Here is a 57,671-nt window from a genome sequence, read left to right as displayed (position 1 = left end):
ATAAACAGGTTATTTATTGTGGTATAAATCAAAATGTATAAATTAATTATTTTATAAATAGATGAAATGTTTCTCTTAAAAATGTATAATCAAAATATCACACCTTTTTATTTTATCTAGGTTTTTCTTTTTATTTATAAGATAAAGGAGGATTACTTGTGAAAGAGGAACGCCGAACCATTATCAATGAAATTTCCTACCTAGAAGTGAAACATTGTATTGAATGTCCTTTATATGCTTCAAAAGAAGTTGCACCTGAAAAAAACCAAAAGAAAAAAACAAGAAATAATAAATTATGTGAGGGCTGTCCGGTGTATAAAGAAATAAGAGAGAGAGGAGAACGATTGAATAAATTATCAAAACAAGGTACATTTAATATAATAAAACAAAAATATATGGACAATCCAAGTGTGTATTTGCAGTACAAAGAATATCCGATTGAGGTTATAATAGCGGAATTAGGAATAACAAAGTACGAACTGAGAAAACGGATGAAACAAACGATGCTGCAGACTAAAATGGAATAATTCATGATATATGAGGTGGAACCTTGAATTACATATCTTTTGAAGAACTTTGCACAATGGCAAAGTTAAGTAAGGGACAATTGAGTTATTTAATTAAACATAAACAAATTGAGCCAGCTAATTTAAAAAGTTGGAAAGCAGATGGAGGATATAGATTCCACGAGGAAGACGCAATGAGAATACTTGAAATTTATAAAGGTCTATATACTTTAAAAGAGGCGGCTACATATTTACAGAAATCAAAAACATATGTATCAAACATGGCAAAAGAAGGGGCCTTACCATTTAAAGAAGTATTAAAAGGTAAACGAAGAGAAAAACTCTACCATATAGAAGATTTAAAAGAGTTTAGAAGAAGTATGGATAATGTAAATACGGAAAGTCAAAGGATGTATGATCATCTTCCATTGTATACTAACAATCTCCTATTGTTTGACTCCGTGACATTAGATGGACAACCTGTAAGAGTAATAGATGTAACCAAACGGAATGGAATTAATCTGCAGAATGAACATATGACGATTGCGGAAGAAGTTTCATCAAATCATTTTTCACAAACATGTATTCAGATTACCAGAATTACTAAACCTGGTGATGTTACTTTCTTGTTCCCGGTATATACTGCTTATGATGTCATGTTGTATATTATATCTCATTTAGGTGTTTCAAACGTTCTTGTTTCTAAGAAAAATGAAGGATACTTAATGAAGTGTAAATTAGGAAATATTCCGTATGATGCTCATATATTTAGAGTGCTAAATACTTGTTTAATAAGTGGCTACTTGCAGCAAGAGAAAGATAGAATATATTTTACAAACAATAAAGAACATGTCAGTTTATACTTGGATCGTAGCATAATTGAAAATGCTAAGCAAAAAGCTATAGAAAAAGGATATAAAGGATATAAAAAAGTCTTAGAAGAAATTCTAGCTGACGAATTAAACAACTAGTATATATTTTATAGGAATTTTTAAAAGAAATCGGCCAAAAATAGTCGATTTCTTTTAAATCAACTTAGAAGCGCTAAACAGGGAAGAAAAGAACAATGTATATAATAGCATTAAGCGAGTGAATAAAATGTGATACAAACGAATCTGAGAGGTTGTTTTTCGCGTAGTTTATGCAAATATAAATATTACTTATAAAAATATAACTATTTTCATAAGTAAATAGTTATTTATAACTTCATACTTTTAATCTGAATGTATACCAAACTATAAGTATACATATTTAAATTATAGTAAACTAAATGTCTGTTATATTACTATACTATGACATGAGAAAGACTTAGAAAATGAAAGAACTAACTATTTAAGAGAGTCGAAGTATGCTAAAATAGAAGTATAACTGTATATGTGTGAAGGTGGGCTTGTTATTATCCCTTCTTTCCATTTGGAAGGAAAGGGGGTGATATAACATGGAATTTTTGTTCGAACTTTTAAAAGAAATTGCGAGAGCAGTTGTGCGTGAGGTTTCAGCATACGCACTGAGAAAGCAATTCGAAAAAAAAGACAACAAAAAACCCACGCTTCACCGTAGGAAGTACAAGCGTGGATCTAGAAAAAGATAATGCATAATAACAGCCACCTTGACAGTAGCAGTTATGAGACGGGATGTGTCCAGCATCTCGTCTTTTTTAGTTTATGCAATTCAGTTAAGTACTATACTTAATATATATTGGATATGAATTCAATATATATCTAATCTACAGTAAACATACCATATTTTTATTTTTTGGTCAATAAACAAGCTGATCATACTTCCATTTAAAGCATATACGAAGACCCCCAAAAAATTATTGGGGGAACTTGATGAAGTGCCTTTTCTTATATTTTGTACTTAGTTACATACTGATTTTGAAACATATAAATGGGTTTTCCAGTTTGAGTCGTAAAATTTTAACCATGGATTAGTTCCATTGACAGTTTGTCCTTTTACCCATTCACCAGTAAATCTAGTTCCATTAGCAACATTATACGCTATTTTTGAACTCGTACTTGCTTCAGTTCGTACTTTAGTATTTTCATATTGTGCGTTACAGACTGCAAGACCCTTAGCTGTTTTATTTGATGTGGCATAGGTGTTTTCTGCCGCACTGGCGCTTGTTACGTTAATAAAACTAAATGAACTTAAACCGATTGCACAAGCTAAAGCTGCCCCTTTAATTCTTTTCATTTTTCTCATATTAAACATCCCCTTCAATATTATTGTAGAGTTCTCTCTTATCAATTTAAATTGTGTATTTTGTATATAAAGAGTTCAACATATAATTATAGACAAAAAAATGCAAAATATTCATTTTCTGCATAATAATTCGCCGTTTACAAAAATGCAACAATTTTACAATTGATATATATATAAAGAATGCAAAAATTTATTATTTAAATATTCGAACATAAATTAATAAAATTAAAACAGTCAAAAATCTGTTTTGTTACAAAAGATTAATAGGTGTCTTTTCATATAAAAAACTCCACACGTAATATGTAAGGAGATTATCTCATAGGTTATTTACAAATTTTTGGTGGGGAATATTTGACGCTTAAGTTTTTACTTTTGATTTGGAAAAGTACAATTTTTTCATAGTCTAGACAAAATGAAATAGGAACATACATCGCATTTAAACTATTTTTATCAAACTTTTTTTAAAATTATCGAACTTTATTACAAATTATCAATCTTTTTTATAAAGCCACAGCAATATTTAAAAGATAAACTAGTATTGATATTAGATATGTTATAATTTTCATAATATATCTGCAAAGAAGGGATGGAATGAGCACACAAATTAAGGTAACACCGGAACAATTAGAACAATCGGCAAGAACCGTAAGAGATGCGAGATCAGCGCTAGAGTATATACATAAAGATTTATATAACCAAACAGAATACATAGCCTCTCAGTGGAGTGGTGCAACGAGTGATCGATTCTATTATATGTTTAATGACACGAAGCCAATGATGTTTAATGTTTTACAAGAATTAGAGAAAATTGCAGTAGAATTAGAACGTGCAGCTGTTAAGTTCAGAGAAGCCGATGAGTTGTATGGCGGAAATTTAGTTGACTCTGATATTCAAGAAGGAGCCATGTGTGGAAAACTTCCTCCAAAATCAGAAGAGTCATTTTTGAATACAAAGGATTTAAATGCTGCATGGACTGGTATTTCTACCGGTTTTATAGATGGTGCAGTGGATGCGTGGGAAGGACTGATATCCTTAGGTGATAAAGAAACCTGGCTGAATATGCGAGATGTGATTGTAAACTATGAGGAAACTATTCCTGCTGCATTGAATGCTCTATCAGATTCATTTGTAAACAATCTTTGGAATGGAGATATGGAAAGTAGAGAGCATTATGTAGCTTATGGTATAGCAACGTTAGGACTCGGACTTCTGGGTGATAAGGGTTTTAGTAAAGCAGGACAAGTTGGGAAGGTAGCTGCTATTACAGGTTTTACTAAAGGAAAATCACTTGTAATTAATTCTCCGGCATACAGAAATGCATTACATATATTAAACAACTATGAATTCAAAGCTGGAAATCATCTTTCATATGCGGGAGTCGGAAGTATTCAACAGTACTTGCGGAAAGCAGCTCCATATACTTATGAGGGTCCAAATGGTCCGAAAACAATAAGATTAAGATTGGGTGAGTTAGCGGGAAATAAACATCCAGTTACAGGCATTCCGTATGATTTAGATGGTTTCCCTATTTTTAAACCCGTTTCTGAAGTTAAATTAAAAGAAGCTGATTTTAAAAAATCTAGACCAACACATGATAGAATATGTAGTAAAGCATTATACGAACAAATAATGAAAGACCCTAAGTTAGCTGCAAAATTCACAGAAGAAGAAATAGAGTTATTTAAGCTAGGCGAGGTACCAGAAAATTATACATGGCATCATTATCAAGAAGCAGGACGAATGCAACTTGTTGATTATGAAACACATAGGAAAACAGGTCACACTGGTGGATATAAAATTTGGGGAAAAGACAGCGATAAGTAAGGAGGAGTATATATGAGCAACGTTACTTGGATTGGAGTAAATAAAAAAGAAATTACAGATGAAAACATTCAGAAAGTAGAACAATATTTCAATATTAAATTCCCTATGGATTTTGTAGAATGTGTAAAAAAATATGATAGTGGTTATCCAAGACCAAAAATATTCGATGTACCTGGACAGGATGAGAATGTATTTAGTAAACTTTTAACTTTTGATTTAGAAAGTAGAAATTCAATCATTCAAGTTTATGATGATATAAAAGATAGATTAGCAAATAAAGTATATCCCTTTGGTAAGGATTCATTTGGGAATCATCTGTGTTTTGATTACCGTAGCAATCCTGAATCACCAACAGTAGTATTTTGGGAGCATGAGGAGGAAAACATAGAGGAAGCAATATATCCTGTTTGCTTAACATTTACAGAATTGCTTGCTAGTCTACGTGATTTCGAAGAAGAAGAAGATTGAGGGAACTAAAAAACGGTCTAGAATTCTAGACCGTTTTTTATGATTTACTAATTTTCCAACCATCATCCGTTTTCTCAAGTTCAATTACGATTACTTTTTTAGGATTACCTTTATATACAGCATCAACAGTTACTGTAGCAATTTCATTTTTTTCTTCAACTTTTCTAATTTTATAGCTTTTAAGATCTTTGCTAACTGATTTCATTAGGTCTGCATTTCCACCCACAAAAGCAACGATTTTCTTCGCTTCAGGAGTGAATAACTCTCCAAAATCTTTTACATTTCCTTCTTTTGCATCTTCGAAATAAGCTGTAGCAACTTCTTCGGGATTACGATTATTTCCACATGCTACAAGTGCTGTAACTGATAAAGCCATTACCACCATTAACATGATCATACGCGTAAATTTGTTCTTCATTCAAACCGCTCCTTATATAACTTAATTTCAACTCGTAAAAAGAGCTAAATCACTTGTATAAGTATATAATAATTAAAACCACAAAACCATATATTTATAGATATAACTTTAATGATGTTAGAGTCATAAAAACGAAGAAGAGTAGGGGAAATATACATATTATTATAGTATTGATTTCCGTAATATACATTAGTATAATAATAACGTCAGAGCATGATCTGATTAGTCACCGTTATATTGGGGTATAACAGACGACATTCATTTTTTAAATCATAAAATCGGATTCACTTATATGAAAGATAAGAACCCTCCTAATTGTAGGAGGGTTCTTATTTTGCCTAGAATATAACTGAATTATTATGTGTTTTTGATATTGAAATCTTACAATACATACAATAAAATGGAAATATAATAAATATAATATCTCATGTACATGATTCATAAAGGTCTGCAAGCGGAAGCAGACCTTTTTACGTGTTTGAAACAAAAATATTATATACAATAAAAAATCTTTTTGGAGGAAACATGCATGCAAGACAAATATGAATCTAAATTTTCGGTGAAACAAAAAATCGTGATTGCCTGTTTATTTCTAGTACCCTTATTTGCTAGTATATTTGCCATCTATATGATTTTTGGTAATTATATAGACGCTATCTCTAAAATGTGGGCATACAAAGGAAAACCGAGCGCCACAGCTAGTTCAATAACATCTTTATCTTATATATTTACAATACTAATTGCAATTTATACTTTTATTACTACATCCGTATTTAGCTATTTAGTATGGAAAGTCAGTAAAAGTGGTTTAACAGTTTCTACGAAGTTACAAAATTTAGAATACCAACGTGAAGAAGAAGTTACTAGAGAAAATGCACTTATTGTATACTATGACCTTCAAAGAGGTATCTCAAATTTACAAGAGCTTTATACAAATTACGAACTAAAGGGAATAGAGGCTAAACCGAGTAAAATATATTTCAGTACAGATTGGATTAAAAATGTAGCAAATCTAAGAGATCAGCTTACAGAACAAGAATTAAATAAAGTATACAAATTATATGAACAGTTTCACGCTTTACAAAGTTTATTAGAAAAACATAAATCTTTTACAAATGACGAAGAACTAAAAACACAACTTAAAATATTAACTGATGAGGTTTTTGCTAATTTTATACCTCTTGGAGTACTTAAAAAGCATTATGTTTCCTCGGCAAATGAATTAGTAAATATTGATTTATATGTCATTTTGAAAAAAATATACAGTTTAACATTTTCCTCATCTAAAAGGGTAACAAAGAAAAATAAAAAGACTGGACTTTATGAGACAACATTAGACGGAAATCTTCTCTTCTCAGGAGATAATGAGAAACTATTTGAAGGAAACGGAACTCTTTATAATACTAATAAAGAAGTAAAATGCTCAGGGGAATTTAAAGAGAAAAAATTCTATAAGGGACTAATTTATGGATATTATTCTCCGGGATATGAGTTTTACTGTGTTAAGTATTCAAAACAACTAGCACCTGATGAATTGGAACATATTAAAGTATATCAACCAAGTAACGATGGAAAGAATGAATATTATTATGATGGTCATTATAAAAACAATAAAATTTATGATGGTATTACGACTTTATTTAATATGGACCATGACATTATATATCAAGGTAGAACAAAAAATCATTACAGGGAAGGTGAAGGAACCTCATATAACCATAAAGGAGAAATAGAATATAAAGGCATTTGGAAAGAAGATTATATCCACAAAGGTTCTGAGTATTTAAATAACAATATTTTATTTAAAGGCGAATTTAAAATAGTCAATGACCCTAGCTCTTTTACTGGTAAGAAAGCAAAACCTTGGAGTGGAATAACAACAAACTATGATATTTCATACAAAGTTAAAGATTTTACAGGAGAAATATATAACGGGGAACCAATTAAAGGACACGGTAAAATTCTTCATCTTGATTACGAAGGAAGAGATTTAAAAGCGCATGAACATGACGAAAAGATGGCATTGGAACAAGCTGAATATGAAGATGAAAATCCAGTAGAAATGAATGTGCTAAATATTGAGCAGCAGTTAGAAAATGATGCAAAAGAAGAGAATGATCGTGATCGTCAAAATTACGGAATATTTAATGAGTATATTAAAGCTGAATGGATAGATAAGAAAGCAATTGAGAGAGAAATAAACGAGAGGAATATAAAAATCTATGATGCAAGAGGATAAAAGTAGAAGTAAGAATATATTTTTAATAACCTAGTAGTCATATGTTTATTAATATAATGAGGAAAAATAACATCCTATGAAAATATAGAATGTTATTTTTTTTGCATTTAAGTTTTGAATGTATTGTATTTAGAGAAAGCAAAAGAGCCATAATCCCCAATGGCTGGGATTATGGCCCTTCCAAGATACAAGTAGAAGACACAAATACCTTTTGCCTAATTACACGTGTGAATATTCTGATACAATAGAATTAAATAAATTTAAAGTTAGGGTGAAGCGTAATGTGGGATAGTCATTTCCATGGTCCTCCAAGTAAAGTGAACGTTGAAGAAATTTCTTCGGAAAACAATAGTGATAAAACTTTAAAAGTTAGACAAATATATTCACATCCATTATATGTTTATAAGCTAGAGATTTCTAAAATTGAAGCGTATATAGGTGAAAGTTATAGTTATAGAAATGCTTCTATATTTGTAAAGCCTTGCTTTCTTAATAGGGAAAATGAAATTGTTAAATTAGATGAGTATGAGATGACTACAGAAGAATTGAACGCAGACAAATGGCGGATTGAATCGGAAAAGTAGAGGTGAGAATACTATGATTAATTTACTTATAAATACAGGTCTTTCTAAAAAGCTATTAAGTGAATGGCATCCTACCAAGAATGGTCTCTTGAATCCTGAAGATATTACATATGGAAGTTACGAATATATTTGGTGGGAGTGCTCTGAGGGGCATGTTTGGGGATCAACTCCTAGTGATAGGCTGAAAGTCGAAGATGGGCTTTGTCCTAAATGTATGAAGAAAAAAGAAAAGCAAGATAAGTTAAATAATGTTAATAAGATAGAAGCTAAATCACTTAGAGAGATTGATCCAAGCTTGTCTAAACAATGGAATTTTGAAAGAAATGTAGATGTAACACCTGACAATGAGATGATTGACGAAGAGAATTGGAGTGTTAGATGGTGGATTTGCGGAAGGGGTCATGAATGGAAAGAATCTGTTCGAAGTAGGCTTCATGACAAAACTGTGTGTCCGTACTGTTCAAACAAGAAAGTTTGCAAAGACAACTCATTAGCAACAATGTATCCAGAGATAGCAAAGGAGTTTTGTGTATTTGACACATTTTATAATCAAAAAATTAAAAACCCATATGAAGCAATCTATACTTCAAATGAAGAAGTAAAGTGGGTCTGTACAGAAGGGCATATGTGGAGAGAAAGAATAAATCTAAGAGTGAAAAATGGTAAAGGATGTAGAACGTGTGAAAAATATCAACAGTCAATTGCTCTTCACAATCCAGAAATAGCAAAAGAATGGCATCCAATAAAGAACAAAGAAGTATATGGTGTAACAACACCTGAGGAGACATCTACCAGATGTAACGAAAGAGCATGGTGGGTTTGTGGTAAATGTGGACATGAATATAAAGCAATGGTCAAAGCTAGACATGAAGGGGCTGCAAAATGTCCGTCATGTTATCCTCCAGAACCAAGGATAAGAAAAAAGAAAAGAGAAGCTTTATATCAAACTTATAATAAGATGGAAGATAATAGGGTTATCTTTGAGAAGAATTTAAGAGGAAAATTTAAAGATAGTGAAGGATAGCTTGAACTCTTTTTTCAAATTTGTGCTGGAAAGCTAGAAAAACTAAAAAAGTGTCCTTTTTGCTTTTTTAGTTTTTTTACATGTTATTTTGTGGAAATGAATTTAAATAAAAGTACCTATAAATATCAAAGGTGCTCATTTTACTATATCTAGACCGTGCTATTTTTTGTAGCAAGGTCTTTTATTTTATGTTCTATTTATGAAAGTGAATTTTGTACGATAGAACATTTTCAATGCTCCTAGAAATCATAGCCGTGCTTTTTTTGTTATATAGGGTAATATCATATAGGAGTAGAAGCCATGCATATGATAAAAAAGAACAATTTCAGTAGGAATCCTGATTGTTCCTTGAAATGTGTCCTATATTTGCACCAGAACCGATTAAAATTAAGGTGGTTCAGTTGGAGGAAGGAACCTTATAGTATCTTTGCAGTGATTTTATTTATATAATTATTTTATATAAATAAAAAGATAACAGAAGGGTAAGTGAATATTATAATTAATTTTGAACCATTTAATCCAACAATAAATGACATAGCAATTAAACTTGCTATGGTACTGTTTATACCGTTATTCTTAGCATTGCTTGTCAAAGTCATACTTATGAAATTTATGAGAGAATCAATTGCTGGCAGGCTAGCCTATCTATCTTGTCTATTTTTTATGTACTATGTATTTAAATTTGTTACAGAATAGATAGGCATCTTAGGATGCTTTTTTTATAAATAAAAGTAACGTAGTATTTAAACCTATACGTTCACACAAGATTACATGTATTTAGTTCTGTAAATCTATAAAATTTTAGTTTGGATTTTCTTGGCCCAAGCAAGTCCCAAAAATGAAAGTTTAGACTTTCTTGTCTAAATAGTTTATAGTTTCATGTCTTTGTACAACATCTGAGATAGAAAGGGGGACTAACTCATATCATCCAACTATTCGTTAAATTCCCATTTAACGAATACAATTATTTTAGATGAGTTAATTTCTGTTTAACAGATAGTAAGATTGTTGATGATACAGTTTTTGTAGAAAATTACTATAATTTAAATTATATATAAATAATCACATAATAATAGTAGGAAGATATTTTCTTTTAAAATAACAAAGCACTGATAATATGTTATCAGTGCTTTGTTACTTATAGTATTCAATCGTTAAATCCCTCTTTGATTTACTATATTTAAATACTTATATTTTGTTTTTTTGAAGAAGGAAGGGGTTGTTCCATCTTTTGATGAACTATATGGAACAATATAGAAGCCAAGATCCCAATCGCTAAAAATATTAACCAATACAGAGAAATGTGATTAAATTTATTCAACCAAGCTCCAAGGTAATTACCTATAGTTCCTCCGAAGGCCCAAAAGGCTTGAAAAATCCCGAAAAATAAACCCGCTGGCTTGTTGCTACTAAACTGTGCAACAGTCATTTCTGCACCTGGAAGGGCAAGTGTTTCTCCAAGAGTATACAGAAATATACAAAATAACATCCAATAGATTGATGAAATTAGTGGGATAGCACCAATAGAAAATCCCATAATTAAAACTCCTAGTTTAACCATAATCATGGGGTGCTTACTAATAAATATTTTTCTTAGCAAAAACATTAATAACAATCCAGAGACGCCATTTAAAATGAAGATAGAACTTACTAATTGTTTATTATCAGTTAAATCATATGCTTTGACTGGAAAAGAAATATTTAATTGAACAAACATAATCCAAAATAAAGGCATTATGCAAATAAATAGTAAAAATAATTTATTTGAAGCCGTATCTTTTAAACTTGCCAATATTTTTTTAGTATCTTTTATAGTCTTAGGATACTTATTACGATAGACAAAAAGAATGAATGCTAAAAGTAGCATAGCAACACTCGCAATAGTAAATGGGTATACCGGATCAAATTGAACCAATAATGCCCCAACTAAAGGTCCTACAATTACACCTGCATTAAGCATTTGATTAAAATACGTAAATATTTTCTTTCGTAGCTCTTCTTTTTGAGAAGTGAAAAAGGCGGTGATAGATGGATCAAATAACGCTCCACCTAAACCAATAAAAAATGCTGCAATACTTACAGACCAAAATCCATTCGCAAAAACAAATAGTCCAAAGCCGCCTGCTCTTATTACAACCCCTAGAAGTACATTTATTGTATGGCTTACTCGATCACCTATAAAGCCTGTAAATATTGGCAATCCTCTTTGTGAAACAAGAATTGTAGTTAAAATGGTTCCCACTTCCCAAGAAGAGAAGTGGAGATCATTTGTTAAATGTATTGCTAAAAAAGGCATTATCATAAAACTTCCTGTATTCATAAATAAAACCGCTGTAAGCAATATCTTGATGGGTACAGGAATTCTTTCATTAACCATTGATTTTTACTGCCTCTCTTTTTTCATCTAATTTTTTTGAGAATTTTTCTTTTTTAACAACAGCTCTTTCATGAAAACCACTTAATATTTTATTGCTTTCATCGAAGGCCTCAACTTCAAATAACAATTTGTTTTTATCAGCTTTAATTAACTTTGAATTAATTGTTACTTTTTCATTATGAAGAGATGGGGCCAAATGCTTCATTTCATAATGACCTAACCCTAAAGACATATAATTTTCTTCAATTTGGTTTTTAATAGCCTCCATACATGCCACTTCTGCTAACCACAGTAAAACAGGGGTTGCTAATACTTCTACGTCATTTTCCCAGTTACTTGCTAAATCCTTTTCTTGAACTACATATTCATATTTTCCTAAAGAATCAATTTGAAAGTTCATAATTTAATTCCTCCTGTTTAGATAGTCTATTTAATTGTTGGAAAATATTAATCCTTTGTATATCACTTGTACCTCCAGCTATCACTGTTCCAAATGCGTCACAGAATTTACGCGATATTTCACCTTTCATATACCCTTTGTGTCCATGTAAACGAATAGCATTTTCTGTATTTTTATATAGGCCCTCACTACCAACTAATTTGGCTAGAGAACACATCATAGATGCTTCAGGATCATCATTAATTAATTTTTGAAGTGCTCCATATGAGGTCCATCGGCTTGATTCCATATTAACTTTTATTTCAACAAGTAATTGTTGGATATATTGCTTATCAATAATTGGTGATTTGAAGGCTGTACGTTCTTTTGCATAGTTCATACATTGCTCTAAAATATGCTCTGAATAACCAGCTGAAATTAAACCATATAGTAGTCTATCTAGAGAAATCATATTATAAAGTGTATTTAAACCATCACCTTTATTACCTAAAATGTTCTTTTCTTCAATTTTAACGTTTGATAGAATAATATCACCAGTTGGACTTGTATGATTACCTAACATATCCTCTGCTGGTTCAAAACTTAAGCCATCATATTCTCTTTCAACAATAAATAATGTAATATCCTTTTCTCCGAGTTTTGGAATACGCCCAACAATAACCATAATGTCAGCTACAGGTGCATTTGTAATATGAGCTTTTCTACCATTTAAGAGATAGAAGTTATCATACTTCTCTCCAGATGTCTTAATTCTGGCCACATCTGAGCCTCCAGTTTGTTCAGTAATTGCTGTCGCTCCAACAGAATGATTCATAAGTTTTGGTAAAAATATTTTTTTTTGCTCCTCAGTCCCGTAGTTTAATAACACCCTAATACAACCGATGTGAGCGATAGTGGAGAGGAGGAACCCAAAATCTTTTGCAGTTTTCGACAATCCCTCTAAAGCTGCTGCGAATTCCCACCAACTCTGACCCGACCCTCCATATTCTACTGGTACCGGAATACGCCATAAACCGGCATCTGAAACTTTTTTCCAACTATCTAAATCAAATTGGTGGTTCCAATAATTTTCCTCAGTTTTTTCAGAAATTAACGTGCCTAAATTCTTGAAATTTTCAATGTATTCGAGTTGCTTCTCGCTCCAGTTCATTTCCATTATTTTATCCCCTTTTCTAATAAATACTGTTCAAAACATGTTAATGAATCTGTTAATATATTAAATAATTCGTCCATTTCACTTTCGGAGATAGTAAATGGAGGAGCAATTAAGAAGGCATCTCCTTCGGAATAATTAATCATATTTTTAACTGGATAAATTAATAATCCTTTTTCTAGAGCCATATCCACTATAATATCCGCAATATTAAGATTTCTCGAAAAAGGGGTGCGTTTCTCTCTACTTGAAACTAATTCTACTCCCCACAATAAACCTTTCCCTCTGACATCTCCAATAAATTCAAACCTATTTTTCAACTCATTTAATTTCTTTCTTACTATTTCTTCCTTATTACGAACTTTTGTTACAAGATCATTAGATTCAATGTAATTTAAAACGCCTAATGAAATGGCAGCAGAACCTGGGTTTCCGCTATAGGTATGCCCATATACAGCTATTCCAGACCCCTCATTAATCGCATTATAAATTTTTTGATTAAATAAAACACCTGAGATTGGAGTATATCCTGCACTCATTCCTTTACCAAGGGCGATAATATCAGGTTCAACATTCCAGTTATTAATTCCAAACCACTCTCCGGTTCTACCTAATCCTGTCATTACTTCGTCGCAAATTAATAAGATATCGTACTTATCACATATATCTCTAACTATCTTAAAGTAGGCATCTGATGGTGTAATTGCACCACCTGATGCTCCTACAACCGGTTCCATAATAATTCCAGCAATATTTTCACTTCCGATTTTTTTAATCACAGATTCTACAGCAGTTGCACATTCTAAATTACAATTTTCAGGATCTTTAGAGAATGGGCATCTATAGCAATATGGTGTTGGAATAGCTGGTTTATAAGTTAGAATATCTTCAAACTTCATTCTACGATCACTACCCGACATAGAAAGGGCACCTAATGTTACTCCATGATAACTAATTTTTCTTGATAAGATTATGTTTTTTTTCGTTTTTCCAAGCTCTTGCCAGTATTGAATAGCCAAACGTAAAGCCGTTTCTGTTGCCTCTGATCCGCTGTTAGAAAAAAAGATGTGATTAAGATTTGGAGAAAGTTTCGTAATCTTATCACCTAATTCTTCCAAAGGCGAATTGGTAAATTGCGTTCTATATGTAAATGCAATTTTAGAGATTTGTTCGTATGCAATTTGTGCAATTTCTTTCACACCATGACCAATATTAGCAACTATGGCTCCAGAGCAACCATCTAAATATTTCTTATTCTCTTGATCATATATGTATACTCCTTCTCCATACTCTACAATAGGATATGATTTTGACATATTCGGTTTTAAGACAGATGATTTTGAAAGGCTGAATATACTCATTGAAATACTCTCCTCTATAGATATTAATTCGCAAATTTAACTAGAAATGCTCTGAATTTTTTTTCTAAGTCATAAGCTTTTTCTCTGGTCTCACCTATAATCATATATTCAATGGATTTACTTTGATTTTCATCGTTTAAAAGAACTACACCTTCTTTATTTTTTGAAGCCAATAGATTATTTACTTCAAGTTCTTTCAACAATTCACCAAATTTTTTGTTTCCAATGTAAACTTTATTCTGAGTTAATATTGTATATTTATCCCCATAGTTTTCTCCATACAGTTGCTTAGCAACGACATGTACGTGGGTTGAACCTCCTGTTCTCCCATTGATCTCAGAAATCATGATTTGGCCATCACTAGTTAAAATACCATCAATATTTATTAATCCTATATAACCTCTTTGCATAACAACCTCAGTAAGTTTTGTACAGTTAGAAATAAATTCACCTATCGCATAGGGTCTCAAAGAGACAGTTGGAATTTCGAAGCCATTCCATACAGGCTCCATTCTCATATCACCAAAATTTAACAAATAAGGTCTAAGGACACCTTCTTTGACTTCTAATTCAGCATAGAATACAGAAACTGTTTCATAGTAAGCCTCAACGACCAATTTAGTATTTAATTCGCCTGTCAAATCTCCCCATATTTGTGTGTGTATTTCTACTAATTCAGATTCGTGATTAATACACAATGTTTTATATGCACCAGGTGATTCGTTTCTCTTATCATAGGTAATTACTATATTCCCCTGACCGCTTGCATTTGTATCTTGTTTTATAATGACTGACCCTGTTATATCAATAAGTTCTTTAATAGCTTGATATAACTCTTTTGTTGTATAACAATTTAATCCCTCTGGAACAGGTATATTATATGCTCCTGCAATTCTGCGATATTCAATTTTACTATTTAAAACTTCAGATCCACCTTGTCGGAAATAATCCAAAGTATGAGGTTTAATTTTAACTGGCAAATTTTTCACTAATTGAGCTACAGATCTATCGAAAAAATACGGAATAACTTCCCAGTTTTCTCCTGACATTAGATTTGTAAGCTCTTCTTTCAGTTTAGGACTATTTAAAGTTTCATAAGTTAATAATTCTTTTTGGTGGACACTTTCTGGCACTATGACATGTACATCGTCTGGTTGCAATCCTTTAATTGATAATATATAAGTCAAAAACTCATTAGAGATTTTCTTTGGTATCAGTAAAATATCACCTTTCTCTAGTAACCAAGCTAAGCGATAAGAAAAAGAAGACCACATTGATCCAGCCTTTTCAGTTAATTTATCAGGTTCACCAACTAAGGATTCAGCCCCTACGTTACCAATAATAAGTTTCGGTGATGTATTAATATTAGTTTTCATTACCTCTGGATTTAGAGCAACACTGATTTCCATTATAAAACCTCCTAAATATTGTTGAATAAATTTAATTGTTTCTAATACAAGCAATAATTTTTAAAAAAACAAGCTTAATATTCAATAAAAGGTTTACATCCTTATTTGTAAACAATAGTATGTAGTACCGTTTTTATAGAATAATTATGATTGATAACGTTTTTTAGATGCGAAAGTTCTTTCTAAGAAATTCATATTATTAAACTAACCATAATTACCTACTACAACGGTAATAATCACCCCCCTTCAAATTATGTTAAATGGAGTTGAAGAAACACGTTAACCTTTGTTTTATTTTAACGGTTAACATGTTTCTTTTAATATGTTATCAACAGTTGTATAATAAAGTCAATCCTAAAAGTTATGAGGTGAGAGGTATTGATTAATAATCAAATAGCACCAGGAAGATTAGAAATTATTCGTGATTTCTTAAATACTTGGGAAATCCCCAATGATACACGTAAACCAACGGAACGTTTGAATACTCAAAAAGATGTAGAGGAATTTATATTAAAACACTTTAACTATATTAAATTTTCGGGAGAGTTAGAAAATCTACATAGGTTTCGTCAGGATCTACGAACATCAATAGAGCTAACTACTACTGATAGTTTAAATAAATGGCTAGCTGAATATCCTTTAGAAATATCTATTTTAGATACTGAGAACATTCAATATAACACCCGAAAAAAACAAGACTTTTTCAGTGAGGTATTGGTAATTATCATAGAAAGCATTGCACACAGTCAGTGGAAGCGTCTTAAAGCATGTCCCGATTGTCGTTGGGTTTTTTATGATAACTCTCGTAATGCTAGTAAACGTTGGTGTGGAATGTATGCATCTGAACCTAAAGGAAGGTCATGTGGTACTATAGCAAAAGTACAACGACACCGTAAAAAAAATAAAATTGAATCATGAGAATCTAATTTATAAGAATGTCCATCAATACATATGGGGGCATTCTTATTTTTATATATATTTTTACTTTGTTAAGCAAGATAACACTGAAGTTTTTTGTAATGATAAGTAGTTAGATAGAAATATACAAATATACAATTCTCATTATATGAAACATATTTAATTTGTGATATTGAGAAAAATTTAAGCTATATAGATATAATGTGCTATTTGGAAAATCTTTTTTTCACTTGTTCATATGATTTCACAAAATTAAAACATGAGTGTAAGAAGTTTTTTTGTTCATAGAGCAAGTGATAGGATAGTTTTCATTAAAAATCTGTATTTTCAGAATTTTAATGAAAAAATAGAATATTCTAAAAGAATTGTTTTAAAAAATATACATTTGTGATAAAAATTGTAATATAGTAAAACGAAAATTCTAAAGGGAAAATTAGGTAGTGAATAGGTTATTGAAAATCTATTTATTAAGAGATTCTTCACTTTGTTACATCGACGTAGAGAATGAGTAGTTTTTTATAGTTTTACCGAAATAGTATAGGGCACCTTTGAAACCATGTATTGTTTTATTTTAGAATAAAATACACAAAATTCTTGTTTTAGGATATTTGGAAACAAAATTGTTTAAGTTCATTAAGTATACTGTAGTTCACTATATTTTTTGTTTTTACATATGTATAGACAAGAGGGGATTATTGTAAAAGTTTATAACTAAAATGATTACTTTCTGGTTTCAATAAAATTTTAAAGCATTGGAGGAATAACAAATGTTACAAGAGACGCTGTATTCAATAGGGGATCGTATTGAAGAATATGTACGAATGAAAGGTGACAAATATGCAATTGTGGAATTTGAAAAAGACGATGAATATATTGTCGTTATTGAATCTGATAGGGTTACGAATTATTATATCGAAATCTATAATCACCTAAATATGAACATTCCTATTATTTCGTTCCAAACTGGACTATACAAGACATTTTATGATAGTGGGATTGTTCATTGCTCAATGGCTAGTCCACAATTACAGTCGCTTGCTACGGTAGTAGATTTACATTTAGGTACCGAACATATTTTTGATTAATATGATGGAATCAATGTACTAAGGGTTTAGAAAATGTGTTTTACAGCATAAAGAAATAATTACATATTTCCATCATCTAGACCTATGGTGCAATTTTTAATTAATTTTTAGTTTTTTCACAATATTAAAATATAACTAGAGAAGAGGAAATATAATGGAATTTCAGTGGAATAGTGTTCAACAGGCAATGAAAGAAAAATACACTCATTTTGGAACAACATTAAATGAAAACGCAGCAGAATGTTATCAGAATATAACGTTCGATTTTGAAACATGGAATCAAATTACTAAAGAGGGAATTTGGAAAATCCCCGTACCAGAAGAATATGGAGGATTAGGAATGTCCTGGTGGGAATTCTCGGCAGCTCTTGAAGGACTAGCATCCCGCTCTACAGATTTAGGTTTTTTATTATCTATAATTGCTCATATTGGTTGCTTACGAGTTCTTCTTTTACATGGAACAGAAGAGCAAAAACATTATTATTTAAATGAGTTAATGAACGGTAAGATTGGTGCAACCGCTATTACAGAATCAACAGGTGGATCCGATGTAGCACGAATTCGTACAGCTGGTGAATATGACACAAATCAAATCATTCTTAATGGGAAAAAATCGCACATCACAAATGCACCAATCGCGGATATCATTGTTTTAGTCGGAAGAATTCCAGAATTAGGAAAAGAAGATATTACTTTATTTATCCTAGAAAAAGATCTAGAAGGGTTAAGTTTTGGTGAAAAAGAAGATATGTTTGGAAATCGGACAAGTCCAACGGGTGATATTTATTTAAATAACGTAAGTATCACGAATAAATCAGTACTAGGTCATCCGGGGGATGGATTGCAGACTCTATATAATATGATTTCTTTGGATCGACTTTTATATGGACTGGTTGCTGCTGCATTTATGGAAGGTTTGTTATTTAAAAGTTTGCAATATTCTAATGATAGAGTGGCGTTTAAAACTCCAATTGCAAATCATCAATATATACAACAGAAGCTAACAGATATAAAAATGAACATAGAAACAACAAAATTAATTACTTATTCTGCTTTAGAAAAATTAATAAAAAATGATGACGAAGCTTCTTTAATGTGCTCAATGGCCAAATATATTGGGACTGAGTCTCTTTTCCAGACAGCACAACATGTAATGCAAATACATGGTCATAGTGGGTATATGGTAGGTCAAATATCTAAGTTATTCCAAGATTCTGCAGGAACTAGAATTGCAGGGGGGACTAGCGATATTCAAAGGGTCAATATGTTTAATCAAATGCAAAAAATATATAAGAATCGGGAGGCAGTTGTATGGAATTAATTGCTGGTTTAAAAAGTAAGTTTACTCATGAAATATCAGAACATGAACTTGCTACTAATTGGAGAAATGATGTACCGGTATTAGCGACGCCAGTATTATTATGGCTGGCTGAATTAAGCTGTATGAAAACAATTGAACAATGTGAATTAGGTACAAATCAAATGACAGTAGGATACGCGCATGAAATGAAGCATCTAGCTGCTACTCCAATTGGTCATACTATAAACATTGAAAGTGAGCTTGTAGAAGTAAGTGGAAAAAAGCTGATTTTTAAAGTTGTAGGTTATGATTTCAACGATAAAGTAGTAGAAGGATACCATACTCGTTTTATTATTGATAAAGAAAAATTCCTAAAGAATTTAGCACAGAAAGAATTGGTCAAATGAAGGAATATCAAGAAAAACTCCCTATCCATATAAAAATTTTGATTGTGTCAGCATTCTTAATGAATGCTGGTACTTTCATGGTCAGTCCCTTTTTAGTAGTTTATCTATCAATTACTCTCAAATTCACACCAATAGAAGTTGGTACTATTATCTCTGCGAATTTGATTTGCGGTAGAGCTCTTCCTATTGTAACGGGTTTATTAGGAGATAGAATTAGTCATCGAATTACCTTGTTTATTGGTATTGCAATTAGAGCAGTTGGATTTATTGGTTATGGAGTATTTACTGATTTTTGGGGACTCATATGTGCATCTGCTTTAACTGGGATAGGAGGGGCTTTTTATGATCCTTCCGTTACATCAATTTTTGCTACGCAAGATGCAAAAAATCGAAAAAGAATCTTTACCTACTTAAATCAGGCATTAAATGCAGGAGCAGTTTTAGGACCGTTATTTGCCGCCCTATTACTGGGAATAGATGCTACCACACCATTTATAATTAGTGGTTTAGTATTAGTTTGTATTTTTGTTACATTATTCATGTTTAATAAACACTTTAAAACACAAACCACAACTAATAATGTATTAAAAAGTATAAAAGAAATTATAGGTAATAAAGCATATTTGAAATATATTTCTGCAATGATGTTATTTTGGGCAATGTTTGCACAATTAACGATATCTATCCCTATACACGTGTTTAATATTACCCAAAATGAAAAGTATATTAGCTTTATATTTATTGCAAATGGAATAACGGGTCTAATATTCATGTTTTTCTTACGAAAATATTTTGAAAAACATGAAGCACTACACTTAATAAAAATAGGGATGTTAATTTGTGCAGCTAGTTTTATATTAATTCCACTAACTCATTCTTTAGTGTGGTTAGTATTAATTATTGTTGTATTCACATTGGGAGAAACATTGATCTTGCCAAGTTCTGATATGGCAGTTGCAGACTATAGTCAAGGAAACAATACTGGAGGATATTTTGGATTGTTCGAATTTTCTTTTGCAGGAGGAACCCTAATAGGAAATTATGCTGGAATGTGGCTTATGGAAATGGATTCTATTTATCCATGGGTTATTTATTGTGGCATTACATGCTTTACTTGCTTGTTAATTAGTAGGCTAAATACGAAACAAAATGTCACTTCATTAAACATGGAGAAAGAAACGGGGGTTTAATAATTGAAAGTATTAATGACGGAAGATAAAAATCTAGAGCATCAAAAAAAATCTGGTCGGAAAATTATTATTGGGAACGTAGATGGAGAATCCTTAGTAGGTGAAACAAAGAATCACACTCCATACATGTTAGCAAGTGCATCTATAGTCGCAAATAGATTAAGTTGGTTTGTAGAAGAGGGGGATGTTCTGTTACTTCCTTATCCTATTTCAAGAGAATTTCAAGAATATATGTGTAAACTTCTAAGAATCGACCCGGATAAGATTCATATATTATCTCCAAATGATTTTGAGGAAGAGGAAACAAAATTACTAACATTTGATGTATTAACAGATGAGAAATTATATGAAAAAGTCCAAAAATTAGCAGGAAGTGGAGAAACTTTAGGAATTTTTCCATATTATTTTGATCGTGCAGTTGCACAACTTTCAAAAAGTATGAATACAAACGTATATCCACATACAGTTGAATTTCTATTACAAGGTGGTTCTGAAGTACTAAATAGTAAAGTAGAGTTTAGAAGAATTGCAGCCTCTCACAATATTCCTGTAGCAGAAGGGATGAATTGCTATTCCAGTAGGGAACTTCAAAAATCCATTTTATCCCTAATTACAAAAACAGGTTCCGTTATTGTAAAGCAAGATGTAAATGCAGGGGGAGACGGGAATATAGTTTTAACAAAGGATATTGATAAAAAAGAATCTAAAGGTGCCTTTGAAACAATTTATTTCAATCAAAATATACCTATCGAAGAGACTGTTTCTTACTTATGGAGCAAACTAATAGGATTTCGTAACTCAGCATTAGTAGTGGAAGTTTATTATGAAACGGTAGGAGTTTACTATTCGGAACTTGCCGTTTCAAGACAGAATTTACGTCCTTTATTATTAAATTTTGGAGATATGAGAATGGAACCAGTATGGAATGGTTTTGAAATTCCTACTTCAACTATGGATCCTTACACATTAGCAGAATTCATTTCAAGTTCTACTGCATTAGCAAATGTCGCACGAGAACGAGGATATGAAGGGAACATTAATATTGATGGGTTATTAACAACTGAAGGGAAGTTAATGATTAGTGAAATTAATGGTAGAAATGGTGGATGCAGTCATATTCATTTTATAGCTCAAAAATTATATGGAGAAAATTACGCTAAAGATTACAAACTTCTTACTAGAAATAAAATTAAAGCTGGGAAAAGTTTTGCAGAATTATTGAAATTATTACTGCAGGAAGACTTATTGGTAACAAAGGCATATCAAGAAGGAGTAATTATTCTAACTGAAGACTTTAAAAGAACTGAAACTATTGAATATATGGTCGTCGGTAAAGGGGATATGAATGCAAAAAAAATTGAAGATAGAGCACTTCAACTATTTAAAACCCTTAATTTGTAAGGTTTCATTCTGAGCCTGTAAACAAAGAAAAAATTTTTAGCGAAAAATTAGTATTCACCTTGAAAATAGTGGTCATATACTCCGTAACTATGTTGTCATTACTGATTTATTCTTTTTCAAACTTACATTCGTAAACAATATAAATAGAGGGTAATTGTTTTTTATACGGAGTTAACACATCGGTTTTATTTAAACAGAGTAGGTTATATATGTATTAAAAATCGGATATTAGGAGGATTAATATATGAAAATTGGAATTATGGGTTGGGATCATGAAGAATATGAATCAAAACAATTGGATCAAATAGCAAAGGAAATGGGTTATGATAGTTTATTATTCAGTCTACAGGATGTCAAAATGACTGTAATAGATAACAATTTTAAATTAACAGTGTTTAATGTAGACTTAAAAGAATTTGATACTATTATATCAAGAGCACAAATTAGACCTGCATACTATCAACATGATTTAGAATTATTGAAAAGTATTCAAGAGTATACAGATTGTGTAAATGAAAATTTCAATAATTATTATATGTCGGAAAGCAAAATGATTACTCAGCAACTATTGACTAAATGTGGCGTGAATGTCCCAGATACTTTTCTAGTTCATTCAGTAGAAGAGATAAAAAATTTATGGATGACATATAAAAATATAGTTATAAAGCCTTCCTTTGGTTATGGAGGGACTGATGTAGAAAGAATTAATGAAGATTTTGAGGTTTATTTACCTGTTGTAGAAAAACTATTATCTAAGTACAAAAGTCTTTTAGTACAGCAATATATTCCTCATCCTGATGGGGATATACGAGTTACTACAATGGGAAATCAAGTGTTTTATGCATTTAGAAGAATCCCTAATGAAAAAACTTGGAAAGCAAATGTGGCAATGGGCGCAAGTATTGAAGTCGTAAAAGAATATGAGTTACTAGAAGAAATTGCTTTAAAAGCTTCTAATGCTATTGGATTATCCTTATCTGGAGTAGATATTATTCAGTATAATAATCAATTTTATGTTTTTGAAGTAAATAATTGTCCAGGATGGTATCCGCTATCTGTTGAAGAGGGTAGAGAGATATGTAAAGAAATTATTGAGCATAGTATTAGTTTAGCAAAAGGTAGGTTGATATTAAAATGATAAAAATATCCGAGAATCTAACTTCATATTTTCAAGAAAATGAAGAAAACGCTATAAAATATCACAATAGAGTTTTTTCAGAGATTATAGATAAAAAAATTTTTCATTTCAATACTCAGACACCTATTTTTTCCGTCCCTATTGTCCAGGAGGAAGAAGAATTAGAAAGAATAAATACTGATTGTAAAAAAATCTTAGATCTAATTGTTTCGCTTACTCAACGTTTATCTGAAGAAGATAGTGCTCAATTATTTGAAAAACTAGGATATAGCATAGAAGAAAGAGAGTTATTAGAAGCAACTCTTCATAGTAATGAAGGAATGTTAGCAAGAAGTGACATGATTATAGAAAACAACGGCTATAAAATTATAGAATTCAATGTAGAAAGTAGTGTTGGTGGAACTGAAATAGGCAATTTAAACAACTTGATATTAAAAGATGGATTTTTCAATTCTGATAATTGGAAATTTAAAGATCCTAACAAAGAAATAGTTAAAGTCTTTAAAGATATAATAAAAAAACATAAACTAAATAAAAAGCAAGTTACTCTTGGAATAATGGATTGGTACCCTGATATGATGCAGTATATATATTCCCATGAGGAAATGCAGCAATTATTTGCAGATGAAGGGATAAAAGCTGTGATATGTCATCAAGAAAATATAGAGATAAGGGAAGGAAATTTATTTACTCAAGGGGAGAAAGTTGATATTTTATTTCGACTTTTTTTATTAGATGATATTAAAGGCGATACTGGGAAAGTCAAACGCCTCTTAGAGCCGTATCTTTTAGGTAATTTAATTATCATAAATGGAATTCATACTGATTTATATAGTAATAAAGGAAATTTTGCTTTTTTATCTGATTCTCAATATCAATATATGTTTAATGAGGAAGAACGAAAAATTATAAATAGATGTATCCCATGGTCTAGATTTCTTGAAAAGGATAGATTAGTTAATTACGAAGGGGAAAATTATTTGTTACATAAATTGCTTATAACGAAAAAAGATGCTTTTGTCCTTAAACCTCTAAGAGGATATGGAGGAGATGGTGTTATCATAGGAAAAGGAATAGATCAATATACATGGGAATTACAGTTGGAAGGTATTTTTCAATCAAATAGAAAATACCTTGTTCAAGAAAGAGTGGAATCAAAAAAAATTCTAATGCCCTATGTTGAAAACGATAAAGTATCATATTTAGATACCGAAATAAATTATGCAACCTACATTTTTAATAATGAGTATTCTGGATCATTAATACGAGGTATTTCTAAAGATAAAAATACTGTGAACAACGTAGCACAAGGGGCCTTAATGGGAAGTTTATTTTATATATAATAATAGATATTGAAAGTTAAAATAATAAAAACTATTTCATGGCACAAATTTCAACTATAAATATTAATTTAGGAAAACAAGGTATGAGCCCAAGAATTTACTGGATGATACCTTGTTTTTTTTTATGTATTTAGATAATAGATAGTAATAAACATAGTGAAAAAAATGTAGAAAGATAGGAAATTAGGAACTAATTTTATAACTTAAAATGTTTAATTCCCAACAAAAGTAGTTCAATTAGTATCCATTTTCAGGTTTTATATTTTTCTGCAGTAGGAGGGGAGGTTAACTGACAATTTACAAGTGTTCGTTAAATTCTGATTTAACGAACACTTGGATGATGGGAAATATATGATATAATCTACTTACTAATATTTGGATGGGAGTGACACTATTTGACAAAAAGCATTAATCCTCAAGAATACTCATACGCTTTTAGATTAGGAAAATATGATTGCTTTAAAGTACGAACAGGTATTTGTTCTTTACATTTAACCGATGAACAGTATCAAGAAATAAAAAAACGCGAAAAAAATCTACGTTTCGGTGATGGTTCAGTTGACTATTGTAGACTCTTAGCTGCCCATATGATTAAAGAAGATTGGTTTAATAAAAATACAAGAATAAATGCTTATCTTTATAATTGCGGACATGTAGCATTTGGAGATGGCCAGCATCGTACTTGTATTGCAAAGAAGTTGGGAAAAGAAAAACTCGTATTAAATGTATTTGAAACTAATGATATGATTTGTAGAGTTTGTCATTTTAAAAAAGTTGATGATAACAAATCATTTATGGAAAAGCTAATGGATATTATTAAAAATAAAAAACGTAAGGATCCTGCTACTTATGAATTTATAGACGATGAATTAACTTCATTTAACGCAAAATGTTTTTTAAAACGCTGATATTATACATGCTTAGAATTTTAATTTCATAAACCTTTATATTATAATTATATAGTTATAGAATCATACATATTTAGGAGGAAAAAAATGAAATTCAAAGAAGCACACCCTGATTATAAAGACTATCAAAGTGACAATTACTACTATGATCACTTACCTAACGATTTTTTTGATGCATTTCATGGATTAATTGAAGGAAGAGCAATTTCAGATGAATATCCGGCAGGCATTCTTAAAGTAGCCTGTGATATTATTGCAAAAAATATCCCTACAAAATCTACTACTAACTCGGGATATGGCTGGCTTCAAGAAGATTTAGATTCATTTATTAGAAAATTAAAATCTAAAAACTTAGATAGAATACTGGACACTGTAGCTGAAATTGTGAAAGCAATTGACATAGAAATTGATGACATTAATGATGTTCTTGAAGAAAATTCATTTGGTTTTTTATTAGAATCCCATATGTTTAGCGGATGTATATGGGTGGTAGCAGAAGGAACTGAAAGTCGAGCGGATGCTATTGAAGAAGCCTTAACAGAAGTTTCTACTGACCAAATAAACGTTATTGAACATCTAACACAGGCTAAGAAACAGCTACAAGAAATTTCGGAAACACGTTCGAGGAAAGATGCTTTAAGAGATAGTATATCAGCCTTAGAAGCACAACTTAAGTATTATTCTAATACTAAAAAGTTTGAAGATGCCATAAAATATATTCAAACCGAATATAACATCCCAAGAAAAATTATTAGTGATGCAAAAATGATTTGGGACCTAATCCATGACAAAACTCCAGATGTTCGTCATGGTTGTACAATTAACTCTGATTTAAGCGAAGCTGAAGCATTATATTGGATAGATCGTATTATGGCCCTAACAAAATACCTTGCTAGAGAAATAGAGTAATAACCCCCTTCTCTTCTTACGCACACTTGGGTGGGAAAATAGCGAAAGTGTGCGTAATTTAGTGTGTTTCTAGTCGTTGCATAAATCTTTTATCAATTGTACATTCAAACTGTTCGTTAAAAGTGTATTTAACGAACAGTTTGATGAATATAATAAAATTGAGTATAGTAGAGGTATCAACCATATATTGATACCTCTCTTCTTTTACAAAAAACTAGTAAGGTGTCCAATATGTAAGCAAAACATTTATTAAAATAGCATTCTATCTCACAAATTTTAATTGTTTGTTTAAATATTCATTTATGATATTTGATTTGAGGTGCACAGCATGAGTAATAAGGAAAAAGAAAAATTTAAAATATTGGTAGATAAACATAAAAATAAAATGCCCTGGTATATCATAGAGTACGCAGAAATGAAAACAGCCCTCTCCCCTGCTACATTATATGCTTACATTACTGAATATGAAAAGTTTCTAAAATGGCTTGTTAATAATCGGCTTGCTGTTGATCATGGTAAGGTTGTCACGGATATATGTGATGTACCTATTACAACCCTAGAAACTTTACCTTTAAACGAAGCAAGATCGTTTCAAAGATACCTTCAGGGAGAAGGAATTGAAACAAGAGCTATCAATAGGACATTTTCAGCATTAAAATCTCTATTCAAGTATTTGGCTCAGAATACAGAAAATGAACACGGGGAAAATTACATCTCACGTAATGTTATGGAGAAAATTGAACTACACAAGGAAAAAGTAGATGCAGCCGCAAGAGCAGATGATGTTGCGAACATGATTTTTAATGAAAAAGATGATGTAGCCTTTCTTCAATTTTTAGCAAATGACTACGGAGAAATGTTGAAAGATATATCACCGCGAAAACACAGTTTTTTTCAGCGGGATAAAGAAAGAGATATTGCCATCATAAGCCTCATTTTAGGTACTGGACTTCGTGTTTCTGAGGTAGCTAGTCTTACTATATCTAGTATAAACTTCCGTCAGGGAACGGTAAAAGTGACTCGTAAAGGCAATAAAAGGTCGTCCATATTAGCTACCCGCTCCTGCTTAGATGACGTTCAAGAATATATTAAAGTTCGTCCTAGTAAATATAACTGTCCTGAAAATGAAGATTTACTTTTTGTTACAAATTATAAAGGTAAATTCACGCAACTAACAGTTAGAGCTATACAGAAATTAATCGATAAGTATACGAGTGCATTTGATGAGAAGCGCAGCCCCCACAAACTACGACATACCTATGCTACAAATCATTATAAAGAAAACAAGGACCTAGTATTATTACGTGATCAACTTGGTCATACCTCCGTTGAAGTTACTAGCATCTATACAAATATTAATAATAAGAAGAAACGTGAAGCTATTGATCGATTAGAAAAAAGGCAGTTTGAAAAATAATTATGTAATAAGATAATGCGGCCACAAAAAGAAGACACCCACCAAGTGTCTTCTTTAAAATTCAAATTATTACCGATTAAAATTCACGTTACTTTATTAGCGATATTATAGAAAATTAAATTTACTTTTAAAACTTGAACAAGCCTGACATTTCCTGAAGTTTCTTAAATACATTTAAATACTCCGAAAATTGATTTGTAATGATCCCCGCAAGAATTTCACCCTCATTATCTTTAAATTGAGAAATAATTTGGTCCTTTATAGCGGTATCACGAAATTCAAACTTAGCGCTTTTTATCGATTTATTCAAGTCACTAATATTGGGTTTTAATATATCTAATGAAGAAGTTATTACAAAATCACCATATGAAGACTCGTTAAGTTTTTTTTCATCTTTAACATGATTAAGATCAACATTAGGATGGCTAATAAATATTATAATTCTTATATTTAGGGTAGTGTTATTCACTTCTAATCTTACAAACAGTGTTAATTGATATACATTAAGAATTTAATACTGTTTAATTCCATCTTTTACAAAATCCATTGTCACATCTTCTGTAGTTTCAAGAATCACTAAAAAACTCCCCTTAATAGTGGGGAGTTTTTTGTATAATCTGCAACAGAAAAATTATATAATAGACTAATTTTAAATATTACTTATATAATCTAAATTCACAGTTATAATTACTTTTCTAAAGGTTATTATAAGATACATGTTTTTGATTGACTAATAAATCATCCATCTCACTAAATTCTAATGTTTTATAATCCCTACGTACTCCATTCTGCGTGAGTTGACTATCAAATAGATTTGGATAAGCTACAACCTGTTTATTGAAAGAAGCATTCTGAATTAGACTAATACATTCATCCATTTTTATTGGTTCTGTAAGTGGGATTTTTTTTGCTAATTCACTGTATTGATTATTCTTATTGTTTTTCATGGGTATAGCTAAATTTACACACGTAGGGAAATTCTCATTACCTAACTGAATTGACAAATCATTATGCTCAATTTGCTTAGAGATATACGCTACCCCTTCCACACCTAGCTCCGTTAAACATTGCATAATCAATTGAGAAACAATATACTCACTTTTAAATACTCGTTCCCCATCAATGACTTTAAAAGATGTTGCCATTACAAGTGGAAATAACTCTATCATACTCATAGCATATTCTTTATGTTCATTTCCCATCGTAAACCCACTAACTATACCTTGGGTAATAGCTAAATTTATTACTCTTAATTCTTTAGGCAATGTATAAGATGAAATATGAAACTCATCATATCTTGGTTTTTTTAACTCTAGCCAACATACATATGAAGTAGCTCCAAAATACATGCAAGGAACCCCGGCGATACTAAACCGCTGTGTAGATACTAATCCCCTTTTATTAAATGGGATATGTAAAAAGTCTTTTCTACTAAAATCCTCATTACTAACCCTAGCTCTAAAAAAGGAAAGCGGGGCAGCTGCTACTTGTTCAAAGTAGCTATTTGTAGAAAACCGTGTAACTCCCCTTAAGGCAGGCGAATCATCTAAGTTAGATATTATATAATCATCATCTTTATATCTACTTAGCATATTATAAATTATCTTTCTTGCTTCATATATATTAGCATCGTAGTAGACTTCAATTGCTTTTAATATATCTTCTATGTTATTTTCAGTCTTCATTTTTGTTTCTTGATCTACTAGGAAGCTATTTTTGATTTGTTTTAGATATTGACCTAACAATGATTTTAAAGTGGGAAGATATTGAAAGTCTTCTTTAATAATAATGGGTAACTGATAGTTTTGTAGGATCAGCTGAGATCTTTCATATTCTTCTTTCAGTTTATTTATTATATCCACTATATCTACTCCTTTTCTTACTGGTCCACTATTTATTAATTTTAGTACCTCCATAGTGCACCTTATTCTTTACTAATTAATAAGCATCTCTCTCTCTAAATTTAAAGAGATATTCATCTGTCCCAACCTTCATAATTCTGAAAATAGATACTTCAAGGCATTCATCTAGTATAACAGTGGAATTTGAACCAGAATCTTTTACATCTGTAATTATAAATACTTCCTGCTCGGATACCCATTTTAATAATTGTGATTCACTTATTGATTTTTGGTTACAAGGACATTTTCGTTTTCACATTAACTGCATATTCCCATCTGACTATTACTCTTAATAATTTGTTTTAAAAAAGGATCTTGAATACAAGTTAAACACGGATTTAATGTAAAATTAGTTATTCAGAGTACTCTTTTTTTCTTACAATATGTTACAATAATGTTCATATAAGGTATTCTTTATTAATAATTACAGAAAGGGTGAAAAAATTGATTGAAACACAATTAATTCATTTCTACAAAAAACGATTAAGTAATTTCAGTTTAGTGTTTGAGCGATTAGTCATTAACCTCGTCATTTGTTTCATATTCTTTATTATAACAAGTTCTTATCTTCTTTCTTTAGCTAATGAAAACGATCCGTTCTCAGTCTTTTCATTCATACTATTAGCCGTAATAATAAATATTATAATATTACATATAATTTTTATTAGACCCTCTAATATTTTTGCTAGAAATGAATATAAAACTAAATTTCGTAGCACTCAGTGGGAATTATTCCGGATATTATTGCTAAAAGAATTTATATTTTCAAGTAAGCTTTTACAAGAAAAGAACGGGGAAGAAAACATAAAAAAACTAGAATCTTTAATTGAATTACTTCAAACTAGGTTAGATAACAACAAAAAACAGAGTATTTTAGAAATTTTAGGTTCAAATATTAGCACAACCCTTATTTTCTTTATTCCTGCTTGGGCAGCATTTAACAGTCAAATTTTTATACATAATAAACTAACATTAACTCAGGGATTGATGCGTCTTGGAGGATTAATGTTAATTCTTTTTATATCTATATACTTTCTTTCCCTATTTAAAAGTGCATTTAAAGATTTTAATTTCTTTTCAACAAATAAATACATAGGTGACCTAATTGACCTTTTAAATCAACTAAAGGTTATTCTTGATAATCCTCATTATTTCGAAAAGCATCATCCCGAAAGATTAGAAAACTTGGCTAAAAATCTAATAAAAAACTATGAATCTACCCAAAAAAAAGAGGTGCGTTTTTCCTTTAAAAATATACAGTGGAAAAAGCTATATTACTCCCCACTCAAACGCATAGAAGAAAAAAATACCTGATAATATTTTTTTGTAATCAGCTGGGGAACTCCTATAAAAAAAGAGTTTTGTTAATAGTTTGCGCTCATTTTGTAGAACCCCCATTTCCATCAAGCTAGTGTTTTAAAGTATCCCCAAAAATAAAAAAAACGAACCGTAATAGACTATAGTAGCAACATAGTTTTTTTTGCTTTTTAAATAAGGAAGCCACTTAACGCTCTAAAAGCATAGGGGAATTATGGATATGTAAGAGACCCGAATCTACTCACTAGACATACTTTAAAGCCTTAAGAGATAAATGAGCCAAAGTTATAAAATAATATTTATAAGCTCATTAAAATTATTATAAGGAAAATAAAGGTCTTGTACTACTTCAAGATCAACTTGTTCATACTTTTCTAGAAGTTACTAGTATCTATACAAAATATTAATAATGAGAAAAACGTAAAGCTATTGAACTTATAGAACGGCGACAATTTGAATGAAAACCACAAAAAATTGCACAAAATCAACATTTTGTGCAATTATTTTTGAGTAACTACATGGTTATATCTTCTCTCCTGTTCAATAAAGCAAAAAAACGAAATTACACCGCCCACAAATTTAGACGGTGTAACAATAAACTCATTTAATTTCAGCGATTAATTCTAAGACGACTGCTATTTATTATTCAATGAGTTAATGATCTTAGTCATAAATTCTATATTATTTACAACAAGCAACATAATTTGTTTTCTAGCGCGAGTAACGGATTGATAGAACATTCTCTCCGGATCATAATAATTTGCTTTTCTTACAGCAATACTATTTTGATTATCATAATAAAAAGTAGAACCAACTAAAACAAGTACTTTATCAAATTCTTGCCCTAGAACTCCATGTGCATTTAATCCTCTGTTCAGTTGCATTCTCCTTATTGCTTCACCATTAAAATTTTGACCTGTATAGTCAATAATCTGCCACCCTTCGTTTTCCATTCCTTCTGCAAACCCTCTCGCTTGGCTAATTTCATCAAAATAATGGATAGATATATTTTTGGTATTTCTACAGTATTTCATATGTTCTAAGTTAAACAAGCCTTTGATGAAAGCTCCAAGTTCTTTATTTGTTCTAATCTTTTTACTTAGTTTGAAATGCTTATGATTGTTTAAAGAACAGAGTGTTTTTAAATTATTGTAATTACGTTCACGAATTGAAAGTATTTGCTTTGGATCGATAGAAAAGATACCGATTGTATTATTTTCCTTTATGTAGTTGATAATATCCTTCAGCTGCGATGGATACATTCTTTGTGTTTCATCAACAAAAATAATCTGAGGGCTAAGTTTTTGAATCTGTTTAACATTTTTAACAGGAATGATATTCCATTTATATTGTTGGTTTAATTTTAAATGCCCTGTGTTTAAATCCCCTGTATGAACTATAACGATGTCATTTGTTTTATTGAATCCTTTTGCTAAATCATAAAGCAATAACGTTTTTCCAGTTCCGGGTAAACCTTCTAAAATTGTAAACTGGGATAAGTTTTTTAGTATTTTGTCCTTAAATTCTTGCTGCTGTTTTGTTAAAAAATATGCTCCTTTATCGAATTTCTCGATATCATTAAATGGAGACACTAAGAAATATGATGGATTAAACAAGGTATCTAAATTTGAATGGTGTTCTATTTTTTGACTAACTAAAAGTTTTTCGAAAACATGAAAATCTACTGGCTGAAGAGTTTCATCATCACCCAATTGATAAAAACTATCATCTTCTGCAATATAAGTGAATAATTTCAAACTTTTACCTAATGAAGATAAATAATATTTATTTTTGACTAGCTGCTCCCGAGCAGCATCTCCTTGCATAATAGATTTTATTTCTACATTCAAGATGTAATTTTCTCCAAATCTAAGCAGATCAAATTCCTTATCTATTTGAGGTATCTTATAACCTACATAAAAATATCCAAAGAATCTATCCTCCACATTTAAATTATCAATAAAAGCAGAAATCTGATCAATCTCTGCATTGCTAATATTAAAATTGAAAAAATTTTTAATTCCTTCAAAAGCTTCCTCTGGTAAATTTTTATAACTGCTAACTAAAGAATTTAAATCAATTGGTTTTTTCACTACATTCACCTACACCTATAAATTTTCTATACAACCCTAATCATTATACATCTTAAAATTAACACATTAAGTAATTAAAATATTAATACGATAAATCATCTTTCAATACTTCTATGTATACATCCTTGATTAAGTTGAAAAAACCAATATATTCTCCAAAATAACTGCTGAATTTCTTTATAAATTCTTCTCTTTCTTCTGTATGATGAGACCATATTGACATACTCCCCATCAATTCTCCTATTTCTTTTTCAATTTCTTTTAATTCATCTAGTGATATACCTTCTGGATAATCATTAAACCATTCCAACCAATCCGCAATTAGCTCCTCTACAGAGGATATTCCGGATTCTGAGCAGAAATTAAATTGCCTTTTTCCTGCTGTGATAAATGTGTCTACATCATTTAAAATTAGACGGATTATATATGAAGTACTAACATTTCCGATACTATGTTTCATATTTTCTCCTCCTTATCATCTTTGTCTTCCAATGAAATGTGTTTGTTATACCATTTATTTATTTTCCCTTTGTAATACTTTTCTACTTCGTAATCTGGAATCCAAATTTCACGATCATAGATTTTACTCATCACCTTCTCTAAAACATCCTCATGTTCTCTCGGTTTCAATCTAAGGTTATGTACCTTAATCTTCTCTATATAAGCCTCTCTCAGCCAATTTGAAATGGTTTCACGCTGTTTTTGCTTTAGATGCGACCATTTCTTATTCGTTTGTAGTAATTGCCCTTTAGAACTCCTGGTGTGATTCTTCATTGACCTCCACTCCCCTATTGTATTTTACTCATTGTTTATTTGAACCGAAGACGCAGCGCATTCCAAATCGAGTAACAGCATATGTTGTACCAATTTTACGAATTGAACCTTTTGGAAAATCATTTATTCTTTTACGTAAAGTTGATGCATCAATTCCCCATTCTTCTATTGCATCCGTACTACTAAGAATTTCATTATCCAACAGATTAAGGTCCCCCCATTCAACGTCTTCACTATCAAAACCATCCAGCTCTAGCTGCTGTAAAATGTCTCTTTCATCCCCTTTTACAGCAAATAAATTATGATCTTCCCCCTGGTGCACTTCTTCTAATGTGCTTACATCTAGAAATTCATGGCCAGTTACCTCAATCGTAATATTCTCAGATACATAATAATAGATACCTTCTTTCACCTTAAATATAGCCTTATTCCATACTCCATCTTCACTAGTACCTTCAAAAATTCGGTCTACTTTCATTTCTAAACGCCCTCCTTTCACGCAAACGTGAATTAATCAAACTAACCTTATCACTTTTGCGTGAATCGGTACAGGTTAAAGTACTAATGAAAATAAAATCGTTATAAATTAACTATTTTTTCTGAATTTTATTGAAAAATAACTCGAAATCACTCAAATAATGCTGTTATTTTGCTATGATGATACTAATTAAATAGGATTAGGATACTTCTATAGGATGGGGGAATATATAATGAGTGTTTTAGTAAAGGGAAATGAGCAATTAACCTCTCTATTGAACGACTGGTACCAATCTATGTTATCTCAACAAGTTTTAAAAGCTACCAATCTAAAAAAGGAAATCGATGAAAAAATTAGTAAGTTAAGTACTGAGCCGAATCAAGATTGTCAGGATCAAAATTTGTTACTATATTACTCACTACTTGAGTTTCGTTACACAGTCTTAACAGATAGCCTTAGTATTCAAAAAAATAGTTTTGATACTATTAGCGATTATGATATGCCTACAGACCAATTTCTTCGCTTTTATTATCACTTTTTCAAAGCCATGCATGCCACTTTTATCGCAAATTATACTATGGCGGAGGAACATTATAAACAGGCAGAAAAGATACTAGTAGATATACCGGATGAAGTTGAACATGCTGAATTCTATTATAGAATCGCAACTTTTTATCACCATACTTATAACATGCTCACTTCAATTGAATACGCAAATAAATCAAAAGAAATCTTTTCGAATCATGAAGGCTATGAAGTGAAAACAGCCTTTTGTAATAGCTTGCTAGGCGGCTGCTGTATCTATTTAAAGCAGTACGAACAAGCAGAAGAATATCTAAATTCTGCAATTGATTTACTTAAAAAGAATAAGGAAGAAGATTCCTTGTTATATGTAAGAAGTACAATAGGGTGGCTATATTCTGATCAAAACATGTCTACTTTAGCTATTCGTCATCTTTCAGAAGTAACAGCTAAAATGCCTACGCACTTTAAGGCTATCTTCCTAGAAGCTAAGGAACATTATAAATTAGGAGAACAATCGGCAGCCAGCCAACTCATTGATAAGGGAATACAGATCTGCAGGGGAATTAATAACGAGGAATATACGCATCACTTCTCTATTTTAAATAGCTTAAACGAAAATATTCCATTGGAAGAATTAGAAAAAATCATTCAAGAAGGAATTGTGTACTTTGAGAAAGAAGAGTTATGGGATTATGTTGTGGAATATGCTGAATTATTTGCTACAATATGTAGAAAATTAGAAAACCACAAAAAGGTAAGTGACTATTTCCATATTTGTTATCAAGCAAGACGAAAATCCATCGAAAAAGGAGCGTTAAAATAATGAAAAAAATTATTTTATTATTATCTGGTATTGCTTTTATTGGGGCGTTAACGGTGGGAATTACTCAGTTTTCTCAAACAGACCAACTTGCTACTCATGGACATTACCCTGCTCCTACATATAGTGTCGGCGACCATGGTGGTGCACCACAACAAATTTAATCTAAGCGCATGTAAAAGTCCTCACTTATTGTGAGGACTTTTGCTATCTAATACTTTTTCTATAAACCTAGTACACTAACAATCTGGCAAGCTTTGAAATTCTCAATATGATAATACATCTCTAATCCTCTTCTTTCCGAACGTAGGATCTTTCCTCTCATTTTTGATAGATGCTGAGAAACAGTAGATTGTGGTATCTTTAGTAGATCTGTTAATTGCGTTACATTACAGATCTTACGGTGATTCAATTCCTTCACAATTTGTAGTCTAACTGGATGTGCCATGATTTTTAATAATTCTACGTCTGCCTCTGAAATTTGGTTCATTTCTTTTTGGTTTTGTAATGTTGTCATTTTTAATTTCTCCTTTTCTATATTCCATTCTTATTTTTTTTTCGAATTAATTGACGTTATATATGTTCATGTCTATTTATTTACAAGGTGTTTTATCGGTTTCCCTCTTCTATCTTTCGTCTCTAAGGTATAAAAGTATAATAATAGCTAAAAATCCAACAAAAGATAGCATAGGTATCGAGATGAAACCGAATAAATTTAAGTAATCTTCTGTACAAGAAACTCCTACTGAACAAATCTTCATCTCACTAACAGGAAACGCTTGAATTGTAATTTGATATACAGATAACATTAAACCGATACACGCAAATGGAAATGCATACGTGCTGACATGAGGATCTTTTCTATACATTCCTATCCCCAATATTAATACTAATGGATACATGGCCATTCTTTGGTACCAGCACAAATCACATGGCGGCAGCTTCATCCATTCACTGAAAAACAAACTAATTAACATTGCACTAGTAGCTATCGTCCAAGCAATTGTAATGTGATACTTTCGAATTAACGCCATTCTTCATTCACCTCATTTAATGTTCTGCTCTACTTAGCGTCCGTATGTGATTAGCTTATTTCCATGCTTTGAGAATCCTGTCTCAATGGAAAGTATCCAATCGTTGATATCTTCCCAGTCATAGCCTTTTTCTTTTAGTTCTATCGGGAACTTATTCTCGAAATCATCCCGCATTTCGTACATACTTTCCAATGCTTTTTCCATTTGACCAAATTTATAATAAATGTGCGTGTTTACACGTTTGTTTCTCTTTTCTGATACAGCCAAATATACGTATCGTTTTTCTTTCGCTAAAACGAATTTCAAGAATCCCGCTACCTGACTCATCTATTCCATCTCCTTCACGGTTTTCCTTACCACTCTCTTTTTAATGTGAGTAAGGAAAACTTGCTCTCTTACAGTTTAATTCAATGAATATCTCATTTTTTTTGCTTTGAACATACAAAAAAGCACTCATCATCACAATGTTTATTACACCAGCTGCAGCTCCAATTTTTGAAATAACATAGATGTATTCGTTACTACTGAAAGGCATCATGCTCGAAAATATAAAGACAATCGAAATAACAAACGATAAGATCCTGTTTCTTTTATTCTCTTTCACACTTAAAAACCTCCTTATTTTAATCTCAAAGCATTAGTATTCTTACTATGCTTGAGTGATATGCGTTAAGCGGCATCATTTCGGTTATAATGATGTTTCTTTTCATCCACAAAACCTTTAATACTCCACACTCCACTTTTAGTTGATTTTGCTTTCTTTTCTGCATCTAACATTTGTGGAAGCAGCGTAGTGTTCGGTTTAGTAATATAAGCTACAATCCCGTATCCTAATTTGACCATTAATTCATTTACATGTATTCCCTCGCAAAATATATACGCTAATTTTCTGCCATACTTGTCTTCTTTTTGTCCATGATCAAATACCAGGGTTACATCTTTTCCTTCTATTTGTTTCTTTAGAAAAGAAGATGCTTCTTTACCCATCTTTTGTGGCGGAATCTTTCGAGAAACAGATTCAGGGGTGTCTAATAAAAGTAACCTTACCGTCTGCCTCTTCCCGTTTACTTTCACATCTACTGTATCTCCGTCTTTTACATGCATTACTTTTCCTTTACCCGTTTCTAAGCCTTTTAATTTGTCCCTGTATGCTTCCGAAATATCAACATTACTCTTTCCTTCTACATTCTGCAGGATTGCTTTCTGGGCCGTTTGTGCAGGTCTCGAATCATTTATTTGTGTTGAACTGCTACATGCTGTAATTTGAAAGACTAATGATGTTATACAAGCAATCTTAATCCATGGTTTCATACCGTAGTATCCTTTCCTAATAGTATCACTCTACTTAATATACAAATGGACTATATGCTGGATTAACTTCTTTATAATCACAACATAAGCAAAATCGAACCCACTTTGGATGTTCGTTAAACGTAGCCCTGAATGATTGTTTTTTACATTTGGGACATGCTGATATTTCATTCCCCTTATTACGCTTATGACTCTCCACATTCTCAAAAGATACATCTGTAGATGGTATTTCACTCGTACGCAATATATCTTCCCCCTCTCTATTTTTTTTAGGGATTTATAGACAACGAAAAAAGGACACACCTATGGCATATGTATGCGTAGGTGTGTCCTTTTGCAGGTAGATTTAGAAGTATTTTGTTACTTTCATCATATCATAATTCTTATTAATTTTATATATGAAATTTAGGATTTTATGATATTATTTCTTCTTCTCATATAAAAAAATGATTCTCTTCTGTGCGGAGTCATATGTTAATTTTGCACCAAACGATTTCCCCGTTTTTTTCGATATAAAGCCTTGGATTATATCCGTCATATTCTTTTCTAATAACTTCTTGATCTGACTTGTTGTGATTTTTTTTTCAAGTATCGTACCTGAAATAATGAAATCACAACCTTTTTTATAACGTTCACACAAATAGTTCGTTTTACCTATTATTACTCTCTCTTGGCATAAAGGACATTTACCTACCGTACGATCATCTGTGGTTGGGAATTCAAAACAAATGCTAAGGTCCGGCTTTAATCTAATTGCAGCTGTGAATTCTCCTTTTTCCCCACTAAAACCATTAATGAAGTCTGTTACATTACTATTTAATAGCTTCTTAATCTGACTATCCGATAATTTCTTACCTTTAATTTTAGCTGGCAACATAAAATTACATCCGTTTTTATGGTCTGAGCACCCGAAAAATGTTTTACGGTTTAGAATTTGTCCCTTTTGGCACTTTGGGCACTGACCTAGTGATAATTCTTCAACTGTAGGTAAACTAAAACGAATTTCACCGTTTATGAATGATAGATAAGCAGAAAACTCTTTCCCATTTGATTTAAACCCTTTGATAACATCTGTTTTATTATCTTCAAACAGTTTTTTGACTTGTGCTGCAGGGATCGCTTTTTCTTTTATTTTTTTGGGTAAGCCAATATTACAGTTCGGGTGATTGCTGCAGCCGAAAAATTTCCCTCTATTAAGAAAATTTGTTTGTGTCCATTTGAATAAATATAGCTTATTCATACTGATCACGCCCTTTTTAGCGTGCCAGTATCAGAATGCCCAAGTTTGATAGATTGTTTGCACCAGAATCAGAAATGCTAAGTTGTTAGTGATGACTACTCCCCCTCATATAAACAAGAAAATGTGTGAACAAAAAACGTAGGAGTATGTATTCCTACGTTTTTTTATAAGCTATTCCTTAAATTCAGACTGAACTTCTGAATTTATTGGGCCTTGTATATTTTTTTCATCAGGAATTGGCTTCCACCAATTCCCAGTTAAAAATAACATGGTCAATAGATTATAACTATCACTGAAATAGCTTTCTTTCTTATTCTTCATCCAATCCCAACCGCTATTCACCCAAGCTTGATTATTACTGTTGGTTGTACCAGCGGCAATAAATGGTGAAACGAATACAGCTGTTGGATAATCACCAATATTTGTTCCATCTAGGCTATAACCGTCTACAATTTTAGATGGATTACCCTTTGTTTTATTTTTTATCCACGTAGTAACCTTCTCAGAAATCACCTTACTTCTCTTTTCTCCATACATTGCATAGTCCATAACAATTCGGAGTGGTACACGACTCGCATTATAGTAATATGCATCGGTATGTTTTGATTCATCTAAAAAGTTTTTAGGTGCAGGTTGTGGTGGATTTTTTACAACAAAATCAGAAATCAATCCTGTAGTTGGCGAGTATTTATTTGTAAACTGCGTATAAGTATTGTAGAGATTGTCAACGACATAAAGCCAAGTTTTATCCCCTGTAAATTCGTAGAACGCTCTTAAATGAGACATCATCCAATCGGAAGGTCTAGTATCAAATGTACTTTTCGAACCCCAATCACCTAAATTCAAACTATTATTTTTGGTCACATTACTAGCCTTAATACCTTTTGTAATCATATTTTGAGCTTCTTTCAAATAGTTGATTGTGCCATTTGATCCCCATTGCTTATGAGCAAGAAGAAGTGAGTAAGCAATGTCTAAATCCCCATCTGTCGCAGAATCAAAATGCCCTTGCGCTTTTTTGCTATCGGCTACAACCCAACCCATTAAATTTGGGTTTTCGGAACTTTTAAAAGCTCTCGCTGTCTTAAATAAGCCATTATAAATAGTTTGGGCGTTTGAATCATAACCTGCCATTAAGACCGTGATTATCATACCATAACCTTGGCCTTCTGAAGTTCCTAACGGTTTAAAACCATCCGCATTCCCTGTAATCTCTCCTTTGACATAGTAGCCACCTGGTAGTGAAGAAAGATCATTCTTTAGATACTTCTTTTTCCAATTGTTATAATAATTTATAACTGAGGTATTCAAACTTTCTTGCGAAACATGATTTGGTTTAATAACACCAGAGTAGTTTACTTGCTGTGGAAAGGGTTTCATCTCTTTAGCAACAGCTGATACTTGGGGGAAATTTGATATAGTTGAAGTATTTCTTAATGAAGTACTGTCTAAAACCTCTGCAGAAGTACAATTAGTATAACTTGCTAATCCTATCCCAAATGCACATATAACGGTGAATATCTGTTTTTTTCGGCTCATTTTTTCTGCTCCTTAAAAAAATATTTTTAAATACAGACACGATCCTATGAACACTACTCTACTAATGTTTCCATTCCATTTTACTTATGATGTAAGTTATGGTTCCTGTAATAGAAATTCAAGTTATCATGGATAATAACCACGTAAGTTTATATACCCTCATGTGTTCCCGCTATCACAACAGCCACTAATAGACCAAATGTACTTTCAATATAACAACTCTATCAAATTTCATAACATGTTAACGTAAGATATGTAGTGCTGCTGTACATCCGTCGACTTATATATTCATACTATTCCATCAATTAAAGTCGCGTTACTGTCTATTTATATAAGTTTCAAAAACTTATATTAAAAGGAAGCTTTGAATAATACGAAGGTGATTTTGTTATTACCTTTTTACTAATGCCTCAATTTTTATATGCTTTTCATCATTACTTAATTCCATTTTACTTATAATATAAGTTGTATTTCTAGGTAGTAAAAACTCATATTGTCCTGGATAAGAACTATGTTTTTCTATATATCCTCCGTGTGTTCCAGCTAATGTTTTAAATTCTATTTGGAAAACTTTTGTGCTAACTATTGGAGTATTAGATAGCAAAGAAGTACTTATATATCCATATTCCGTTTTAGATTTCCCTTTATATTTTTCTTTCAATTTATTAAATTCTTCTTTATCGATTTTACCATTTTTTATTAATTTATTAGGGTCATCCATAAATGCAATAGGATCATCTCCTCTGAATAAAATTACATCCTCAGGTATCTCCCCCCTATTTAATACGCTGTCTAAAGCTAGAATATTATTTTTGTCGTTTGGATTTTTAATCTTTGTTATGTCTCCTTTGTTATCTCTAAGTGGTGTATTAAATTTCCCAGCATATTTTGTATAGCTATTTAAAACAGTCTGTTCATTTTTGTTTAGTTTCCATTTATTGTATTGTTTTTCTCCCCATTTTTTTGCTTGTTCTGGCGTTTCACACACTTTATACTGTCCTTGTTTCTTACATTCAGTTGATTCTTTTGCCGCTACTTGATACATATCTTTTTCTTCTGAAAGTGAATCAGCATATGCACTGTGACCACTTACACCGAATAACATTGATGCTGTTACAACAGCAGTTGATAATAAACCTAGTGAACGTTTCAACATTACCACTCCTTAAAATTTATTTACATAACAAACGTACTCTTTTTTTTTTAGTTTCGTAATACTTTTAAATATTTTTCAAAAGAAGTCTGACCTGATATGTTTTTTATATTTTTATAACATAGGATATTTTATATAAATAATTTTCGAAGATTACAGTAACTGATACTCACGAAACTCAACATAAATGAGAAGGAATACATAAGAGAATTAAAGTCATTATTCGTTAATTATCTTGATATTTATACAAATTAATTAAATATTAATATGCAGTGAGGGTAACTATACATATTTTCTAGGAATTAATTGAGAAATAGTTTTATGTATATGAAAAACTATAATGTAATAGTACTATCCTTTTATGATTCCCAGATAAAAGAAATACAAAGATAAAAAATAATAGACTCCCAAAAACATGTTCAACATTCGTCTGATTTTATATTTCCCACTATTTTTATAGGAGAATCTTGACAAGAGGTTTGGCCAAGAAATGTAGCGATTAATTTGATTGTATTCTCGAATCTTTAGCCAAAGTTTATAATCCGCACCTATCGCTGCCCTTTATATCATCCTCAATAAATTTTAAAATTTCAGATGTTCTTTTCATACTTTCTAAAGACAGGATTGTCGGTTCCGTTGCAAAGTTCTCTACATGAAGCTACACTCTAGAAAACAGGATCTAGGAGAATCAGACATGAGATATTTTAAAGGAAAAACAATTCAAGAAAGATATTATTTTAGTAGCTGTCGGCTACTACTGCCGTTTTTCTTTAAGTTATCGCAATGTATCTGAAATCATGAAAGAACGTGGTATTTCAGTTCATCCAACAACCATCATGCGATAGGTTCATGAATATGGAAATCTCATCTATCAAATTTGGAAAGTGAAAAATAAATCTGCACGCTTATCTTGGCATTTGGATGAGACTTATATCAAAGTTAAGGGAGAATGGCGTTATCTCTATCGTGCAATTGATAAAGATGGACACACATTGGATATTCAACTTCGTAAAAAACGGGATCATCAGGCTGCCTATGCCTTCATGAAAAGATTAGTAAAACATTTTGGAGAACCAACGGTTCTCACTACAGACAAAGCCCCGGCATTACTTTGCGCATTTAACAAATTAAGAAAACAAGGATTTTATCAAACTACAATCAAACATTTAAACAACCTTATTGAACAGGATCATAGGCATGTAAAGAGACGCTTTGTCAAATCCGCAGGATTTCAAAATCTTCGTCATGCTTCACGTACGATAAAAGGTATTGAGACCATTCATGCCCTATATAAACAAAGGCGAAGTCTTCAAAGAGACTACGCCTTTTCAACGTACAATGAGCTTCAACAATTACTAGCCACTTCTTAAACATTGTTCCTCATTTACCAACCTGTTTATGCTTTTTTCAAACTTTGCAACAGAACCGAAAAACCGCTGTATGAAGAACTGCAGCACGCAAATGTAAATGAACAGGATCGGCCAAATCGGGACCTATCTTATGATGAAGTTATGAAAATCTTAGGGTTTTATAAAGAAAGAAGACATTTAGTAAACTATACAATTTTACTAGCTCTGGCAAGTACCGGTGCAAGAATTCAGGAATTGTGTACAACAAGAGTCAAAGATTTACAATATGAAGGAAAGCACTGGTTAAAAGTAACGGGCAAAGGGGATAAGGTGCGTGAACTTTTCATTTCGGAACATTTGTATCAGTGTATTTGTGAAATGAGACGAAGAAGAGGATTCCAAACGGTATTGGATCGAGGAGATGAAAGTCCTTTATTTGTAAATCAAAGGGGGAACTTTTATAATTTAAAAACGTTATCGAATCAGGTAACAGATATGATAAAAAAGACAAATTTAGAGTTTCTGCAGTATCGTGAAAATCCAGTAACGGAGCATACATTCCGTCATGCTTTTGCAATCATGGCAGTTGAACAAAGAAATGTGGATCTATATCATTTAATGCAAACGCTTGGTCATGAAGATATTCAAATAACTAAGATTTACTTAGAGAAACATATGAAGCGTAAAAATAATGCGGGAACAAGCTTTACGGATATGCTAGGTTGATAGAAACAGTCAATGTAAAGGTGAAATTAGGTTCCTAAAACCTTTTTTGTATATTTATGTGAATAAATTAAATGTCATGTAAAAAAACTGGTACTCAGATTTCGATTTAATGAGTTTTATATTGATAATCAATACTACAAGTATCGTTCTCTACAAAACTTCATTTCCGAACTATTAAGGTCCTTATATGACATCTATTCAAAAGTCACGCTCTAAAACAAAAAATATGTGATTTCTCAAATCATAGGAAAGTATGGTGTATGTTTCATTATAAGTACAATTTTGTTTTTCTAGCTTGAAATTTATAGTTTAGAAATTGAAGATATGAGCTATATTCTCTTTGCTTTTATCTTTGCACCAGAACCATAAATAAAAATGTAAAAAACTACTTCAAATAAAATAAGCATAAGAACTATAACAGTCATAAAATACAAGCTAATCTTACGCTTCATCTTACACCTCCTGTCCACACATACCCTCTTCCCCATACTGTTTGGAGAAATTGAGGTCCAGAGGGATTAGGTTCTATTTTTTTACGTAAACGCCTTATATTTACATTTATCACTTTGGTTTCAAGCATATAATTTACACCCCATATTTCATTTAAAAGCTCATAACGTGAAATTGTCTTGCCCTTATTTTCCATTAAATACCGTAAAATAATATACTCTGTTTGGGTTAAATCAATCACCTCTCCCTTCCTATATAATTTTTCTTGCTGGATATTTAATCGAAATGGTTCCGAATGAATCGATTCCATATTTTCTTTGTGTCCTTTTACCCTTCTTAGTAATGATTGTACACGTGCTGTTAATAGCATTGGACTAAATGATTTTTCCATATAATCATCTGCTCCAATTGTTAAAGCCTGTATCTTATCCCTATCTTGAACACATGTCGTTAACATAATAATACCGATTTTTTTATTGTTTTCTCGTATACTTTTACATACCTGAAAACTATCTATTCCAGGTAACATCACATCAATTAATATAAGATCAACATTGTGTTTATCTAAAAATTCGAGAGCTGTTTCTCCTGTATCTGCTGCTAACACATTGAAACCAGCACGCTTCATATTGAATACAATAAAATTACGAATCGTTATTTCGTCTTCTAATACTAAAATAGTTGTCATACATTGCTTCTCCTCTACTAATGATGTTATTCAGCTATAGGCTTAATATAAGATTTGGGCTTTTGGTATTTAAATTGTTTTAGCACTGCATACCACATGTGAATTTTTTGATTGCTACTTCATAACTTTTCACCTCTGGCCATACCTTTGCATCAAAGGTGTGAACTTCAAGCCACTTCTCATCTGTATCAGTCTAAAGAAGATGCTGAGTATTCTTAGAACTCTCTTGAATTGTAATTTCCCCAACTAACTTTTTTGGAGGCACTTCAATGTCCGGTCGTCTTTTCATTATATTTTTCTTTCATGCAATTCTTTTAAAAGCTGTATCATTTCAGCTTGTTGTTTTATCTTCTTATGACCATTTCGATTAATCGCTGCAAGTTCACATGCAATTCCAATGGCAAAGAAAAACAATAAACTTTCTAACATATAAAATCCTCCACATACATTGTCTATTAGATAGCTTGGCGTAACCGTTCCTCTTGTAAAACCTGTATTTTTTTATTTTATCTCTATATAAATGAAGATGATTTAACTCTAATCTTGAAAAGTCTAACAACTCTTCTACAAGATGAATGAGACGATTCGTTTCATTTGAAATGAATCGTCTCATTCATCAAGCATTTGATCTTATAGCATAAAGGTGATTCCATTAGGAATCTATAGTCATTCTTGTTCTTCACTATATATTGGCACAAGAGCCTTTTAAGATACTAGAGATGATAATTAATTTTCTTGCTGTTGCTCTTTTATTTTAATCTTCGCGTCTTTATAGAATCTTAGTTTTCCTTCATTATAATCTTTAGTATATTGATTGAACTTTGCTTTTTCTTCTAGTGTTTCTTTATTCAATGTATTGACAGCTTTAACTTTCTCACTAATCTCTTTTAGATTTATTTCTTTATCTTTTAACTTTTCATAAAGTTCTTTTTCAGTTATTAATGATTCTTTGCAGATTTTATCCATTTTTTGAAAAACTTCATAACGATTTTTGTAAACTTCTTCTACTTTTTTCGCTTGCTTTTGTAATTTTTTGTCCTCGATTTTATCTATATAATTATGAACCGATATTGTTTCTTTTTGGGCTCTTTCTAGTACATCTTTTTCACTTTTCAACACTTTTTCACGTTCTACTACATTTGTAATAGCCTGTTCTATTTTTGGTATTACTGCCTCGTTATGCTCTTTTCCTTCCTGTACAATTTGATCGTACAATTCCTGCCCTTTTGTTTCTAACTGCTCTAATTTGTTTACATTATCAAATAAAGTTTTTTCTTGATTTGCTGCGTTTTCAAAAGCAACATATAACTCTTCCTCTGGTTGTGCTCCCAGACATCCTCCAAGTAATCCAATTGATAAAATTCCAATTAACGCCACTTTTCTATAAGTCAATGTCAATTCCTCCTATGTTAAATACGTTTATCATGCATAAAGTTCAATGGGAAATGATCATCTTCATGATATGCCTCAAATTCATACCCTTTTTCTTTTAAACCTTTAATAATAGCAGGTACTGCAGCAACGGACTGTGGATGAATGTCGTGCATCAAAATAACTTCTTTTGGATCTGTCGCACCAGCCAGTACATTTTGAACAATTTTCGCTTTCGCAGTATCAATTGGTATATTATTATATTCCCAATCTAATGAATCAATTGTCCAATCCCATACTCTAAGACCATCTTCTACAACTTTATTACGAAGTTCTTCGTGTAATCCTGGCATGGAACCATATGGTGGACGTGTTAGTTTTGGAGCATGTCCAAGAATACTAGCAATTAAACTTTGATCCTCTTTCATTTCATCTACATAGCCACCTTGAGTATACAGTTTCTTATAATCGTGCGTCATACTATGCATTCCAACATAATGCCCTTCCGCTTCTTCTCGTTTTACTAAATCAGGATAAGATTTTACATTTTGACCAATTAGAAAGAATGTTGCTTTTGCATCATTTTCCTTTAATATGTCTAGTAACTGTGCCGTATACTTTCCTGGACCGTCATCAAAAGTAAGATAAGCCACTTTTCTCTCTTGACCATTAAGGCGAACTGGTACGGCTTTCTTTATTTCAGTTTCGGGTTGAGTGCTTACTAGCTGCACTGGGTTTTCTTGCTTAGCTACAGCTGTAGCTGATGAAGTAATAGATTGAAACATAAAGTAGCCAATTGCAATGGCAACAATTGTAATTACTATGCGCTTTATATTTGTGATATTTCTCATGATAGAAGTCCTTCCCTCTTAAATCTTTATATAATATTTTATTTATAAAGTTTTCGTTTATTTTATTACAACCCCCAACAACAAATATTGGGAAGATAACAATGTACCCATTCTTCACAATAGCCCATTTAACTTCTGTTCTTGAAGAGTATCTATTAATTTGATAATTAAGCTTGTTCACAAATGTCAACTGCTCTTTTTTAATTTCTGGATCTATTATAACGATTGCTGTTGGTCACATCTTTTGTATTTAACTAATAATATTTCTTTCTTTTAACAGATATGATATCGATTCCAGTTATGTTTTAGTTTGAAGTTCTTTGGTAATTCAAGAAGATTGGATAAACAGTTCATCCAATCTTCTTGAAAGAATATGGTAGTACAATTTCATAGTTTTATCGCTTTATCCAAAACGAGTCACAATCCTTTTGTCTGTCTCTATTTATATGAAACTCTTTATAATTTCAACCCTATGTTAACAACTGTAATAACGTCTGTTTATTCCTTTATATGTTTCCCAAGTTATAAATAATTGCAATAGATGTTATCTAACAAAATGTTAGCCAATAATATGCGATAACATTTTAATTTCTTTGTCCATCGCTTTAATATATGAAAAAACACACAAATTTCACTCTTAATTAGAGTTTTATTCCAAAAGCTTTAATTACTTACAATTCTTTTTGCAAATGCTTCTTCTATGGAAACATATTTGTGGCCAAGTTCCTTTGCAACCACTTCACATGTGATTTCACCGTTCAACGTGTTTACTCCAAGTTTTAAAGCATCGTTTTCAAATATTGCTGTTTGTACACCCTTGTTAGCAATTTGTAGTGCGTAAGGAATTGTTACATTTGTTAAAGCGAAAGTGGATGTTCTAGGAACTGCTCCTGGCATGTTCGCAACGGAATAATGAAGCACTTCATATTTTTCAAATGTCGGATTATCATGTGTTGTTACATGGTCACATGTTTCCACAGCTCCACCTTGGTCGATCGCTACATCCACGATTACAGAGCCAGGCTTCATTCTTTGTACCATTTCTTCGGTGACAAGCTTAGGAGCTTTAGCACCAGGAATCAATACGGCGCTAATTAATAGATCTGCTTGTTTTACTGCTTCCGCGATGTTGAACCGATTAGACATCAACGTCTTGATTTGAGTACCGAAAATGTCATCTAGTTGTCGTAGACGGTCTGCATTTAAATCAATGATTGTTACGTCAGCGCCAAGACCAATGGCCATTTTCGCAGCGTTTGTACCGACGATACCTCCACCGATGATAGAAATTTTACCACGATTTACACCAGGTACTCCTGCAAGAAGAATACCTTGACCACCGTTTGACTTTTGTAGAAATTGTGCTCCTATTTGTACAGACATGCGTCCAGCTACCTCACTCATCGGTGTAAGAAGAGGTCGGGTATGGTTTACTTCTACTGTTTCGTATGCGATGGCGGTAACTCTTTTATCTTTAAGGGCCTGAGCCAAATTAGATTCGGCAGCTAAATGTAAGTATGTGAATAAAATTAAGTTTGGGCGAAAGTGAATATATTCACTTTCGAGAGGCTCTTTTACTTTCATAATCATTTCTGACTGATTCCATACTTCTGCAGCACTTTCAACAATTTCAGCACCAGCATATACAAAGTCTACATTTCTAAAGCCACTACCAACACCTGCATTTGTTTCAACTAATACCTTATGGCCAGCTGTCACTAATGGAATAACTCCTGCAGGTGTAAGTGCGACACGATTTTCATTATTTTTCATTTCCTTTGGTACACCAATAATCATAAAATTTCCTCCCGTTACCTAATCTTTCAGCTACCATATTTTAAGTATAGAGTATTGAAAATGTCTTTTCATTGTTGAGAAAAAACAAAAAAACAGCATCCTTTTGTGGAATTCCACAAAAGGATGCTGTTACATAATTTTTTTCAACTTGAGATCCAAGTACAGAAGCATTTTTTGATTTGGATCTTTTAAATCAATCTCACTAATTTCATAAATACGCTTAAGTCTATAGCTAAGTGTATTAGCATGAATATTCAATGCCTTGGCTACCTCGCCAACATTGCTATCTTTATTTAAGTAGGTTTCCAACGTTTCAATAAGATTGCAATTATACTTTTGGTCATATTCATCTAGCTTTTGCAACGCCTGATTTTCATACTCTTCATCTTTTCTTTGCTCAAGTAGAAGATCGATTAATTGATAGATCCCTAAGTTTTGGTAGCTGTGAATATTAGTTGTGTCAGAAGGGAATTTTTCTTTTATGGATAAAACCGTTAGCGTTTCTTTGTAAGCTTTACTGATTTTTTGGTAATCACTATATACGCTGCTAAATGCCGGCTTGATAGATTTGATGCCATATCGCTTTTCCATATTGTGTACAAACGTTTCGATGAAATTGTTGATTTCATGAAAAGGGCGCTTCACATTATCCAATGAAGTAAGAAGAATCAATTGATTACGATCAATTGTATAAAGTAAAACTTTCAAGTGTTGACTTGTTTTTAGCAAATAAGAAATTTGTTTTTCTTTTTCATTCGTAATTCCTTGTTCAAAATGGAATACAGAGACAGTAAATAAGGATGCTGGAGTTATTTGGAGCTGATAGAAATTCTCCATAACTTCTGCGTTTACCTGCATATGATTAGTTAGCAATTTCCAAAAAAACTCTTGCGATCGTTCTTCTTTTTGATTTTTTCGGGCTTGAAGTTGCAACAGCTTACTTTTTACGACCTCTGCGTATTTTTTTAGCAAGAGACAATCTTGTTCAGTTAAAGATTTTTCAATTTCTAAAGCCCAAATGAATCCTAAAACGTCTTCTTTGTTCCAAATAGATATCGCGACTCTATCACCGAGACTAATATCATCAATTTTTTTCACACGAATAGGATCCCGATTTTTTAATAAATCGGGAATAATCCCCTCTTTCCACAGGTTATTAATTACTTTTTCAGGTACGCGACGCCCCATAATAGTACCAATTCTCGCTGGGTCTGTCCTTTCATCATGGGTACTATATGCGAGAAGGCGATGATTTACATCCTCAATAGTAATCGGGCATTGTAAAATCTCACTAACTATATCAGCAAATTCATCCAAACTATCGAAGGTAACTCTAAAAGAATCATTTTTCATATATGTCAAGGTTCCTCCATCCTAAGTTAATATAAATTCTCGTATTCACTGTAAGAAAAATATCCTTCGTATAAATTAACAAAATGATAAAATAAATAACCGGATCCTTAACGCATAGGAAACTGATTATAGCAACGCTGGTACTGGTCCATACAGTGAAGTATCTTACATCAAAAATTAAACAACTTTATTATTACTTTACAGCTCGATATTAGTTACTTACCTCATGTTTATAATCTTTCCATCCTGCTCAATTTGGACATCATTTGAAGTAGATTGTAAATACTGTAGCATATTTTGTTTCTCCTGTCCTTGGGTAGGAGTGATTTGATTATTACGAATAATATACGGATTAAATGACATTTTTACATTTTTCTCTTTAAATTTCATTTTTAACACTCCTGTTTCTGCACCATGATTTTTCACATGATCAGGAAACAAGAACTTCCCTAGAGAATATGTAACAGGAACCTTATTATAATATTCAAATCCCTGCACTAATGTAAGGAAGACCTATCTCTTCTGCATGAGAAATCGTATCCATTAAACCACCTTGCCAGTAATCTTTTGTACGTTTAGACACAAATCACCTTTTTGCTGTACGCCAAGAGACATTTTTTCAGAAAATCTTATGTTTATAAACAGAGGATAAAAACCCAATAATTCCAACCTTTTCCAGCTATAATCATGTTCATAAGCGTGTAAATAATTCAATGTTCAGTTAATCGGCTTTTTTTATCCTTCTGAACATATAATCCTTCCCTAAGAACGCTGTCATAGTAAGAATTTATAGTCCTTAGCGTACAATTTTCCCTGAATGATATAGTGACCTCTATTAATCACACTGAAAAATGACGCAGAATACATATTCTGCGTCATTTCATGTAAGCACTTCAATGTATAAGGGGATCTTACACTCACATTAAAACACTAAGTTTTTGAAAAGTAAATCACAAAATTTCATCTGTAACCTTTTGTAATCTTAATATAAAGCATAAATGTAAAAATGTATCACCCCATATCTATCAACTTAAGAATTTTATAACGACCCAAAACAAAAAAATTGATATTTTCACCTGGAGATATCAATTTTCTCATTTTTGGGTATTTGCTTTTCTTAGCTTGATGGGCATGTAGAGTGACCCAAAATAAGAATTAAAAGGCGTGCATCTAAATATTCTCAATTTTATTTCATCAAGTAAAGTAATATTTTATCGGAATATTCTTACCTTTATCGAAATCATATACGTTATAATGCATATGAAGTGCTATATTTTCCAAAATTTACAAAGATGGAGGTTAGATTGATGTCTTCAAAAAATGAGCAGAGACCTATTTTAGCGTCAGAAACGCAATTAACTTCTTCTACTTTTAAGCATGAAGCATATGATATTTACAAAGAATTACGTGCATTTCATCCTGTTTACCCCTTATCTTTGGGAGAAAAGGATCAAAGTTGGCTTATAACGAGATATGATGACGCCATGTCGCTATTAAAAGATCCAAGATTATTGAAAAATATTGAAAATGTGTTTAGCAAAACAGAAGAAGTTAAAACACCCATTTCGTTAGAAAATAGGGAACTCTTAAGAAAGCATATGCTAAATTCAGATCCTCCTGATCATAGCCGCCTACGATCACTTGTGCAAAAAGCATTTACTCCTCAGACAATTTTACAACTTGAAGATCGAATCCAACATGTCGCTGATACATTATTAAATCAATTAGAACATAATCATTCTATGAATCTTATAGACGATTATGCTTTTCCTTTGCCCATTATGGTAATTAGTGAAATGCTGGGGATTCCTTTTGAAGACCAATCGAAATTTAGGGTTTGGTCACAATCGATTATTGATACCCCACATACACTAGAAGATGTACAGGAAAACAATCAAAAATTAGGGGAATTCGCTGAATATATACAGTATTTAGTTAACGAAAAAAGGAAATACCCTGCAGATGATTTAATCAGTGCACTCATAAAGGCTGAAAGCGAAGGAACGAAATTAAATGCACAAGAATTATACTCAACAATTACGTTGCTTATCGTTGCTGGACATGAGACGACTGTAAATTTAATTACAAATATGACGTTAGCATTACTTGAGCACCCCGTTCAATTGCAAAAACTCTGTCAAAATCCTAATTTAATCGATTCAGCAATTGAGGAGACGTTACGATTTTACAGTCCTGTTGAACTAACCACTCTACGTTGGACAGCAGAACCATTTACACTGCACGGTCAAAATATTAAACCAAAAGATAGGATTATTATTTCATTAGCATCTTCTAACCGTGACGAAAATTTTTTTCCAAATGCTGATGTATTTGACATTTCAAGAGAGAAGAATCGTCATATTGCCTTTGGTCATGGTAGTCATTTTTGTCTTGGGGCACCACTTGCTCGCTTAGAGGCAAAGATTGCTATTCCTACGTTATTACATCGTATGCCAAATATACAGATGCAAGGTGGAAAAGAACAAGTAAAGTGGAAAGGTAGCTATCTAATGAGGTCATTAGAAGAATTACCTTTACGATTTTAGTATCTATATTATTCACTAGATAGAAGAAGGAACTCGAGAATAGAGTCTATACTCGAGTTCCTTTTTGATGCGATAAACGCTCAAACTTTATAAAATAAATAGATATTCTAAATCCGTAATTATTTTTTTCCTTCATTTTGATTGAATAGGAAATACGCTGCTAAAAATACTGCAGGTATGTTAATTACAAGTGCAACATTATTTAAAAAATCAGTTGTTTGTGAAAACACAATAATCAATGATGTTACTGCGACAAATAATGGAAGTACCTTATTTGCGTTTGTGACAAGCTGTTGCTCGTGAAAGTGTCTTAGTATGAAATAAATACCTATTAAGATTGGTGCAGTAAGGAGTACTCCTAAATATCCCCATGCATCTTCAATAAACCAAGGGAAAAAGCGCATACGTGAAGTAAAGATAAAAAGATTTAGTATGATAGTTCCTACTAATAGGCTATTTAATATAATGACTTTCTTGTTTTTCTCCATTTTAATTACTCCTTAGTTAATTCGTGAAAACGATTCATGACTTCTTCCTCTTCAAATGTGCTATACCAACGATACTCACTATCATCTAAAATACGAAAATGCTGACTAATCGCATTTTGTTGTACTCGAAACTTTCCTTTTTTCGCAATCTCATTCCAAAACATTTTTCCACCTAATGTTTTTACTTTTGGCGTATTCATACCATCGTGAGCTAGTGTTTCAATTACTTCAAAAGGCTCTTCTCCTAAAATATGTTTTAAGATTTGACTATCCTTAAATAAAGCACAAACTACGACTGCATTCGTCCAACCAATGGATGTTCTTTCTTTTTCAACTTGAACCAGTGTCTTTTTAGAAATCCCTAGTACAGTAGCCATTTTCTCTTGAGAATATCCCCTTTCAAGACGAATCAGTCGAACATTCTTAGAAATCAAATCAATTACAGTTTCTCTATTCAAATAACATCACCTTCATGGGTTAGTGTTTATTTCTACTAATAGTGTAATATTACACTATTAGTTACCTTTTGTAAAGTGGAAGTATATTAGGAAATATTTACATTGTTGATAGTTGTTTATGCCTCAAAGACTCTCAATAACACTTATCAAAAATACATATAAAAAGAGGGATAAAAATGGTCTATGGATACGCTCGTGTAAGTGCACAAGGTCAAAATCTAGATACACAAATTGAACAGCGCATGAAATATGGAGTAGATGAAATTATTTTTGCTTTTCCACACTGATCACGTCCTTTTTAGAGTACTAGTATCAGTGTGTCCAAGTTTTATAGCTTTCTTGCACCAGAACCATCACAACAAAAGGAGCTAAACTTTATATCTTAGCTCCTCTTATTTGCAAACTATTTAATTATAAAGGATACAATCCCTAAAATAATACACAGAATTCCGCTCAATAATTGTCCTATTCCAGAAGCTTGTCCAAGAATTAATAAATTAAAAAGATTTTTTCTTTTCTGGGTTTTCCCCACAAAAGCATCATCCGTTTTCATTCTATATATACCCCAAGATACTAAGACTACTCCTAAAAGTATAAATAATAGTTTTAAAATCATAATATATTTACCTCAATTCATTGTTTGTATTTTTCTATACTGTTTACATCTTTCTGGTCAATTATATTTGTATACTACTATTAGTCAGATTCCTCGAATATAAAAACTTCTTCAATTGATAGGTTAAAAACCATAGATATTTTATATGCTAGTAAAACAGATGGATTATATTGTTGTTTTTCTAACGAAATAATCGTTCTTGAGGATACAAATACTCTATCAGCTAATTCTTGTTGGGTTATTCCATATTTTAAACGCAACTCTTTTATCCTATTTTTCATAGAAATCACCTATTTAAAGAAAATAATTATAATATTTTTTAGCTAACATTTTAGTAATTAGACAACATATCATTATAAGAAATAGCCCGGAATTTGTTGGAATTATAACCCATTTTGAAATGAACATCATAAGAATAATTATAATCATTAGAATTCTTATGGTGAATTGTGCAACTTTCCCTTCTATTAAATCATCCCTTTCATCATATTCCTTTGATAGCTCTTTTTCTAACTGTTTGTGATTAGATTTGTATTTAGTTTGAGAAACTAACGAGAAAATTAAAAGTATTACTCCTGTAAATATCTTTAAATTCCCCCAATAAAAACCTTCACTAAAATTAGCTGCAGTGTAATCAAAAAATATTTCAAAAAAACCCATTGCAATTATTGCAAACGAACATAAATAAAGCTCTTTAAATCTATTTTTCAAACAACTCACTCCTAACACAGCTCTACATGAAGTTTACTTCACGTGAAGTGAACTTCATGTTACACTGCCTTGAAGAGAATGTCTAGTATTAATTTGTTTTAGAATCCCGATAATACGAAATTTAGTTTCACTAATAATAATCATGTTTCAATTCCATTTATTTATCCATATCCGTATAAATTGCTCTAGAAGTTGCGCTTAACAGTGACTTTACGATCATGTTTTTCACGTTTTGGGAGCGTTATAAGGTTCTTAAGTTGATGAGCATGGGCGCTACCCCTCCTATATTAAGGTTACAAAAGGTTACAGATGAAATTCTGCGATTTACTTTTCAAAATCTTGGTGTTTTAATGTGAGTGTAAGGTCCCCTTCCTTACCCCCTTTGAAGTACTTACATGAAATGACGTAGAATATATAATCTGCGTCATTTTTTAGTGGGGTTAATAGAAAAAGAGATAAATATAGGAAGGCTAACGATAAAAAAATGATGAAGAACCTGATAGGTTTAAAGACTACCTTTTAGAAAACGGGAAACGACTATAAAAGACTATATAAGAAATATGACTAGTTTTGAAAAATGGCTAAAATCTGAAGGAAGTAGTTTAAAATAATTAACTCTCTATAATGCGCGGGAATTCAGTGAACATTCGAAAAGTTCATAAATAAACATGGGGGTGACTGGCGGATGCCTGAACCATTAAAGAAAAATAGTCGCTATATGGTTGGATTGGACAGTCTAAGGGGCCTAGCCATACTAGGTGTTATTTTATATCATATTAATTTTAATTGGATGCCCGGAGGATTCTTAGGTGTCACTGTATTTTTTGTACTTTCGGGTTATCTAATTACAGATATTTTGTCCATAGAGTGGAAGCGAAACAAGAGGATTGACTTGAAAAATTTCTGGCTCCGTAGGGCAAGGAGATTACTTCCTGGAATGCTTGTCATGCTTATCATTGTATCAGCGTGGATTACAATTTTTCATAGTTCTTTGTTAGGAAAAATGCGAGGGGATTCAATAGCAGCTTTATTGTATTTCAGTAATTGGTGGTATATTTATCATAAATTATCATACTTCGAAAGTTTTAATCAACTCTCTCCATTAAATCATTTTTGGTCGTTAGCTGTTGAAGAACAGTTCTATGTAATTTGGCCATTTATCATTAGTCTTGCATTTTACTACATAAAAAAGAAATCACGTATTATTTTATTCATCATTTTAGGGGCCATTGCCTCTGCATTAGCAATGGCAGTTCTGTATGAACCAGGAGTTGACCCAAGCAGAATTTATTATGGCACTGATACGAGAGTTTTTTCTTTATTGATAGGAGCTGCACTTGCCTTAATTTGGCCGAGCAGTAGGCTTGCAAATAAAATTATTCCACAAGCACGTCTCATTCTTGACGTAGTTGGAGGCATTTCTCTTATCATTATTCTACTTATGTTTCGGAAAACGAATCAATATGATCCATTTTTATACCGTGGGGGAATGGTGCTGTTATCGCTTGCTACTGCTTTGTTAGTTGCTAACCTCGCTCATCCGGCTAGCAGAATCGTACAATTTTTGAAATTTAGACCACTGCGTTGGATGGGAGTACGGTCATATGGGATATACCTTTGGCATTATCCGATTATTACGTTGACGACTCCGAAGGTAAATGCTGGAGAGTTTTCGCTTACAAGAGCAATTCTTCAATTTCTTCTTATTATAATTGTTGCACAAATCTCATGGAAGTTTATCGAAAATCCAATACGGCAAGGGACATTGAAGAATATTCACTCTAAGGATTTTGAAATAAAAAACTTAGCGTTTGGGGCTAAAATAGCTTTAGTATGTGCGTTATCAATTTCTACAATCGCTATTTTGGGATTATCAACAGCTAGTAAAGCAAAGGATAATCTTCAAAAAGATAAGATGGAAGCAGTACAAACGGAGCAAAATGAAAATCCAAAACATCCTGTAACGGTTAAGGAAGAAACAGCTGAGGAACCAACTCAAAATAAAGAACAACAAGAAGCTACTGCTCAGGCTAAAGATTCTCAAATAGTTACAGCTGTAGGTGATTCAATTATGATTGATATCACTCCGTATTTGAAA

57 protein-coding genes and 6 pseudogenes (1 of these 63 only partly in view) are annotated in these 57,671 nt (G+C 31.7%); 29 read left to right on the top strand and 34 right to left on the bottom strand.

Annotation, left to right across the window (positions count from 1 at the left end; translation table 11 throughout):
* Positions 1-158 precede the first annotated feature (158 nt).
* The 3 genes from DN408_RS13280 (at position 159) to DN408_RS31405 (ending at position 2,097) form a co-directional block, all read left to right on the top strand.
* Positions 159-527, top strand: coding sequence for a transposase (locus tag DN408_RS13280; protein ID WP_147740204.1), 369 nt, complete (start codon positions 159-161; stop codon positions 525-527).
* A gap of 23 nt (positions 528-550) precedes the next feature.
* Positions 551-1,477 (top strand): helix-turn-helix domain-containing protein, encoded by a 927-nt coding sequence (locus DN408_RS13275; RefSeq protein WP_147740203.1) that lies wholly within the window; start codon positions 551-553, stop codon positions 1,475-1,477.
* A gap of 467 nt (positions 1,478-1,944) precedes the next feature.
* Positions 1,945-2,097 (top strand): hypothetical protein, encoded by a 153-nt coding sequence (locus DN408_RS31405; protein WP_176280887.1) that lies wholly within the window; start codon positions 1,945-1,947, stop codon positions 2,095-2,097.
* A 269-nt stretch (positions 2,098-2,366) separates the two neighbouring features.
* Here the strand turns inward: DN408_RS31405 and DN408_RS13270 are convergent, their stop codons facing one another.
* Positions 2,367-2,711 carry an SH3 domain-containing protein gene (locus tag DN408_RS13270; RefSeq protein WP_147740202.1) on the bottom strand — a complete coding sequence of 115 codons (345 nt, stop codon included), beginning with the start codon at positions 2,709-2,711 and terminating at the stop codon, positions 2,367-2,369.
* A 591-nt stretch (positions 2,712-3,302) separates the two neighbouring features.
* Here DN408_RS13270 and DN408_RS13265 point away from each other — a divergent pair.
* Together DN408_RS13265 and DN408_RS13260 are read left to right on the top strand one after the other, a co-directional pair.
* Positions 3,303-4,535, top strand: coding sequence for a WXG100 family type VII secretion target (locus tag DN408_RS13265; protein WP_147740201.1), 1,233 nt, complete (start codon positions 3,303-3,305; stop codon positions 4,533-4,535).
* A 12-nt stretch (positions 4,536-4,547) separates the two neighbouring features.
* Positions 4,548-5,003: an SMI1/KNR4 family protein gene (locus DN408_RS13260; protein ID WP_147740200.1), complete on the top strand. Its 456-nt coding sequence runs from the start codon at positions 4,548-4,550 to the stop codon at positions 5,001-5,003.
* Positions 5,004-5,040: 37 nt separating this feature from the next.
* Here DN408_RS13260 and DN408_RS13255 read toward each other — a convergent pair whose 3' ends face one another.
* On the bottom strand, positions 5,041-5,421 hold the full coding sequence (locus DN408_RS13255; protein WP_147740199.1) for a DUF4878 domain-containing protein: 381 nt from the start codon (positions 5,419-5,421) through the stop codon (positions 5,041-5,043).
* Between the two features lie 529 nt (positions 5,422-5,950).
* On the opposite strand from DN408_RS13255, the gene DN408_RS13250 reads away from it, so the two are divergent.
* From DN408_RS13250 to DN408_RS31980, 4 genes are all read left to right on the top strand, one after another.
* The gene (locus DN408_RS13250; RefSeq protein ID WP_147740198.1) at positions 5,951-7,660 is read left to right on the top strand and encodes an MORN repeat-containing protein; all 1,710 of its coding nucleotides are present in this window, start codon (positions 5,951-5,953) and stop codon (positions 7,658-7,660) included.
* 281 nt (positions 7,661-7,941) lie between these two features.
* Entirely contained in the window at positions 7,942-8,244 is a 303-nt protein-coding gene (locus DN408_RS13245; RefSeq protein ID WP_147740197.1) for a hypothetical protein, read from the top strand.
* Between the two features lie 13 nt (positions 8,245-8,257).
* Positions 8,258-9,268 carry a zinc-ribbon domain-containing protein gene (locus DN408_RS13240; RefSeq protein WP_147740196.1) on the top strand — a complete coding sequence of 337 codons (1,011 nt, stop codon included), beginning with the start codon at positions 8,258-8,260 and terminating at the stop codon, positions 9,266-9,268.
* A gap of 486 nt (positions 9,269-9,754) precedes the next feature.
* A complete protein-coding gene (locus DN408_RS31980; protein WP_001021331.1) occupies positions 9,755-9,964 on the top strand; it encodes a hypothetical protein in 210 nt (69 codons plus the stop codon).
* A 484-nt stretch (positions 9,965-10,448) separates the two neighbouring features.
* Here the strand turns inward: DN408_RS31980 and DN408_RS13230 are convergent, their stop codons facing one another.
* From DN408_RS13230 to DN408_RS13210, 5 genes are read right to left on the bottom strand one after another with little or no spacing between them, the layout of a single operon-like run.
* Positions 10,449-11,645, bottom strand: a complete 1,197-nt coding sequence (locus tag DN408_RS13230; RefSeq protein ID WP_147740195.1) for an MDR family MFS transporter — start codon at positions 11,643-11,645, stop codon at positions 10,449-10,451.
* Entirely contained in the window at positions 11,638-12,045 is a 408-nt protein-coding gene (locus DN408_RS13225; RefSeq protein WP_002169840.1) for a thioesterase family protein, read from the bottom strand. Before DN408_RS13225 ends, DN408_RS13230 begins: the two co-directional genes overlap by 8 nt.
* Positions 12,029-13,201 (bottom strand): acyl-CoA dehydrogenase family protein, encoded by a 1,173-nt coding sequence (locus DN408_RS13220; RefSeq protein ID WP_147740194.1) that lies wholly within the window; start codon positions 13,199-13,201, stop codon positions 12,029-12,031. Before DN408_RS13220 ends, DN408_RS13225 begins: the two co-directional genes overlap by 17 nt.
* Positions 13,201-14,559, bottom strand: a complete 1,359-nt coding sequence (locus tag DN408_RS13215) for an aspartate aminotransferase family protein (protein ID WP_147740193.1) — start codon at positions 14,557-14,559, stop codon at positions 13,201-13,203. The genes DN408_RS13220 and DN408_RS13215 overlap by 1 nt, the downstream gene beginning before the upstream one ends.
* 23 nt (positions 14,560-14,582) lie before the next feature.
* Positions 14,583-15,968 (bottom strand): preATP grasp domain-containing protein, encoded by a 1,386-nt coding sequence (locus DN408_RS13210; RefSeq protein ID WP_147740192.1) that lies wholly within the window; start codon positions 15,966-15,968, stop codon positions 14,583-14,585.
* Positions 15,969-16,346: 378 nt separating this feature from the next.
* On the opposite strand from DN408_RS13210, the gene DN408_RS13205 reads away from it, so the two are divergent.
* From DN408_RS13205 to xerS, 11 genes are all read left to right on the top strand, one after another.
* Positions 16,347-16,886 carry a CGNR zinc finger domain-containing protein gene (locus tag DN408_RS13205; RefSeq protein WP_147740191.1) on the top strand — a complete coding sequence of 180 codons (540 nt, stop codon included), beginning with the start codon at positions 16,347-16,349 and terminating at the stop codon, positions 16,884-16,886.
* Positions 16,887-17,653: 767 nt separating this feature from the next.
* Positions 17,654-17,971, top strand: coding sequence for a hypothetical protein (locus tag DN408_RS13200; RefSeq protein WP_147740190.1), 318 nt, complete (start codon positions 17,654-17,656; stop codon positions 17,969-17,971).
* A 154-nt stretch (positions 17,972-18,125) separates the two neighbouring features.
* Complete coding sequence (locus tag DN408_RS13195; RefSeq protein ID WP_147740189.1) at positions 18,126-19,292, top strand: acyl-CoA dehydrogenase family protein; 1,167 nt, start codon at positions 18,126-18,128, stop codon at positions 19,290-19,292.
* On the top strand, positions 19,283-19,678 hold the full coding sequence (locus DN408_RS13190; RefSeq protein ID WP_147740188.1) for a thioesterase family protein: 396 nt from the start codon (positions 19,283-19,285) through the stop codon (positions 19,676-19,678). The genes DN408_RS13195 and DN408_RS13190 overlap by 10 nt, the downstream gene beginning before the upstream one ends.
* On the top strand, positions 19,675-20,868 hold the full coding sequence (locus DN408_RS13185; protein WP_147740187.1) for an MDR family MFS transporter: 1,194 nt from the start codon (positions 19,675-19,677) through the stop codon (positions 20,866-20,868). The genes DN408_RS13190 and DN408_RS13185 overlap by 4 nt, the downstream gene beginning before the upstream one ends.
* Before the next feature lie 3 nt (positions 20,869-20,871).
* Positions 20,872-22,269 (top strand): preATP grasp domain-containing protein, encoded by a 1,398-nt coding sequence (locus DN408_RS13180; RefSeq protein ID WP_147740186.1) that lies wholly within the window; start codon positions 20,872-20,874, stop codon positions 22,267-22,269.
* 244 nt (positions 22,270-22,513) lie between these two features.
* The gene (locus DN408_RS13175) at positions 22,514-23,407 is read left to right on the top strand and encodes an ATP-grasp domain-containing protein (RefSeq protein WP_147740185.1); all 894 of its coding nucleotides are present in this window, start codon (positions 22,514-22,516) and stop codon (positions 23,405-23,407) included.
* Positions 23,404-24,750 (top strand): glutathionylspermidine synthase family protein, encoded by a 1,347-nt coding sequence (locus tag DN408_RS13170; protein WP_147740184.1) that lies wholly within the window; start codon positions 23,404-23,406, stop codon positions 24,748-24,750. Before DN408_RS13175 ends, DN408_RS13170 begins: the two co-directional genes overlap by 4 nt.
* Before the next feature lie 395 nt (positions 24,751-25,145).
* Complete coding sequence (locus DN408_RS13165; RefSeq protein WP_147740183.1) at positions 25,146-25,658, top strand: hypothetical protein; 513 nt, start codon at positions 25,146-25,148, stop codon at positions 25,656-25,658.
* Between the two features lie 87 nt (positions 25,659-25,745).
* Positions 25,746-26,567 (top strand): hypothetical protein, encoded by an 822-nt coding sequence (locus tag DN408_RS13160; RefSeq protein ID WP_147740182.1) that lies wholly within the window; start codon positions 25,746-25,748, stop codon positions 26,565-26,567.
* Positions 26,568-26,895: 328 nt separating this feature from the next.
* Positions 26,896-27,984: a tyrosine recombinase XerS gene (gene xerS / locus DN408_RS13155; protein ID WP_147740181.1), complete on the top strand. Its 1,089-nt coding sequence runs from the start codon at positions 26,896-26,898 to the stop codon at positions 27,982-27,984.
* 695 nt (positions 27,985-28,679) lie between these two features.
* Here the strand turns inward: xerS and DN408_RS13150 are convergent.
* Positions 28,680-29,900, bottom strand: coding sequence for an RES domain-containing protein (locus tag DN408_RS13150; RefSeq protein ID WP_235712310.1), 1,221 nt, complete (start codon positions 29,898-29,900; stop codon positions 28,680-28,682).
* A gap of 420 nt (positions 29,901-30,320) precedes the next feature.
* On the opposite strand from DN408_RS13150, the gene DN408_RS13145 reads away from it, so the two are divergent.
* Entirely contained in the window at positions 30,321-31,199 is an 879-nt protein-coding gene (locus DN408_RS13145; protein ID WP_147740180.1) for a hypothetical protein, read from the top strand.
* Positions 31,200-31,516: 317 nt separating this feature from the next.
* Positions 31,517-31,663: pseudogene (locus tag DN408_RS32470) on the top strand (tyrosine-type recombinase/integrase); the annotation flags it as partial.
* A gap of 174 nt (positions 31,664-31,837) precedes the next feature.
* Here the strand turns inward: DN408_RS32470 and DN408_RS13135 are convergent.
* From DN408_RS13135 to DN408_RS13120, 4 genes are all read right to left on the bottom strand, one after another.
* The gene (locus DN408_RS13135) at positions 31,838-33,295 is read right to left on the bottom strand and encodes an ATP-binding protein (protein ID WP_147740179.1); all 1,458 of its coding nucleotides are present in this window, start codon (positions 33,293-33,295) and stop codon (positions 31,838-31,840) included.
* An 82-nt stretch (positions 33,296-33,377) separates the two neighbouring features.
* Positions 33,378-33,755, bottom strand: a complete 378-nt coding sequence (locus DN408_RS13130; protein WP_147740178.1) for a hypothetical protein — start codon at positions 33,753-33,755, stop codon at positions 33,378-33,380.
* Positions 33,752-34,069, bottom strand: coding sequence for a transposase (locus DN408_RS13125; RefSeq protein ID WP_147740177.1), 318 nt, complete (start codon positions 34,067-34,069; stop codon positions 33,752-33,754). The genes DN408_RS13130 and DN408_RS13125 overlap by 4 nt, the downstream gene beginning before the upstream one ends.
* Positions 34,070-34,097: 28 nt before the next feature.
* Positions 34,098-34,547, bottom strand: a complete 450-nt coding sequence (locus DN408_RS13120) for a helix-turn-helix domain-containing protein (protein ID WP_147740176.1) — start codon at positions 34,545-34,547, stop codon at positions 34,098-34,100.
* 232 nt (positions 34,548-34,779) lie between these two features.
* On the opposite strand from DN408_RS13120, the gene DN408_RS13115 reads away from it, so the two are divergent.
* Positions 34,780-35,895, top strand: coding sequence for a tetratricopeptide repeat protein (locus tag DN408_RS13115; RefSeq protein ID WP_147740175.1), 1,116 nt, complete (start codon positions 34,780-34,782; stop codon positions 35,893-35,895).
* The gene (locus DN408_RS31395; RefSeq protein ID WP_016095068.1) at positions 35,895-36,056 is read left to right on the top strand and encodes a hypothetical protein; all 162 of its coding nucleotides are present in this window, start codon (positions 35,895-35,897) and stop codon (positions 36,054-36,056) included. The genes DN408_RS13115 and DN408_RS31395 overlap by 1 nt, the downstream gene beginning before the upstream one ends.
* 59 nt (positions 36,057-36,115) lie before the next feature.
* Here DN408_RS31395 and DN408_RS13110 read toward each other — a convergent pair whose 3' ends face one another.
* From DN408_RS13110 to DN408_RS13070, 9 genes and pseudogenes are all read right to left on the bottom strand, one after another.
* A complete protein-coding gene (locus DN408_RS13110) occupies positions 36,116-36,409 on the bottom strand; it encodes an ArsR/SmtB family transcription factor (RefSeq protein WP_002139811.1) in 294 nt (97 codons plus the stop codon).
* Between the two features lie 109 nt (positions 36,410-36,518).
* Positions 36,519-36,926, bottom strand: coding sequence for a disulfide oxidoreductase (locus DN408_RS13105; protein ID WP_147740174.1), 408 nt, complete (start codon positions 36,924-36,926; stop codon positions 36,519-36,521).
* Positions 36,927-36,959: 33 nt separating this feature from the next.
* Positions 36,960-37,253 (bottom strand): hypothetical protein, encoded by a 294-nt coding sequence (locus DN408_RS13100; protein ID WP_147740173.1) that lies wholly within the window; start codon positions 37,251-37,253, stop codon positions 36,960-36,962.
* A gap of 40 nt (positions 37,254-37,293) precedes the next feature.
* Complete coding sequence (locus DN408_RS13095) at positions 37,294-37,530, bottom strand: hypothetical protein (RefSeq protein ID WP_002166911.1); 237 nt, start codon at positions 37,528-37,530, stop codon at positions 37,294-37,296.
* A gap of 65 nt (positions 37,531-37,595) precedes the next feature.
* Entirely contained in the window at positions 37,596-38,237 is a 642-nt protein-coding gene (locus DN408_RS13090; RefSeq protein ID WP_002166910.1) for a thermonuclease family protein, read from the bottom strand.
* A 34-nt stretch (positions 38,238-38,271) separates the two neighbouring features.
* Positions 38,272-38,481, bottom strand: coding sequence for a hypothetical protein (locus DN408_RS13085; protein WP_002166909.1), 210 nt, complete (start codon positions 38,479-38,481; stop codon positions 38,272-38,274).
* A gap of 177 nt (positions 38,482-38,658) precedes the next feature.
* Positions 38,659-39,435: pseudogene (locus DN408_RS13080) on the bottom strand (topoisomerase C-terminal repeat-containing protein); the annotation flags it as partial.
* Positions 39,436-39,648: 213 nt separating this feature from the next.
* A complete protein-coding gene (locus DN408_RS13075; protein WP_002166907.1) occupies positions 39,649-41,016 on the bottom strand; it encodes a family 8 glycosyl hydrolase in 1,368 nt (455 codons plus the stop codon).
* 391 nt (positions 41,017-41,407) lie between these two features.
* Positions 41,408-42,172, bottom strand: coding sequence for an ADP-ribosyltransferase (locus DN408_RS13070; RefSeq protein ID WP_002166906.1), 765 nt, complete (start codon positions 42,170-42,172; stop codon positions 41,408-41,410).
* Positions 42,173-42,863: 691 nt separating this feature from the next.
* On the opposite strand from DN408_RS13070, the pseudogene DN408_RS13065 reads away from it, so the two are divergent.
* Positions 42,864-43,539, top strand: a pseudogene (locus DN408_RS13065) (IS6 family transposase).
* A 57-nt stretch (positions 43,540-43,596) separates the two neighbouring features.
* Positions 43,597-44,244, top strand: a pseudogene (locus DN408_RS13060) (tyrosine-type recombinase/integrase); the annotation flags it as partial.
* Between the two features lie 329 nt (positions 44,245-44,573).
* Here the strand turns inward: DN408_RS13060 and DN408_RS31970 are convergent.
* From DN408_RS31970 to DN408_RS13020, 8 genes and pseudogenes are all read right to left on the bottom strand, one after another.
* Positions 44,574-44,696, bottom strand: coding sequence for a hypothetical protein (locus tag DN408_RS31970; RefSeq protein ID WP_002166903.1), 123 nt, complete (start codon positions 44,694-44,696; stop codon positions 44,574-44,576).
* Positions 44,693-45,382 carry a response regulator transcription factor gene (locus DN408_RS13055; RefSeq protein WP_147740171.1) on the bottom strand — a complete coding sequence of 230 codons (690 nt, stop codon included), beginning with the start codon at positions 45,380-45,382 and terminating at the stop codon, positions 44,693-44,695. The genes DN408_RS31970 and DN408_RS13055 overlap by 4 nt, the downstream gene beginning before the upstream one ends.
* A 288-nt stretch (positions 45,383-45,670) precedes the next feature.
* A complete protein-coding gene (locus DN408_RS13045; RefSeq protein ID WP_000894060.1) occupies positions 45,671-45,811 on the bottom strand; it encodes a YrzO family protein in 141 nt (46 codons plus the stop codon).
* Between the two features lie 297 nt (positions 45,812-46,108).
* Positions 46,109-46,774, bottom strand: a complete 666-nt coding sequence (locus tag DN408_RS13040; protein WP_002166900.1) for a YkyA family protein — start codon at positions 46,772-46,774, stop codon at positions 46,109-46,111.
* A 17-nt stretch (positions 46,775-46,791) separates the two neighbouring features.
* Positions 46,792-47,604 (bottom strand): peptidoglycan-N-acetylglucosamine deacetylase, encoded by an 813-nt coding sequence (locus tag DN408_RS13035; RefSeq protein WP_147740170.1) that lies wholly within the window; start codon positions 47,602-47,604, stop codon positions 46,792-46,794.
* Positions 47,605-48,267: 663 nt separating this feature from the next.
* Positions 48,268-49,401 carry an alanine dehydrogenase gene (gene ald, locus DN408_RS13030; protein WP_002166898.1) on the bottom strand — a complete coding sequence of 378 codons (1,134 nt, stop codon included), beginning with the start codon at positions 49,399-49,401 and terminating at the stop codon, positions 48,268-48,270.
* A gap of 129 nt (positions 49,402-49,530) precedes the next feature.
* The gene (locus DN408_RS13025) at positions 49,531-50,754 is read right to left on the bottom strand and encodes a PucR family transcriptional regulator (RefSeq protein WP_002166897.1); all 1,224 of its coding nucleotides are present in this window, start codon (positions 50,752-50,754) and stop codon (positions 49,531-49,533) included.
* Positions 50,755-50,973: 219 nt separating this feature from the next.
* A pseudogene (locus DN408_RS13020) lies at positions 50,974-51,252 on the bottom strand (hypothetical protein); the annotation flags it as partial.
* Between the two features lie 809 nt (positions 51,253-52,061).
* Between DN408_RS13020 and DN408_RS13015 the strand changes: the two are divergent.
* Positions 52,062-53,300 carry a cytochrome P450 family protein gene (locus DN408_RS13015; protein WP_002166895.1) on the top strand — a complete coding sequence of 413 codons (1,239 nt, stop codon included), beginning with the start codon at positions 52,062-52,064 and terminating at the stop codon, positions 53,298-53,300.
* A gap of 119 nt (positions 53,301-53,419) precedes the next feature.
* Here the strand turns inward: DN408_RS13015 and DN408_RS13010 are convergent, their stop codons facing one another.
* Together DN408_RS13010 and DN408_RS13005 are read right to left on the bottom strand one after the other, a co-directional pair.
* Positions 53,420-53,788 (bottom strand): hypothetical protein, encoded by a 369-nt coding sequence (locus tag DN408_RS13010; protein WP_002166894.1) that lies wholly within the window; start codon positions 53,786-53,788, stop codon positions 53,420-53,422.
* A gap of 5 nt (positions 53,789-53,793) precedes the next feature.
* Complete coding sequence (locus DN408_RS13005) at positions 53,794-54,246, bottom strand: helix-turn-helix transcriptional regulator (RefSeq protein ID WP_002166893.1); 453 nt, start codon at positions 54,244-54,246, stop codon at positions 53,794-53,796.
* A gap of 176 nt (positions 54,247-54,422) precedes the next feature.
* Between DN408_RS13005 and DN408_RS13000 the strand changes: the two are divergent.
* Positions 54,423-54,515 (top strand): annotated as a pseudogene (locus DN408_RS13000) (recombinase family protein); the annotation flags it as partial.
* A 134-nt stretch (positions 54,516-54,649) separates the two neighbouring features.
* Here the strand turns inward: DN408_RS13000 and DN408_RS12995 are convergent.
* The 3 genes from DN408_RS12995 to DN408_RS12985 all read right to left on the bottom strand — a co-directional run bounded on the left by DN408_RS12995 (position 54,650) and on the right by DN408_RS12985 (position 55,573).
* Positions 54,650-54,862, bottom strand: a complete 213-nt coding sequence (locus DN408_RS12995) for a hypothetical protein (protein ID WP_002166891.1) — start codon at positions 54,860-54,862, stop codon at positions 54,650-54,652.
* 80 nt (positions 54,863-54,942) lie between these two features.
* Complete coding sequence (locus tag DN408_RS12990) at positions 54,943-55,143, bottom strand: helix-turn-helix transcriptional regulator (protein WP_002166890.1); 201 nt, start codon at positions 55,141-55,143, stop codon at positions 54,943-54,945.
* A 13-nt stretch (positions 55,144-55,156) separates the two neighbouring features.
* Complete coding sequence (locus DN408_RS12985; protein WP_147740168.1) at positions 55,157-55,573, bottom strand: hypothetical protein; 417 nt, start codon at positions 55,571-55,573, stop codon at positions 55,157-55,159.
* Between the two features lie 685 nt (positions 55,574-56,258).
* Between DN408_RS12985 and DN408_RS12980 the strand changes: the two genes are divergently transcribed.
* On the top strand, positions 56,259-57,671 hold the 5' portion of the coding sequence (locus tag DN408_RS12980; RefSeq protein WP_002166889.1) for an acyltransferase family protein. It continues 414 nt past the right edge of the window; only the first 1,413 of its 1,827 coding nucleotides appear in the window; the start codon lies at positions 56,259-56,261; the stop codon falls past the right edge of the window.

The organism is Bacillus sp. AR13-1 (assembly GCF_008042285.1).
Classification (GTDB): domain Bacteria; phylum Bacillota; class Bacilli; order Bacillales; family Bacillaceae_G; genus Bacillus_A; species Bacillus_A mycoides.
The sequence above is the reverse complement of the archived record's forward strand: the minus strand, read 5'-3'. Positions and strand labels throughout refer to the sequence as shown.

Excerpts from the sequence above, each read along its gene's own strand:
- DN408_RS13240 (WP_147740196.1), top strand. The coding sequence starts at position 8,258 with ATGATTAATTTACTTATAAATACAGGTCTTTCTAAAAAGCTATTAAGT.
- DN408_RS31405 (WP_176280887.1), top strand. The coding sequence starts at position 1,945 with ATGGAATTTTTGTTCGAACTTTTAAAAGAAATTGCGAGAGCAGTTGTG.
- DN408_RS31970 (WP_002166903.1), bottom strand. The coding sequence starts at position 44,696 with ATGAAGCGTAAGATTAGCTTGTATTTTATGACTGTTATAGTTCTTATG.
- DN408_RS13245 (WP_147740197.1), top strand. The coding sequence starts at position 7,942 with ATGTGGGATAGTCATTTCCATGGTCCTCCAAGTAAAGTGAACGTTGAA.
- DN408_RS13220 (WP_147740194.1), bottom strand. The coding sequence starts at position 13,201 with ATGGAAATGAACTGGAGCGAGAAGCAACTCGAATACATTGAAAATTTC.
- DN408_RS13255 (WP_147740199.1), bottom strand. The coding sequence starts at position 5,421 with ATGAAGAACAAATTTACGCGTATGATCATGTTAATGGTGGTAATGGCT.
- DN408_RS13075 (WP_002166907.1), bottom strand. The coding sequence starts at position 41,016 with ATGAGCCGAAAAAAACAGATATTCACCGTTATATGTGCATTTGGGATA.
- DN408_RS13115 (WP_147740175.1), top strand. The coding sequence starts at position 34,780 with ATGAGTGTTTTAGTAAAGGGAAATGAGCAATTAACCTCTCTATTGAAC.
- DN408_RS13035 (WP_147740170.1), bottom strand. The coding sequence starts at position 47,604 with ATGAGAAATATCACAAATATAAAGCGCATAGTAATTACAATTGTTGCC.
- DN408_RS13195 (WP_147740189.1), top strand. The coding sequence starts at position 18,126 with ATGGAATTTCAGTGGAATAGTGTTCAACAGGCAATGAAAGAAAAATAC.
- DN408_RS13130 (WP_147740178.1), bottom strand. The coding sequence starts at position 33,755 with ATGAAACATAGTATCGGAAATGTTAGTACTTCATATATAATCCGTCTA.
- DN408_RS12995 (WP_002166891.1), bottom strand. The coding sequence starts at position 54,862 with ATGATTTTAAAACTATTATTTATACTTTTAGGAGTAGTCTTAGTATCT.
- DN408_RS13070 (WP_002166906.1), bottom strand. The coding sequence starts at position 42,172 with ATGTTGAAACGTTCACTAGGTTTATTATCAACTGCTGTTGTAACAGCA.
- DN408_RS13270 (WP_147740202.1), bottom strand. The coding sequence starts at position 2,711 with ATGAGAAAAATGAAAAGAATTAAAGGGGCAGCTTTAGCTTGTGCAATC.
- DN408_RS13225 (WP_002169840.1), bottom strand. The coding sequence starts at position 12,045 with ATGAACTTTCAAATTGATTCTTTAGGAAAATATGAATATGTAGTTCAA.
- DN408_RS13100 (WP_147740173.1), bottom strand. The coding sequence starts at position 37,253 with ATGAGTCAGGTAGCGGGATTCTTGAAATTCGTTTTAGCGAAAGAAAAA.
- DN408_RS13125 (WP_147740177.1), bottom strand. The coding sequence starts at position 34,069 with ATGAAGAATCACACCAGGAGTTCTAAAGGGCAATTACTACAAACGAAT.
- DN408_RS13150 (WP_235712310.1), bottom strand. The coding sequence starts at position 29,900 with ATGGAGGTACTAAAATTAATAAATAGTGGACCAGTAAGAAAAGGAGTA.
- DN408_RS13010 (WP_002166894.1), bottom strand. The coding sequence starts at position 53,788 with ATGGAGAAAAACAAGAAAGTCATTATATTAAATAGCCTATTAGTAGGA.
- xerS (WP_147740181.1), top strand. The coding sequence starts at position 26,896 with ATGAGTAATAAGGAAAAAGAAAAATTTAAAATATTGGTAGATAAACAT.
- DN408_RS13175 (WP_147740185.1), top strand. The coding sequence starts at position 22,514 with ATGAAAATTGGAATTATGGGTTGGGATCATGAAGAATATGAATCAAAA.
- DN408_RS13230 (WP_147740195.1), bottom strand. The coding sequence starts at position 11,645 with ATGGTTAATGAAAGAATTCCTGTACCCATCAAGATATTGCTTACAGCG.
- DN408_RS13090 (WP_002166910.1), bottom strand. The coding sequence starts at position 38,237 with ATGAAACCATGGATTAAGATTGCTTGTATAACATCATTAGTCTTTCAA.
- DN408_RS13025 (WP_002166897.1), bottom strand. The coding sequence starts at position 50,754 with ATGAAAAATGATTCTTTTAGAGTTACCTTCGATAGTTTGGATGAATTT.
- DN408_RS13260 (WP_147740200.1), top strand. The coding sequence starts at position 4,548 with ATGAGCAACGTTACTTGGATTGGAGTAAATAAAAAAGAAATTACAGAT.
- DN408_RS13015 (WP_002166895.1), top strand. The coding sequence starts at position 52,062 with ATGTCTTCAAAAAATGAGCAGAGACCTATTTTAGCGTCAGAAACGCAA.
- DN408_RS13055 (WP_147740171.1), bottom strand. The coding sequence starts at position 45,382 with ATGACAACTATTTTAGTATTAGAAGACGAAATAACGATTCGTAATTTT.
- DN408_RS13210 (WP_147740192.1), bottom strand. The coding sequence starts at position 15,968 with ATGGAAATCAGTGTTGCTCTAAATCCAGAGGTAATGAAAACTAATATT.
- DN408_RS13185 (WP_147740187.1), top strand. The coding sequence starts at position 19,675 with ATGAAGGAATATCAAGAAAAACTCCCTATCCATATAAAAATTTTGATT.
- DN408_RS12990 (WP_002166890.1), bottom strand. The coding sequence starts at position 55,143 with ATGAAAAATAGGATAAAAGAGTTGCGTTTAAAATATGGAATAACCCAA.
- DN408_RS13200 (WP_147740190.1), top strand. The coding sequence starts at position 17,654 with ATGTTACAAGAGACGCTGTATTCAATAGGGGATCGTATTGAAGAATAT.
- DN408_RS13250 (WP_147740198.1), top strand. The coding sequence starts at position 5,951 with ATGCAAGACAAATATGAATCTAAATTTTCGGTGAAACAAAAAATCGTG.
- DN408_RS13160 (WP_147740182.1), top strand. The coding sequence starts at position 25,746 with ATGAAATTCAAAGAAGCACACCCTGATTATAAAGACTATCAAAGTGAC.
- DN408_RS13120 (WP_147740176.1), bottom strand. The coding sequence starts at position 34,547 with ATGAAAGTAGACCGAATTTTTGAAGGTACTAGTGAAGATGGAGTATGG.
- DN408_RS13215 (WP_147740193.1), bottom strand. The coding sequence starts at position 14,559 with ATGAGTATATTCAGCCTTTCAAAATCATCTGTCTTAAAACCGAATATG.
- DN408_RS13110 (WP_002139811.1), bottom strand. The coding sequence starts at position 36,409 with ATGACAACATTACAAAACCAAAAAGAAATGAACCAAATTTCAGAGGCA.
- DN408_RS13265 (WP_147740201.1), top strand. The coding sequence starts at position 3,303 with ATGAGCACACAAATTAAGGTAACACCGGAACAATTAGAACAATCGGCA.
- DN408_RS13045 (WP_000894060.1), bottom strand. The coding sequence starts at position 45,811 with ATGTTAGAAAGTTTATTGTTTTTCTTTGCCATTGGAATTGCATGTGAA.
- DN408_RS13105 (WP_147740174.1), bottom strand. The coding sequence starts at position 36,926 with ATGGCGTTAATTCGAAAGTATCACATTACAATTGCTTGGACGATAGCT.
- DN408_RS13170 (WP_147740184.1), top strand. The coding sequence starts at position 23,404 with ATGATAAAAATATCCGAGAATCTAACTTCATATTTTCAAGAAAATGAA.
- DN408_RS31395 (WP_016095068.1), top strand. The coding sequence starts at position 35,895 with ATGAAAAAAATTATTTTATTATTATCTGGTATTGCTTTTATTGGGGCG.
- ald (WP_002166898.1), bottom strand. The coding sequence starts at position 49,401 with ATGATTATTGGTGTACCAAAGGAAATGAAAAATAATGAAAATCGTGTC.
- DN408_RS13190 (WP_147740188.1), top strand. The coding sequence starts at position 19,283 with ATGGAATTAATTGCTGGTTTAAAAAGTAAGTTTACTCATGAAATATCA.